The sequence below is a fragment of the Bacteroides sp. AM16-24 genome (assembly GCF_003471885.1).
Taxonomy (GTDB): Bacteria; Bacteroidota; Bacteroidia; order Bacteroidales; family Bacteroidaceae; genus Bacteroides.
In genome coordinates this window covers 284,183-329,613 of the sequence record NZ_QRKI01000004.1, presented here as the reverse complement: position 1 = coordinate 329,613, position 45,431 = coordinate 284,183, and the positions used below count along the sequence as shown (strand labels likewise).

Annotated in this window: 22 protein-coding genes (1 of these 22 cut by a window edge); 9 read left to right on the top strand and 13 right to left on the bottom strand. The window is 43.7% G+C overall.

The window, feature by feature from the left end:
• Positions 1-841: 841 nt before the first annotated feature.
• The 9 genes from DW182_RS07575 (at position 842) to DW182_RS07535 (ending at position 20,468) form a co-directional block, all read left to right on the top strand.
• On the top strand, positions 842-4,003 hold the full coding sequence (locus tag DW182_RS07575; protein ID WP_181996178.1) for a TonB-dependent receptor: 3,162 nt from the start codon (positions 842-844) through the stop codon (positions 4,001-4,003).
• A gap of 11 nt (positions 4,004-4,014) precedes the next feature.
• On the top strand, positions 4,015-5,967 hold the full coding sequence (locus tag DW182_RS07570) for a RagB/SusD family nutrient uptake outer membrane protein (protein ID WP_118295174.1): 1,953 nt from the start codon (positions 4,015-4,017) through the stop codon (positions 5,965-5,967).
• 44 nt (positions 5,968-6,011) lie between these two features.
• The gene (locus DW182_RS07565) at positions 6,012-8,876 is read left to right on the top strand and encodes a SusC/RagA family TonB-linked outer membrane protein (RefSeq protein WP_044533212.1); all 2,865 of its coding nucleotides are present in this window, start codon (positions 6,012-6,014) and stop codon (positions 8,874-8,876) included.
• A gap of 18 nt (positions 8,877-8,894) precedes the next feature.
• Complete coding sequence (locus tag DW182_RS07560) at positions 8,895-10,703, top strand: RagB/SusD family nutrient uptake outer membrane protein (protein ID WP_118295173.1); 1,809 nt, start codon at positions 8,895-8,897, stop codon at positions 10,701-10,703.
• A gap of 28 nt (positions 10,704-10,731) precedes the next feature.
• Complete coding sequence (locus DW182_RS07555; RefSeq protein ID WP_118295154.1) at positions 10,732-11,778, top strand: DUF5627 domain-containing protein; 1,047 nt, start codon at positions 10,732-10,734, stop codon at positions 11,776-11,778.
• A 195-nt stretch (positions 11,779-11,973) separates the two neighbouring features.
• Positions 11,974-14,157: an endo-1,4-beta-xylanase gene (locus DW182_RS07550; RefSeq protein WP_233564103.1), complete on the top strand. Its 2,184-nt coding sequence runs from the start codon at positions 11,974-11,976 to the stop codon at positions 14,155-14,157.
• A 277-nt stretch (positions 14,158-14,434) separates the two neighbouring features.
• Positions 14,435-14,722, top strand: a complete 288-nt coding sequence (locus DW182_RS07545; protein WP_233564102.1) for a hypothetical protein — start codon at positions 14,435-14,437, stop codon at positions 14,720-14,722.
• Positions 14,723-15,048: 326 nt separating this feature from the next.
• Positions 15,049-17,019 carry a cellulase family glycosylhydrolase gene (locus DW182_RS07540; protein ID WP_118295152.1) on the top strand — a complete coding sequence of 657 codons (1,971 nt, stop codon included), beginning with the start codon at positions 15,049-15,051 and terminating at the stop codon, positions 17,017-17,019.
• 221 nt (positions 17,020-17,240) lie between these two features.
• Positions 17,241-20,468, top strand: a complete 3,228-nt coding sequence (locus DW182_RS07535; RefSeq protein ID WP_233564106.1) for a glycoside hydrolase N-terminal domain-containing protein — start codon at positions 17,241-17,243, stop codon at positions 20,466-20,468.
• A 79-nt stretch (positions 20,469-20,547) separates the two neighbouring features.
• Here DW182_RS07535 and DW182_RS07530 read toward each other — a convergent pair whose 3' ends face one another.
• The 13 genes from DW182_RS07530 to DW182_RS07465 all read right to left on the bottom strand — a co-directional run.
• Positions 20,548-24,657: a two-component regulator propeller domain-containing protein gene (locus DW182_RS07530; protein WP_118295151.1), complete on the bottom strand. Its 4,110-nt coding sequence runs from the start codon at positions 24,655-24,657 to the stop codon at positions 20,548-20,550.
• A gap of 134 nt (positions 24,658-24,791) precedes the next feature.
• Positions 24,792-25,982 carry a clostripain-related cysteine peptidase gene (locus DW182_RS07525; protein WP_199678562.1) on the bottom strand — a complete coding sequence of 397 codons (1,191 nt, stop codon included), beginning with the start codon at positions 25,980-25,982 and terminating at the stop codon, positions 24,792-24,794.
• Positions 25,983-26,093: 111 nt separating this feature from the next.
• Entirely contained in the window at positions 26,094-28,124 is a 2,031-nt protein-coding gene (locus DW182_RS07515; protein ID WP_118295148.1) for an alpha-glucuronidase, read from the bottom strand.
• A 21-nt stretch (positions 28,125-28,145) separates the two neighbouring features.
• Positions 28,146-29,126, bottom strand: coding sequence for a Gfo/Idh/MocA family protein (locus tag DW182_RS07510; RefSeq protein WP_118295147.1), 981 nt, complete (start codon positions 29,124-29,126; stop codon positions 28,146-28,148).
• Positions 29,127-29,143: 17 nt separating this feature from the next.
• A complete protein-coding gene (locus DW182_RS07505; RefSeq protein WP_118295146.1) occupies positions 29,144-30,121 on the bottom strand; it encodes a glycoside hydrolase family 43 protein in 978 nt (325 codons plus the stop codon).
• Positions 30,122-30,142: 21 nt separating this feature from the next.
• Positions 30,143-32,842 carry an endo-1,4-beta-xylanase gene (locus tag DW182_RS07500; RefSeq protein WP_118295145.1) on the bottom strand — a complete coding sequence of 900 codons (2,700 nt, stop codon included), beginning with the start codon at positions 32,840-32,842 and terminating at the stop codon, positions 30,143-30,145.
• A 229-nt stretch (positions 32,843-33,071) separates the two neighbouring features.
• Complete coding sequence (locus tag DW182_RS07495; protein WP_118295144.1) at positions 33,072-34,568, bottom strand: MFS transporter; 1,497 nt, start codon at positions 34,566-34,568, stop codon at positions 33,072-33,074.
• Between the two features lie 31 nt (positions 34,569-34,599).
• A complete protein-coding gene (locus tag DW182_RS07490; protein WP_118295143.1) occupies positions 34,600-36,273 on the bottom strand; it encodes a sialate O-acetylesterase in 1,674 nt (557 codons plus the stop codon).
• A gap of 37 nt (positions 36,274-36,310) precedes the next feature.
• Positions 36,311-38,023, bottom strand: coding sequence for a DUF5597 domain-containing protein (locus DW182_RS07485; protein ID WP_199678561.1), 1,713 nt, complete (start codon positions 38,021-38,023; stop codon positions 36,311-36,313).
• A 269-nt stretch (positions 38,024-38,292) separates the two neighbouring features.
• Complete coding sequence (locus DW182_RS07480) at positions 38,293-40,611, bottom strand: endo-1,4-beta-xylanase (RefSeq protein WP_118295141.1); 2,319 nt, start codon at positions 40,609-40,611, stop codon at positions 38,293-38,295.
• 31 nt (positions 40,612-40,642) lie between these two features.
• On the bottom strand, positions 40,643-42,052 hold the full coding sequence (locus tag DW182_RS07475) for a glycan-binding surface protein (RefSeq protein WP_118295140.1): 1,410 nt from the start codon (positions 42,050-42,052) through the stop codon (positions 40,643-40,645).
• 21 nt (positions 42,053-42,073) lie between these two features.
• Positions 42,074-43,753 carry a RagB/SusD family nutrient uptake outer membrane protein gene (locus DW182_RS07470; RefSeq protein ID WP_044532334.1) on the bottom strand — a complete coding sequence of 560 codons (1,680 nt, stop codon included), beginning with the start codon at positions 43,751-43,753 and terminating at the stop codon, positions 42,074-42,076.
• A 21-nt stretch (positions 43,754-43,774) separates the two neighbouring features.
• Positions 43,775-45,431, bottom strand: partial view of a TonB-dependent receptor gene (locus tag DW182_RS07465; protein ID WP_118295139.1) — the 3' portion only. The gene runs 1,493 nt beyond the window's last position; only the last 1,657 of its 3,150 coding nucleotides appear in the window; its start codon lies beyond the right edge, outside the window — the gene reads right to left on this strand; the stop codon is at positions 43,775-43,777.

Genomic DNA, 45,431 nt, shown 5'->3' with positions numbered 1-45,431 from the left:
ATCGGCTGAAAGACAGCCGATAAAATTGTCGTGGCGGAAAATAGTATGATTACCCTATAAAGGTTCGTTACGCTTGGGATGATAATCCACAGGAGGCTAACCTGAAGAATAAGGCAGGGCTTCCGGCTTCGCCGTTTCAAATGAATATAGTAAAGTAGATAGGGATTTTATGGGTTTACTAATCGCCCGGTTTTAATCTGTAATTTACAGTAAAGGTGCACGGTTATCTATATTAGATAACCGTGTTTTTTTATCCATTTCTTTAAATGTGTTAATTGCTCTTTTGCTAAATGAATCGGGCAAGAGAGTTTTTTCGCTTCTAACAGATGGGTTACATATCTTTTGCGGTGCGTTACAAATCGTTTTTTCTTCTGTTTTTTGAACTCTTTTTTACCTGTTTCAAAGTATTCTGAAAGGCTGAATTTTTAGGAAAATATCCTCTGTGCCTATAAGATTTTACTTTGTGTTTAATTGTTTGATAATAAATGTTTTATTGAATATTCTGTAATGCTTTCAAAGAAAAATGTAACATTGAAAAGAAAGATGTAATACCGTCAAAAAAACGTGTAGCATGAATGTGTAAATTGTTTCGTTTTTGTTGGATACATTTGCTGCCAAGAAGAGAGAGGTTTTGATAACCGAGGTGGTTGATAATGATATATTTCTAACTTATTATATAATTAAAAATGTGAATAGATGTAAAATATTACAAATACTAATCGCTGGAATTATTAATCTTAAAAGACCAATGTAATTATGAAATGCATGTATGATGACAGTTAATGCTATTTCTAAATAGCTAATGTAATGGAGAGAATGTAGTTATTAATATCTTAAACTAATGGTAATGAAAAATGTAACAAAACAAATTCAAAAGATTCCTTACTTGATTCTTTTGTTGCTATTGAGTTGTTTGCCGACTTTAGCACAGAATGGAGTAACAGTGAGAGGAACAGTCGTCGATGGAAATGGCGAAACGGTGATTGGGGCTTCCATCGTTGTAAAAAACAATACTTCAATAGGTACGATATCAGATATAGATGGAAATTTCACGTTGGCTGTTCCTAATGACAAAGTAACTCTTGTGGTCTCATTCATAGGAATGAAATCGCAGGAAGTCAAAATTGCAAGTCAAAAGATTTTAAAGGTCACTCTGGAAGATGACTCACAACAGCTGGAAGAGGTCGTTGTGGTAGGATATGGCCAGCAGAAGAAAGCCAGTGTAGTAGGTGCTATCACCCAAACTACAGGTAAAGTACTGGAGCGGGCAGCTGGTATCAGTGATATTGGTGCGGCGCTGACAGGTAATTTGCCGGGTGTGGTTACTACCACAGGTACAGGTATGCCAGGTGCAGAAGAACCTAAAATAACGATTCGCGGTGCAAGTTCTTGGAATAATAATGAAGATCCGCTTGTATTGGTTGATGGTATTGAACGCCCTATGAGTTCAGTGGATATCAGTTCTGTACAATCTATTTCAGTCTTGAAAGATGCATCCGCAACTGCCGTTTACGGTGTGAAGGGTGCCAATGGTGTAATTCTTGTAACCACAAAACGTGGTGCTGAGGGTAGTGCGAAGATTGATGTAGGCTTCAATGCAACTCTAAAAGCTCCCTCTAAACTTCCCAACAAGTATGATTCTTACGATGCTTTGATGTTTCGTAATACAGCCATTGAACATGAATTGGCTCTGAGGCCCGATTCATGGGAATATATTCGTTCTCAATCGTTCATCAATAATTATCGCAATCAGACCACCCTTGAGCAGCGAGAACGTTATCCTAATGTGGATTGGCAGAAAGCTCTGTTTAAAGATAACACGATGTCTTACAATGCTAACCTTAATATTAGCGGTGGTACCAAATTTGTGAAGTACTTTGCTTCAGCCGATTATGTACATGAGGGTGACCTCTTTAGAATTTATGACAATGGTCGTGACTATAACTCCGGTTATGGATACGATCGTATCAATGTGCGTAGTAATCTGGACTTCAATATAACGAAAACTACTGTACTGAAGATGAATCTTGCGGGATCTAATTCTATTCGTAAGGCTCCATGGAGTAATACGGGTAATTCGGAATGGCAGATTGGGCAGCAGTGGTCGGGTGCATACAATATTGCACCAGACGTATTTTTACCGCAGTATTCTGATGGTAGCTGGGGAATGTATCCACTTGTTTCAAATACCACGAACTCAGCAGAGAATATTTCTTTGGGTGGTACGATGCAGCTCACAACAACCCGTATCAATACCGACTTTACACTGGAGCAAGATTTGAAGTTTATAACCAAAGGGCTTTCTGCCCGGGCCACTGTTTCATGGGATAATATATTTGTTGAAAACAATCGTGGTATCAATGACTTGAATAATAGTGCGCAGCGTAAATGGATTGATCCGGATACCGGTCAGGTGAGATATAAAGAGTCATACGACACAAATAATGGTTTTGACTGGACGCAAGGGGTTAATTGGAGTACTTCTCCCGGTGCAGTGGATAATAGTCAAACGGTACGTAATCTTTATTATCAGGCGCAATTGAACTGGGTACGTAGTTTTGGCAAGCACAATGCTACAGCTATGGGATTATTCAGCCGTCAGGAAAATGCGCGAGGCAGTGTGATGCCTACCTATCGCGAAGACTGGGCTTTCCGTGTTACTTATAACTATGCCGACCGTTATTTCATCGAATACAACGGTGCTTACAATGGTTCTGAAAAGTTCAGTCCGGAAAATCGTTTCGCATTTTTTAATTCAGGTGCTATCGGTTGGATGATCAGTGAAGAACCTTTTATGAAGTTTTTTCGTGAAAAGAAGATTATCGATATGTTGAAAGTCCGTGCCTCTTATGGTGAAATTGGTTCCGACCAGTTAGGACCTGATCCGTTTGATTCAAGTCGTCGATGGTTGTACATGAATCAGTGGGCTTATGGCGGAAACTCTCGGATAGACCTTAATCAGACGCAAAGTATTTATACATGGTATCGTGAGGCTGCTATTGGTAATAAAGATATTCAATGGGAAGTTGTGAAAAAGTTGAATATTGGCGTTGACTATTCGCTTTTTGAAGGAATGCTGGCTGGTAGTTTGGAATTCTTCCGTGACGAACGTTCTAATATATTTGTTTATGGTGGAGACCGTTCCATTCCCTCTTATTTCGGAGGAACTCCACCTTCTATTAATAAAGGTAAGATCCGTACGAATGGATATGAATTGGAATTACGTGTAAATAAGACATTTGGTAATGACTGGCGTGTTTGGGGTAACTTCAGTATGACGCATGCTAAGAACAAGGTATTGGTGAAAGATGACCAGGCTATGCGTCCTGCCTATCAGAAAGCAGCCGGTTTCGGGGTAGGTCAATATACTTCTTATATTGATGCAGGATACATTCAAAACTATGACCAATTGTATGGTAGCCCTGCTCATGATGCTAATGATTCTCAAAAACTGGTGGGCGACTACTACATTGTCGATTTTAATGGCGACGGTGTGGTGGATAACAAAGATCAGGCTCCTTATGGTTACACTAGCCAGCCCGAAAATACATTTAATGCTACCATAGGTTTCGAATGGAAAGGATTCAGTGCATTTGCACAATTCTATGGTGTGACCAATGTCACCCGTGATGTGGGCCTTACTAGTTTTGGCAGTAAACTGAACACAGTGTTTGACACTGGTACATGGTGGTCAAAAAATACTCCTAATGCCGATGTGGTAGTACCTCGCTGGAATTCTACTCCGAGCTATAACGGCGGAACCCAATCTCTTTATGACGGTTCTTACATTCGTTTGAAGAACGTTGAACTGGCTTATACTTGGAATAAAGGCTGGATCAAGAGAATTGGATTAAGTAACCTGAAGATTTATGTCAATGGTAATAACCTATGGTTATGGACTCGTATGCCGGACGACCGTGAAGCTAACCTTTCCGGAGCCGGTTATCTGGGAGCTTACCCTACAGTGAAACGTTATAACTTAGGTATTAAATTTACATTATAATAATGAATAAGATGAAATATACATATAAGACTCTTTTATGTTTAGGTCTGTTGTCGCTGGCAGTAGGATTGGGCATGACGTCCTGCGAGGACTATTTGGATAAGAGTCCTGAATCGACTGTTTCCGAAGAAGATGCGTTCAAGAATTTCCGTAATTTTCAGGGATTCATAGAAGAAATATATAATTGTATTCCCGATAAGGAGAAGTGTAACTATTGTACTTCTTGGAACTGGGGTGATGATGAGCTCTTCAATTCCATGGGAGATGGGCACATGACACATCAGGCCGATTTGGGCAATTTTCGTGCTTGGCAAAGCAATGATCAGTCTTGGTTATACAGAAGTTCCAGTAATCCTACTTCTATGAATACATTTGACCATTCTTTGTGGCCACACTCTTGGTATTGTATCCGTAAAGCTAATGTAGGTCTTGCTAATTTGGATAAAATGGTAGGTACACAGGAGGAAAAAGATATGATTGCCGGTCAACTTTATTTCTTTCGTGCATGGTGGCATTTTGAACTGATGACTTATTGGGGAGGATTGCCTTATATTGACCAGGTCTTTGATGCTACGCAAGAGTTGAATTTGCCGCGATTGACTTATCAGGAGTGTGCTGATAAAGCTGCGGAGGATTTCCGTCGTGCAGCCGATCTATTACCGGTGGATTGGGATAAGACCAATGCGGGTAAGGCTACAGATGGTAAGAATCAGCTACGTATTAATAAAATTATGGCACTGGGCTATTTAGGCAAGAATTATCTATGGGCAGGAAGTCCCCTGATGAAGAACGGTGCACAGTTGGGAGGAACCCAGACTTATAACTATGATGAAGCTTATTGTAAGAAAGCTGCACAGGCATTTGGTGAACTGCTGGCTATGGTAGAGAGCGGGCAGACTCAATATGCGCTTGCAGAGTTCAATTATAGTAATGTTTATGATCATGAGAAGGCAAAAGGTGCCCAGAATAGTTACTCCGATATTTTCTATACCCGTCGTCAGGGTTGGTTAATGCCCGGTTCGGTCGAGGCTATATTCCGTGGACCTTCTGGCAATAGTGATGGTAATGCTAATAACAGTAACTGGAATATGTCGAAAATATGGGGACCGAAGGTTGCAGGGATTGTTGATCATGACAAGATTATACACTTGCCTACAGCCAATCTTGTAAAAATGTATGGTATGGCTAATGGGCTTCCTCTCGACGATCCGCAATCCGGTTTTGATGAGAGACATCCTTTTAAGAACAGAGATCCGCGCTTTTATCACGATATCATATTTGACGGTTTCCATTTTGTATTGGCAGAGGATAAATTGTCCGATGTACAAAAACCTTATGCTTATTGTGACCTTTCTACAGGTGCAGATATGCGTTCGGCAGATCTTGGCAGCCGTACCGGTTATTTTTTCCAGAAGTTTGTTCCCCATACTTGTAATGAAGGCGATAGGGAATATGACTGGGGTAGTAACTTGCATACCTACTTGCCTTATATGCGTTTGGCGGATATATACTTGATGTATGCTGAGAGTTGTGCTGCTTTTGGTGGCGCATCTGCCAAGTCTGATAATTGTATGCTTACTTCACTTGATGCAATCAATAAGATTCGTACCCGTTGTGGTGCTGAGGGCGTACATTCATCCTATCTTGCAGATAACAGGAAGTTTATGGACGAGATCCGTCGTGAACGTGCAGTTGAACTTTCTATGGAAGGTTTCCGCTTCAACGACCTGCAGCGTTGGCTGTTGCTGACCGAGGCACCTTATACCGAGAAGTATTCTGTAGAATTCGATCGGGTGGAGAGTGCGGATTTCTATAGAAATAATGACCCTGCGGAAGCTGAAGTGGCTAACTACCGTCACGAGCTGATTTTGAAACGCATATACGGTACGAAGCATTATTGGTTCCCCTTGCCCGATAACGATGTTTATCTTTATCCTGAGTTCGGACAGAATCCCGGCTGGTAATCGTGGAGGACTAAAAAGTATGTTTAATAATAAATGAATAAACAATGAAATATATACAAACAAAATTCATTCTTTGTGCTATGCTGGCTGTTTCTCCGATGTTTGTCAGTGCGCAGACCACAGACTGGAATGAGACCGATTCATTGGCAAACGAAAAAGACCCGATGGTACAGGTCGCTTTTCGTAAGGTAGCTCAAAAAGACCTTTTGGGTGGTGTTTCTGTAGTCAATGTGGAAGAACTTACGAAGAAGAATTATAATACTTACAGCCTGGATAACATGCAGGGCTATGTAGGTGGTTGGAATGGTAACTCATTGTGGGGAATGGACGGTGACAATGCCGGTTATTTGGTTTTGGTAGATGGTGTGCCTCGTGATGCAAACAATGTTATGCCGTCTGAAATCGCACAGATTTCATTTTTGAAAGGTGCCCAGGCTGTGGTCCTTTATGGTAGTAAAGCCGCTAAAGGTGCGGTGGTAATCACTACAAAACGCGGTAATGTAGAGGGGCTGAACGTTAGTGTCAGAGCTAATACCGGATTTCATGTAGCGAAGGCTTTTCCTGAGTACTTAGGTTCGGCTGAGTACATGACACTTTATAATGAAGCCCTCTTGAATGATGATCCTACTGCGAAACTCCGTTATACGGCCGAAGATATTTACAATCATGGTTCAGGACTGAATCCATATCGTTATACAAATATAAATTACTATTCTTCTGATTATGTAAAAAAGGCATATAATCGTTCGGAAGTAACTGCTGAGATTACTGGTGGCGGTAAGCGTGCGCGTTTTTATAGTAATGTGAGTTATTATCGTAATGGAGATTTTCTTGATTTTGGCGAAGCCAAGAATAATATGACGGACCGTTTTAACGTACGTGGTAATGTAGACGTAAATATCAATAGCTTTATTAATGCCTACATTAATGCCAATGCTACATTTTACAATTCAAAAACGGCGAAAGGTGATTATTGGAACATAGCATCGACTGCACGTCCGAATTTTCCGGAATATGCGGCTCCGCTTATTCCATTGGATATGATTGATCCCAATGCTACAGCCGCTTGGGAACTGCTGAGCACTACTTCCAATATTATTGATGGAAAGTATTTCTTGGCTGGTACACAGGCTAATCCTACTAATGCTTTTGCTGACAGTTATGCTGCCGGGAGCAGTAAGTGGACGAGTCGTCAGTTTCAGTTTGATGCTGGTGTGAATGTCGATCTTAATCAAGTTCTGAAAGGACTCTCATTCAATGCTATGTTTGCTGTAGATTATGCCACTTCTTACTCCACTTCTTTTGATAATAAATATGCGGTATTTGTTCCTACTTGGGCTAACTATGGCGGTAAAGATGTTATAGTAGCGCTCAGCAAGGAGGGAAATGATGAAAAGCCGGGCACCCAGAATGTGGGTGGAAGTGCGGATAAGCAAACGATTGCATTTTCTGGACAGTTCAATTATCAAAATACTTTCAATAAGTATCATAATGTATCAGCTATGCTTATAGCTAATGGTTACCAGCAGACGGTTTCTGCACAATATCATCGTATCAGCAATGCTAATTTGGCATTACAGGCGGGCTATAACTATCAGCAACGCTATTATGCAGATTTTGGTGCTGCATTGATCCATTCGGCTAAGTTGGCTAAAGGACATCGTCAGGCTCTCTCTCCTTCGGTGACGTTGGGCTGGCGTTTAAGCGGTGAAAACTTTCTGAAGGATTCTCCTGTGGTAGATGATTTATTGTTGAGCGTATCGGGTAGTATCCTCAATCAAGACATTGATTTGGTAATGGGTGATAATGAGTTTTATCTCTATGAATCAGTATGGACTCAAAACGATGGTTATGCATGGTATGACGGTCCGGCCGGTAAATATACTATTTCTACCAGAGGCCAGAACAATGATCTTTCGTTTATCAAGCGCAAAGAGTTCTCTGTAAACCTGAAAACTTCGCTTTGGAATAGACTGATTACGGCCGATGCTTCATTCTTTATCAACTCTATGGAGGGATATTTGATCAATCAACCTACTTTTTATCCGTCACATTTGAATACAGGATATCCGGCAGCATCTTTTATGGCTGTGATGAACTATAACAATAACAAGCGTGTAGGCTTTGATTTCAATATAAATGCTAATAAGCGTTTTGGAGATGTAGACTTGTCTTTGGGTGTGGCAGGCACATATTACGATACTAAGGTTACTAAGCGTGATGAAATCTATGATGATGCCTATCGTTATCGTGAGGGAAAAGCTGTTGATGGTATTTGGGGACTTCAGAGTGCTGGATTATTCCAGAATAAGGAAGAAATCGAGAGTAGTCCTGAACAGAAACTGGGTAGTACGGTCCAACCCGGTGACATCAAGTATGTAGATCAGAATGGAGATAATGTAATTGATGACAAAGATGAAGTCTTCTTGGGTAAAGGCGGTTGGTATGGTGCGCCCTTTACACTCGGTATCAATTTTACTGCCAAATGGAAGAATTTGACTCTCTTTGTGTTGGGTACCGGTAACTTCGGTGCTTATGGATTGAAAAACAGTTCATATTATTGGGTGGATGGCGATGATAAATACTCAGCCATAGTCCGCAATCGTTGGACTCCAGAAACAGCAGCTACTGCTACTTATCCCCGTTTATCTGCTAGAAGTTCAAGTAATAACTTCCGTGCGTCAGATTATTGGTTGTACAAGACTGACCGCTTCGATCTGGCGAAAGTACAGATTACTTATGATCTGCCGAAACGTATTTTGCGTAACACTTTCATCAATGAATTATCTGCTTACGTAAGCGGTGCAAATCTGCTGACAATCTCGAAAGAACGTAAACACATGGAGATGAATGTGGGTAGTGCTCCACAAAGCAGATTCTATAATATTGGTGTGAAAGCTGTATTCTAATCTAAAATTATGATAAAAATGAAACTAAGAAATATTATATTAACTACAGTATTACTGGCGACTTTCTCTGCTTGCGAGGATATGTTCGAACCTGCTAAGGAGAATAATCGCGGTGTTGAGGAAATGCTTTCAGATCCTAATTATGCTGTGGGACTTTTGGGGTACGGATACGCTATGCTGCCGTACGACAATTCTAGTGTAAGTGATGTAGCTACAGACGATGCTGTGACCAATGATAAAGAGAGTGGCTATTCAAAAATGGCTCTTGGTTCATGGGCGTCGAATAATAATCCTATGGAACAGTGGCAAGCCCGTAAAGCGGCAATACAATACCTCAATACATTTTTAGGTATCGCAGACCAGGTAAGTTGGGCTGAGAATGAGGTGACGAACAGGATGTTCATTGACAAACTCAGCGGAGAAGCATATGCCTTGCGTGCTTTGAATTATTACTATCTTTTGATGGCTCATGGAGGCTGGACGGCAGACGGGCAGTTACTGGGTGTGCCGATACTTCTGGAACCGGAAGATAACAATTCTGACTTCAATCAGCCCCGTGCTTCTTTCAGTGCATGTGTAGAGCAGGTATTTACTGACTTAAATAAAGCAGTTGATTTATTGCCTGTTGATTATGAAAATATAAAAAGTGATGCTGAAGTACCTGCAAGATATAAGGAAATCGGTGCAAAGATGGGTAACTATAATCTTGTTTTTGGAACTTATCAACGCGGACGTATTACTGCCAGAATAGCTGAAGCCATAAAGGCACAGGTAGCTTTGCTTGCTGCAAGTCCGGCTTACCGGGAAGGTTCAGGTGTGACTTCTGAAACTGCCGCAAACTATGCTGCTACTGTATTGAATCGTATTGGTGGTGTAGCTGGTCTTGATCCGACGGGTAATACTTGGTATATGAATACAAGTGATCTTGATAATCTTGGTTCAGGAGAAGTGCCTGCTGAAATCCTTTGGAGAGGAAATAAGAGTAATGGAACGGCAGATTGGGATATAGGTATTCAGCTGGAGAAAAATAACTTTCCTCCTACGCTCTATGGTAGCGGACGTATTAATCCTACGCAAAATCTAGTGGATGCTTTCCCTATGGCTAACGGTTATCCTGTTGCAGACAAGGCTAACGGCGGTTATTCGGAAAATGCTCCTTATGAAAATCGTGATCCGCGTTTAGCGAAATACATTTTATTCAATGGAGCTACATTTAAGGAAAAAGCTATTATTACAGGTACTTATCCTGATGCAGAAAACAAGCAAGATAATAATTTGAATCAATTAAGCACCTCTACCCGTACGGGTTACTATCTACGTAAGCTGTTGCGTGAAGACTGTAGTGCCAATCCGAATTCACTTAATGCCAAGTTTCATATTCCTGTTCGTATTCGCTATACGGAAATATTCCTGGCTTATGCTGAAGCAGCCAACGATGCTTGGGGACCAATGGGCAAAGGTAGTAACGCCTATAGTGCTTATGACGTAGTTAAGGCTATTCGTGCTCGTGGTGGTGTAGGAACCGATAACGGTGACGCTTATCTGGAGAGCATCAAGGGAGATAAGGAGAAGATGACTCAACTTATTCGTAACGAACGTCGCATTGAGCTTTGTTTCGAAAATAAGCGTTTTTGGGATATTCGTCGTTGGCAGATGCCATTGGCAGAAACAGCTAAAGGAATACGGATTGACAAAGTGGGCGAAAGTCTGAACTATACCGTAATTGATGTAGAAAATAGAAACTATAAGGAGTATATGAATTATGGACCTATACCTTATGGTGAGATGTTGAAGTGGAGTAATCTGCAACAGAACAAAGGATGGTAATCATATAATCATAAAATGCAAAAAGAATATGGAAATGAAAATCTATAAATTATTATCTGTAATATTGGGGAGTGCCATGTCATTTGCTTTCTCTTCATGTGAGAATGCAAGCAACTCTTTTCCCGATTATGAGGGTGGTGTGAGTGTCTATTTTGCTTATCAATATCCGGTGCGTACTATTGTATTGGGTAATGATCCGGTGGTAGATAATTCTGCTGACCGTCAACATAAGTGTGCCATTTATGCCACAATGGGAGGGGCATACGGTGGAAGAAATATCACTATAGACATTGCTGTTGACAATACGCTTTGTGATAACCTCTTTTTTGAAGACGGCTCACCGGTATTACCCATGCCTTCTACATATTATACATTGGCGGGTGATAAAATAAAATACAACGGTGATCACTGGGGAAATGTGGAGGTGCAGCTTACCGATGCTTTCTTTGCTGACGAAAAAGCACTGAACAATAATTATGTGATTCCTGTAGTGATGAAGAAACAGACAGGTGCCGACCGCATCCTGACAGGTACTCCTTTGATTGAAGGTGATGCTCCGGCACGTCCCAACTCGGATTATTGGAGTGTGTTACCTCAAGACTATGTGCTTTATTGTGTAAAGTACATGAATCCATGGCAGGCTTCCTATTTGCGTCGTGGTACGGATCAGATAACCGAGAATGGTTCTGTAACTACTGTGGTGCGTCATGCGGAGACGATTGAGAAAGATGAGGTTTGCTCGCTGGATACCCGTTCGCTCACGACCTCCGTTTTCACGGTCAACACGAAATCGACCGATGGAACCACGCTGGCCTGCGATTTGTTGCTGACATTCAACGATGCGGGTGAGTGTTCCATTACTACGGAGACATCGGGAATGACTGCTTCGGGGACAGGTAAATACGTGGTGGACGGTGAAAAGAAAGCATGGGGAAACAAAGACCGCGATGCGCTTTATCTGGACTATACCGTTGACTTTGGCATTCGGAAGTGTGCCACGAAAGATACTTTGGTGATGCAGACGCGCGGAACGAACAAGATAGAAACTTTTGTCCCTAAGTATCGTGCCAATTGAACGGAAACGTTTAAACGACCAATTGACATAATGTTGGATAATAACTAAAAATATCCAATCATGAAAAAGATTTTAATATCTATATTTTTATGTCTTCTGTGGTGAATGATAGGAGTTTCACATTTACCACTTATCGTTACCCTTGATTGCATATTGATGAAAAGAATAAGAAATATGTTAATAAATGATTATACAATGAAAACAATAAAATACTCATTATCCTTGGGCTTATTACTGTCGCTTGCCTCTTGTGCCGATGACCAAATCGTTGACTTCAAGACTGAGAAGCCGGAAAGTATAGCCCAATATGAATATCTCAATGCTTACGATGCATTGAAAACATATATAGACCGAAGTGCAAGTCCCGACTTTAAGTTGGGAATTGCGCTGTCGGCGAGTGATTTTCTGAAAGGAGAAGTGGTGCGTACTATGGCCATCTCCAATTTCGATGAGATGACGGCAGGCAATGCCATGAAATACGCTTCGTGCGTGGCTAATGATGGGTCGATGGACTTTGGTTCCGTAGAGAAGTTTGTTTCTGCGGCTAAAGCCGATGGTCTTACCATTTATGGGCATACTTTGGCTTGGCATGCACAACAGAACAACAAGTATCTAAACGGATTGATTGCTCCGATACCTCTGCCTGTTGATCCTAATGCGTCCAACAAGTTTTTGCATATTGCAGTGCCGGAAGCAGGGGCTAATCCTTGGGATCGTGAAATTTATTATGATCTTGCTGAACCTCTCGTAGTAGGTAAGGAATATGTGATTTCGATGAAGGCTAAGGCTACTTCGGCCGTGGATTATAACTTTTGGCCTGGTATTATTGATGGTGATACGCAATATTTGCCTTCTTTTTCAGCTGATAATAAATGGGAGGAAACCTCTATAACATTTACAGCGAATATTCCTATCAATCGTTTGCGTTTCTGTTTCGGTACGTTTCAAGGAGAACTTTGTTTTGACGATGTGACATTGTCTTCTGCTGATGACGAAAATCTTATTGAAGGCGGTACGTTTGATACTGAAGATTTATCTCGTTGGACAAGACCGAGCTGGATGAGTTCATATTCCTATGAAATAGGTAAGGAAGGCACCGATAATGCAGGCTTTTGCTTGACTATGACTAATACGGAAAAGAAAGACAATAATTGGGGGGCACAAGTGTGGTATCAATTTGCTGTACCGTTGACAGAAGGAAAGGCGTATACTTTTACAGCCAAGGCCAAAGCAACAGAAGCATACAATTGTACCATATTTACGCAGTCTTCCAGTGGTGGTGCTCAGGGGTATCCTGGTGGCTTTAATATTGGTACTGAATGGACGGATGTCAGTTTGACATTTACGCCGGGGCACGGACAAGTGGATAAGTTTACTTTTAATATTGGTGATTTTGTAGGAACTATTTATATAGATAATGTCGTGTTCTCAGATGGAACGTCGAATATTTATGCTACTGATTTTGAAAACCAGTCAATTGAAGGGTGGACAAGGGGAAATGGTTGCAATCATGCATTGTCTGCTGAAGGTGAGGGATATGCTTCTAATCAGACAAGCATTGAACTTACTCCCGAAGAAAAGAAAGACACGCTAACTTGGGCTATGAACAATTGGGTAGAAGGCATGATGAAAGCTACCGGTGGTTATGTAACTGCATGGGATGTAGTGAATGAAGCTATTTCCGGTGGTGGTAACGATGAAGGTTTCTATACTTTACAGTCTGCCAGCAACGTTTCTGCTGAGGATACTAAGAACAATTTCTATTGGCAAGATTATTTGGGTAATGTGGATTACGTACGCATTGTTGTAGCTGCCGCCCGCAAGTATTATGCGGAAAATGGTGGTACTGCTCCGTTGAAACTCTTTGTCAATGACTACAATCTGGAATCATGGTGGGATGGCAACAAGAAAGCACAGAGCTTGGTACATTGGATTAAGAAATGGGAAGCTGATGGTGTAACTAAGATTGATGGTATCGGTACACAGATGCACGTCAGCTATATGCTGAAAGAAGAAGACCAGAAAGCTCAAGAAGATGCTATTGTCAAGATGTTCCAAATATTGGCAGAAAGTGGCAAGTTGATTAAGATTTCTGAGCTGGATATGGGTATTGTGGATAAAGCTTTCGGTACAGCTTTGAAGACGGAGGAGGTTACTTTTGAGCAACACCTCAAAATGGCGGAATTCTATCGCTTCATTATTTCCAAGTACTTCGAGATTATTCCTGTTGCCCAACAGTATGGTATCACGCAATGGTGTGCCACCGATAGTCCCACCGATTCTGGTTGGAGAGGTGGTGAACCTGTGGGACTTTGGGACTTGAACTATAATCGCAAGCCGACCTATGCAGGTTTTGCTGATGGTTTGGCTGGAAAATAATAGAGTTTTATGAGAAAAGGCAGCGGGGCATAATGTGAAACCGCTGCCTTTATTGTTGTAATAAAAATCGAATAATAATGAGAAACATATTATTTATTTTGAGTTTGGTCATTTGGTGTGGTTGTAGTAATATGATATATATGTTCTATCGGTAGTAGCCCAAGACAATACTTCTTCCCCTAGAAGTGGAAAAATTGTATTGAAACAGCCGGGATCTAATAAAACATTAACGGTTGGTATTACTCAAAATGGAATTGATAATCGTGTAATGATTTCTATGAGAGAACTTTACCTAAACCATCCTGTCTTTACTGCCACCACAACTTATCCCGTAAAAAGAGGTATCAACTGTAGGATTCCATACGAAGCATACAATGATGGGGGAAAGTATGACGGCAATGCATCAATCACTATTCCGAAAGGAGAAACGAAAGGAACTTACGAAATGGATTATAATGGTTCCCCGTTAGTTGATTATCATGGTGATATAAAAGGCTATAAACTATATGAAGGAACTACTACAGGAGATGATATTTATACCTATAGTTTTGTTCGCTATTGGTGATATTATAATAAACAGGTCTGTTGGGGCTTTCCATTTAGTATGTAACGTCAGCAGATAATGGTGTAATTTGGAATATTTGTTGTAATTTATCAAAAGGATGAGAGTGCTTCGTAATATCTTGAATATCAATGCTTATAGGATATGCTGCATTCAGTATACGACTGAACCCTATTCAGTATACGAGTGAATGGCATTCAGTATACGACTGAATTAGGTTCGATATACGACTGTATCCTTCGTTTGTATTATTTGTAAAGAATGTAGATTGTTATCACTCTCTTGCTTTAGCTTACAACTTTCAAGTCCTTAAAACAATGAAGAACAATATGAGAAAAATAATTTATTTATTGACATTGCTCTTAGGAGTGTCTTTAGCGGCTTGCTCGGACGAGACTATTCCTGAGCAGCCGGAAAAGCAGGAACCGGAACAACCTGTCGAACCGAATCCGGACCCGGAACCCGAGCCTCCTGCTGAAGCCAAGTTGCCAGTCCTGAATGTAGCCGGGCGCTACCTTAAAAATGAAAAGGGAGAGATAGTCAATCTGCATGGTTTTACGCAGACTTACAGCCCTTTCTTCAATAACAATGCCTGGGGTAACTATGACGTGCAGGCATGCCTCAAGTATAATAAGAGTATGGTAGACGGAATTGTGGCTGCCGGATGGAAGTTCAATTTCGTGCGGATGCACCTTGATCCGTATTGGAGTGATGACCCCTCCATGCAGTCCGTGAGGTATGAAGGACATGAACGGTTCTCCGAAACTCGCTTTCGGAAGTATCTTGAAGAGTTGTTTGTGCCGATGGCAGAATACTTTATTTCCAAAGGAATGTATGTGGTGATGCGTCCGCCCGGAGTCTGTCCGGCTGATGCTCCCTATCAAGGTATGGAAATAGGAGACAGTTATCAGCAGTTTTTGCTCAAAGTGTGGGATATTGTTTCGCAACATCCTAAGCTGAAAAATAATATGGATGTCATGTTCGAGCTTGCCAATGAACCTGTCAGAATAAAAGGTACTGACGGAACATACGGCAGTAGCGGTGACGGTCATTTCAAGAACCTCCAACTCTACTTTCAGGCTATAGTAGACAAAATACGTGCCAACTGCCGCAATATTGTTTGGGTGCCGGGATTGTCTTATCAGTCATCTTACGCCGGATATGCCATTCACCGTATCGAAGGGGAGAACATAGGCTTTGCCGTTCACTGCTATCCCGGTTGGTATGGTAGCGATGCCGAGGAAGACAGCGGTGAAGGAATCGGCTCTTCCACAGGAGGAGGTTATGAAGCTTTTCAGCGGGGTTGGGATGCGCAAGTAGGTCCTGTGGCGGCTTTCGCTCCTATCATGGTGACTGAAATAGACTGGGCGCCGAAGAAATATGATGCCACTTGGGGGAAAAGTATTACAGGAACGGCAGGTGGTGAAGGTTTTGGTGCCAACTTCAAATATATAGCTGATAATTCAGGTAATGTTTCCTGGTTGTTCTTTACAACGAGGTCACATGAGTTGGCAGCGTTTAAAGATGTGCCGGGTGAACCGGGCAATTACACTTTTCTCAATGATCCCGAGGCCTGTCCGTGGGCGATGTACCATTGGTTCAAAGAATATGCTGAAGGGATAGTAGTAAATGGGGAACTGGAAAAACTGGAGTTGATGGGACAAGAGGGAGAACTTCGTCTGCAAATGGGTGGTACGAATTATCTCAAAGTGAAAGCTGTTTATTCTGATGGAACGGTACGGATGGTGACTGCGGAAGCGACTGTCAACAGCTCAGATACAAACGTGTTGAAAGTAGAACAGGCAGCCAAATTAGTAGCTGTGGCACCCGGTGAAGCTACGGTAACCGTTACGTATCAATCGGCTGCCGGAGTCAGTAAGCAACTGACTTTACTGGTTACGGTAATTTCTCCTTTCTCATTGACGGCAGATGTCTTCAATCCTTCTATATGGGAGGAAGGCACATTCGACGAGAACACCCGCACACTGGTGACGGGGCAGTATGGTTTCGGAGGTTGGCAATATGACAATGGACTTGATTTGTCGGGATATAAGACTGTGACCGTAGAGCTGGGTAACGATAATGAAAGTGGTGTTTCGTTCCGTCTGTTTGATAAAAACAATTATTGGAGTGAGCCTGCTGTGTATGATTTCGGATCTTCACGTAAGATTGTAGTGGAGTTGGATAATATGAAAGATAAGAACGGAGGAAAAATTGATCCTTCGCATCTTTATATTGCAGGTTTTTGGTCAACAGGTGGAAAACCTATTGTGATAGCTAATGTCTCCTTAGCAAATTAAAAAGACATATCAACTCTCATCTTTCCGAGAGTTTGATATAATTTGTGCATTTTATAATATCTTTCCTGCATCCTCTGTGAAGAGTGTGCAGGAATACAAATCTGTAATATTTATCTAATATTGATATTCAAATGTCTAAAATTGCAAATCAGTGATTGGATTCATGCCTTATTTTTGCAGATATATATGAATGGTCTGATAAACTTTAAATAAAAGATATGATGAAGAAGATAATTGTATGGTTGGCTGTAATGATGTATACACTATCCGGTTATGCACAAGATGCGAATTTTCATATCTATCTGTGTTTGGGACAATCGAACATGGAAGGAAATGCGAAGGTAGAAGAGCAGGACACAGTGGCAGTTGACAGCCGTTTTCAGGTATTAGCGGCTGTCGACTGTCCTAATTTGGGGAGGACCAAAGGGAATTGGTATAAGGCGGTTCCTCCTTTGGCACGTTGCTATACGGGCCTGACTCCGGGTGATTATTTTGGACGGGCTATGGTGGCTAACCTGCCATCCAATGTGCGGGTAGGAATTATCAATGTTGCCGTAGGTGGTTGCAAAATAGAATTGTTTGATAAGGATAATTATCAGTCATACGTAGAAACTTCTCCGGATTGGCTGAAGAATATGGTAAAAGAATACGGTGGCAATCCTTATGCACGTTTGGTTGAGATGGCAAAGCTTGCTCAAAAGGATGGAGTAATTAAAGGTATTCTGCTGCATCAGGGAGAGTCGAATACAAATGATAAAGACTGGCCTTCAAAAGTAAAGGGAGTGTATGATAATCTTTTGAAAGATTTGGGATTATCTGCTGCTAATGTGCCTTTACTGGCGGGTGAGGTGGTACATGCGGACCAGAATGGAATCTGTGCCAGTATGAATACAATCATCGACAGTTTGCCCCAGGTAATTCCTACTGCACATGTCATATCCTCCGCTGGTTGTCCGGCTGCATTCGATAATCTTCATTTTACAGCCGAAGGATACCGGATATTGGGAGCACGTTATGCCGCTAAGATGCTTTCTATTTTGGGATATGGAGATTGGACATCTGCCCAGAATATGAAATTATGGTATGCTCGTCCGGCACAAGACTGGCTGGAAGCTCTGCCATTGGGCAATTCCCGTTTGGGAGCTATGGTATTTGGCGGAACTGCCCGTGAAGAACTGCAACTCAATGAAGAGACTTTCTGGGCTGGCGGACCTTACAATAATAATAATCCCAAAGGATTGCAGGTATTGCCTGAAATACGCCGTCTTATTTTTGAAGGCAAAACCCTGGAGGCACAGAAACTCATTGATGAGAATTATATGACGCCTCAGCATGGCATGCGCTACTTGACGATGGGGAGTCTTTTTTTGAATTTCCCCGGACATGAGAATCCTTCTGAATATTACAGGGACCTGAATCTGGAGAATGCTACTGCTACCACCCGTTATGAAGTGGACGGAGTGAAGTTTGTCCGTACCGCGTTTGTTTCTTTGAGTGATGATGTGATTATTGTCCGCATTCAGGCTGATAAGGCAAAGGCTTTGAATTTCGCCATATCATACAACAGTCCGCTGAAATCGAATGTACAAGTAAAGGGTGGCAAACTGATTATCTCCTGTCAGGGAGCTGAACATGAAGGAATCCCTGCTGCTATGCGTGCCGAATGCCAGGTGCAGGTAAAAACAGATGGTAAAGTGAGTAAGGCAGAAAGCGCACTTGCCGTGAATGGGGCTACCGAAGCTACTTTGTACATATCGGCAGCTACCAATTTTGTGAATTACCATGATGTTAGTGCTAATGAATCAAAGCGTACGGCTGCTTATTTACAGAAAGCCATCCGTGTTCCTTACGAACAGGCTTTGAAGAGCCATATCGCCTCTTACCGTAAACAATATGACCGTGTGGCCCTGACTTTGGAAAGCACTAAAGTTTCTGCTTTGGAAACACCTGTCCGTGTACAGCGTTTTATAGAAGGGAATGATATGGCGATGGCGGCTTTGATGTTCCAATATGGTCGTTATTTGTTGATTTCTTCTTCTCAACCCGGTGGTCAGCCTGCTAATCTTCAGGGTATTTGGAATCATAATCCTTATGCTCCCTGGGATAGTAAATATACGATTAATATCAATGCTGAAATGAACTACTGGCCTGCTGAAGTAACCAACCTGAGTGAAACGCATGAACCTTTCTTTGACATGGTGGCCGACCTGGCGGTTACAGGCAGTGAGACAGCTAAAGTTCTTTATGACGCCAAAGGTTGGGTAGCACATCATAATACGGATATATGGCGTGCTTGCGGACCAGTGGATGCTGCATACTTCGGCATGTGGCCTAATGGAGGTGCTTGGGTGGCACAACATCTGTGGCAACACTATTTATTTACCGGTGACAAGGAATTTCTAAAGAGGTATTATCCGGTATTGAAAGGAACTGCCGATTTTTATTTAAGTCATTTAGTGGAACATCCGAAGTATAAATGGATGGTTACGGTACCTTCCATGTCTCCGGAACACGGTTACCGGGGTTCACAAACAACGATTACGGCAGGTTGTACAATGGATAATCAGATTGCTTTTGATGCCCTTTACAGTACACTTCTGGCAAGCCGTATTCTGGGTGGTGATAAACAGTATGAAGATTCTTTGCAGACCATGTTGGACAAGTTGCCACCCATGCAGATTGGCAAACATAATCAATTGCAAGAGTGGTTGATTGATGCTGACAATCCGTTGGATGACCATCGGCATATTTCACACTTATATGGTTTATATCCCAGTAATCAGATTTCTCCAATTACAAATCCGGAATTATTCCAGGCTGCACGGAATACTTTGATACAGCGTGGAGATATGGCTACCGGTTGGAGTATTGGGTGGAAGATTAATTTCTGGGCACGTATGCTGGATGGTAATCATGCTTATAAGATTATACAGAATATGCTTCATCTTTTGCCTAATGATAATGTTCAGAAAGAATATCCTGAGGGACGTACTTATCCTAATTTATTTGATGCTCATCCACCTTTCCAGATCGATGGTAACTTCGGTTATACGGCAGGAGTTGCAGAGATGTTGTTGCAAAGCCATGACGGTGCAGTACACTTGTTACCCGCATTGCCCGAAGCATGGAAAAAAGGAAGTGTGAAAGGGCTTGTATCCCGTGGCGGTTTTGTGGTGGATATGGAATGGGATGGCGTTCAACTGAAAAAAGCGAAAATACATTCTCGTTTGGGCGGGGTACTACGTATCCGTTCTTATGTTCCTTTAAAGGGAAAAGGAGTGAAAGTGGCAGACGGTGCTTGTCCGAATCCTCTTTATGCACCGGCAGTTATAAAAGAACCGGTCGTTTCGAAACTGATAAATCCTCAGATACCGGCTCTTTATCGTACTTACGAATATGACATTGTTACTCAGCCGGGAGAAGACTATTCGCTGGAGCGTAGCATGTAATGATATTAGTCTATGCAGATAAAGAGTTGAATTAATAAAGAAAGCCGGCTGATTTTAGCTGGCTTTCTTTTTGTTTTGTCTAGTTCTGTTGGTCAACTTCATTGTCAGAAGAAGACTTTTGTTGTTCTTCCATATAGGTGCTGGGTGGTACCCCGTATAATTCTTTAAAAGCGGTAGAGAAATATGCAACATTAGTAAATCCCGTAAGGGTGGCAACTTCAGTAATGTTATGATATTGGTTTGCCAATAGGGATGCTGCTTGTTTCAGGCGAACATTACGTATTAAGTCGCGGGTTGACTGGTTAGTCAGTTCTTTTAGCTTACGGTGCAAATGCACACGACTGATACCTACTTCAGTTGCTATCATTTCAACATTCAAGTCAGGATTACCTAGATTGTCATTAATTACTTTCATCACTTTATCAAGCAGTCTGTCGTCAGGTGATTGGACTTTTAGTTTCTTCAACTTCTGTTCCTGCATCTGACTGCCACTGAAACTGTTGCGTAGTATTTCCCTGCTCTTAATAAGATTGATTGCCGTTTTTCTCAAAATTTCGATACTGAATGGTTTCACTATATACGCGTCTGCTCCCATGTTTAAACCCTCCAGATTATCTTCTTCTCTTGATTTAGCAGTCAAGAGGATAATTGGTATATGGTTAATGGTTACATTCTGCTTTATTTTTTTACAAAGTGCCAATCCATCCATTTCAGGCATCATAATATCACTGATAATCAGATCCGGTTCCTTTTTTAGGATAAGGGTGAGAGCTTCTTTTCCATTGGCACACTCATGCATGTGGAAATCGCTGGCTAATTCACGACAGATATATTTACGTATTTCTTCATCATCTTCTACTATCAGAACATGACACTTGGTTTTGGAACGTATTTTTTCATCTTCTTCGTCAGTTGGCGAGGGGGTAGGCAGAGCAGTCGTGATATGTACAGGGGCATTATTTCCAACCGGATTATCATCAATTTCTTCTACATTCAGATGCTTCTTGTTCAGAGGGAGCCGTATGATAAACCGGGATCCTGGTTTGTTCTCATTGTTTTCAGCCTTTATGGTACCATGGTGTAATTCTACCAGCGAACGGCTTAGATGTAATCCTATACCGGTACCTACATTTGAATTATTATGGCTATTACGGATTTGATAGAAACGTTCAAAAATCCGTCCCATTTCTTCCGGGTTAATGCCGATGCCACTGTCTTCCACTATTATTTCAAAATAGTGTTTTAGAGATTGAGGAGCATTCATATCCTCACCTACACGTAAGTATATATTGATTTCTCCGTTCTCCGGTGTAAACTTGAATGCGTTGGAAATTATATTCAGGATAATTTTATCGAAATTTTTCGGATCAATCCATACTTTTAATTTTTCAGTTTCCGGTTTGAAACTTAACGTGATATGCCTGGCATTTGCCTGATATTCGAAAGTATAGTACAAATCACGGATAAATCCTACGATATCAACTTCCTGGAATTTCAGGGACATTTGCCCCTTATCTATTTTGCGAATATCCATCAGTTGATTGACCAGGCGAAGTATACGTTCTGCATTTCGATAAATGGTATGATAGTTTTTCTGCCGCTCGTTATCTTTGTCAGTGGCGATTAACTTCTGTAATGGGCTTATGATGAGAGACATTGGAGTTCGTATCTCATGGGAAATATTAATAAAGAATTGTAGTTTGGCTTCATTGATCTGTTCTGCATGGATATGTTCTAATATCTCCTGACGAGCACGGTAACGATGACGTATCTGAATGACTATACCATAGATAATAACTATCAATAGTACTCCATATATAAATTTAGCCCATCCGGAGGCATACCATGCAGGATGGATTGTGATACTAAATTCTTTGATGTCTGAATAAGAATCATTATCTTTTGCTTTTATCTGGAAGGTATAGGTACCTGGATTTAAATTACTGAATGAAACCCGGTTAATTCCTTGTTGTAAGCTAATCCAATTGGAATTATTAATGCTATATGTATAAGTAATTCGTTCCGGACTAAAGAACTCCATAGCTGAAAATTCGATGCTGAAAGAATTATCTTTATAAGATAGTTGAAAGTGGGCGGCATCCATGATTGCAGTGTTGACTATATCTCTATTCCCCGATTTCATACCTTTTTTAACCTTTTTATCATGGATATAGAAGTCTGTAATTCGAATTTCTGGTTTCTTATCGGGTGTGGTTATTTCTGTGGGATTAAAATAAGTGATTCCATTTGTACCTCCAAAGGTAAGTTCACCGTGTTTGTCGGCAAAAGCGGCTCCTTTACTAAACTCGTTACTTTGTAATCCGTCACTTGCATAAAAATTGATGAAACTTTGATTTTGAGGATTGAATCGGCTGATTCCATAATTCGTACTGATCCAAAGATAACCATTCGCATCCTCTTTGATAGCACAGATATAATTGCTGGGTAAACCATCTTTGGTTGTATATTCTTGCACTTCAACGGTTCGTGGGTTTAGTCGTTTTAATCCTTTGGATGTTCCTATCCAGATACTGCCATCCTTACTTTCATGCAAGGCATAGATTACATCGCCATATAATATTCTCCTGTTTTTTAAGGGAGAAACGAAATCCATTGTTTTTATATCCAGGCAGCCCAAACCATCGTAAGTACCTATGTACAGTTTGTCTTCAGCGGTATGTAACAGGCAATTTATCCATGAGTTATGTAGCATATTTACTTTGGTCCAATCAGTATTGCTGGTGGTGGTGGTTGGACAACGGACTATTTCCTTGGTATTTATATTCATCTGATATAGTCCTCCTCCCATAGTACCTATCCATAAAGTTTTATTGTTATCTTCTGCAAAACAATATACATTTTCCATCAGATTGGATGTCTCGTCCACTAACTTCAGATACTCGCAACGTCCGGTTTTTATATCTAATTGAGCCATGCCATTCAGGTAAGAACCTATCCACATATTGTGGTTGGAATCTTCGAAAATGCTCATTATGGTTGCAGGAACGGAATGAGCATTGTCGGTAGGTGCAAAGTGCACTTTGGGTGTTTTATCTGGAGTCACTGCATAAATTCCGTCATTGTCAGTTCCCACCCAAAGAGTTCCTGTATGGTCTTTGTATACAGACATAACACAGTTGGAACCAATCACATTGTGTCTGGAAGATTTATAACCTAGATACTTGAACTCGTTGGTTATGGCAGGTATAATCATAACTCCTTTCTGAAAGAACCCTAACCATGTATTTCCCATTCTGTCTTTCAAAATAGAATGTATCTTTGCTTTTGTAAGGTCAAATGTTGTGATATTAAAATTGGCTTCTTTAATTTTTTGTTCTTGGATGTCATAGGCTTTTATTCCCGAACCATCTGTACCAATAAGAATTTGATTCTCCTCCTCAGGGTATAGGATTTTGATAGGCAAGTTGGGATTAGGAGTGTATGTAATTGGTACAAACGTATCGGTTTTATCATTATATCTGAATAGTCCTTTTTTTAAACTACCCATATAAAGATTTCCTTGTTTATCTTCGCACATGCTGGAAACTGTATTCCAGGCTATGCTTTTTTCACCGGAATAGTGTTTGAATTGATTGTTATTATCGAGGCGGAATATTCCATTATCGCCTGTTGCTATCCATAGATTTCCTTTTCTATCCCGATATGAATATGTAATCAGGTTACTGGCTATAAATTGGTCTATTTGTTGTGCTTTTATACTATCTTCTTGTGTTTCGACTAAAAATATACTGTGACCGGAAGTTCCTATTAATATTTCTCCGTTATTTTGTTCAAGTATAACTCCTACATTAGGGGCTATTGGGACTCCACTGGAGAGGTACATTGGGATTGTTGTAAAACTATCGGTTGCGCGGTCGTATATTTGCAGCCCGTTTAGAGAACCTATAAAAAGGTGACCTTGACTGTCTTCGAACAGTGTACGTACATAGTCACTTAATAAGGAATTAGGATTATCTTTTTCATTTCTATAAACTGTAAATTTTGCTCCATCGTATCGATTCAGACCATCTTCTGTTGCAATCCAGATGATTCCGTCACGATCCTGATAGATTTTATTGAGCATGCTGCTTGATAATTCTCTATCGACTGTGAATATTTTTCCTTCTTGCCCATGGCATGGAAGGTATAAACACATGCATAATAAATAGAGTATAGATATAGCTTTCATATATATTTTTTTAGATTCTACAAATATACTTAATATCCTCTATATATTCTTTTAAAAGGTGAACTAATTAGACCTTATTGAGTGGTTGATAATTAGTGTGATTGTGGAATTGTCCAAACCAGTATACAATCTATTTAGTGCGTTGCTTTATACCAATTTGTTTCTGTCTTATCTGCTGCTAAAGAATTTATGCTCGGATCGGATACGGTAATGCCAGAGAAGGTTTTAATTGGCGTGGTAGTTCCCGTATTCATGGAATAATAACTTTCGGTATGCGTTTTATATGGTACGGTTCGTTCTAACTGTTCTTTAAACTCTTTTAATAAGGATGTGTCATCACACAGATGTGCTACGTAGTCACCGTAATCGTAGAAGATTACTGGATAGTAACCGTCTAAAGGTTGTAACTGGTTCCGCTTTGAAGGGTCAAATGTATACCGGTTATTTATTTCTTTCATGATAGTGGCCAGATGATCCAATTCTGCACAATTAGTTATGCCTAATGTTCCACAAGGCATTTCTTCATAGGTGGAATAGAAGGAATAGAAACCGTCACAGATGGCTTGATAATTTGGTTCGCCCATCAAATCTTTTCCAATGATAGAATAGGGCATACCATAAGCCATGATTTCACAGGTGGAACCAATAAGGTAGTCTGTAACGTTTCTCAGGTCATAGGCTACTTCTATGGTTGACATGTAGCAATCATCGAATAGGATATATTCCATTTTTATTCCGGCATCTGCTATACCTTCTGCAAGGGTAGTGATATCTGTCTGATATTGACTTGTCGTACCGCCGAAATAACGGGTTTGTGGAACGCCTTCGTTTTCCCAGTGCATTCTTATTGAAGTCCTTGCCCGTCCTTTTGTACTATGAACTGGAAGCCATCCCATACCGTGACATCCGATAGTCATGGCGTAAGTGGGTGCAGGGGCGAAACTTTTTACATCATTGAGAATGGAAGTAATTCCTTCGGCGGTGGTGAAAGGCGGGTTGTTATATTCTTTTAGAGTAACCTGTTCACATTTACCTTTCTTGCAGGTTATTTCAAATAGAGTTGCTTTTTCCGAAGTAGTAGACATAAATACGATTACCCGTTCACCATTCAGTCCTTTTTGGCTGATTGCCTTTTCCATATCCGAGATATTCGTGTAGAAATTGCTGGTCAGATTGGTGGACCAAGGTAGGTACATGAATAAAGTCTTTTGGTTTTCAACAGGTTCTATTTCATCTTTCTCGCAGGATAGCACAAAGAAAGAGAGAGTAATCAGACAGAGTGATAACCGTATCCATTTTATAAATAATAATGCTACTTTATTCATATTTCATATCCTTTATAATATCCATAAGGTACAAAAATACAAAAAAGAACAGTTCAATGTATCATTAGAGCTGTTCTTTTTTGTATTTTCTATTTGAAACAGGGCTGTTGCTTATCTTCTTTCATTCAGCATTTTGGGTGTCGGGCATTCATGGTTGTCGATAGGAAGTTTCACTTGCTTCAAATCATCCAATTCATGTATCGGTCTTTCCACTTCGTAAGGGGCACGCAAGCCCGAAAATTCCTGAAAATATAACAGACAGGCATCTTTCCACCATACGGCATCACGTGCCTGTATCTTCAGGCGTGACTGTACATCTTTGAAACGTTCTGCATCGATGTAGTTCTCGGCTAGATCCCATTTTTTCTGAAAGCTTCTTACCTGCTGTACACCATGGTCGTAGCGATAGCAAAGCTCGTCCCATAAAGTACGTCCGCTTTGCATGGTGTGTTGCCAAGGGGCATGATGGAACCACAAGAGATACTCATCCGGACAAGTACGGATGTCATCGTAAAGGTGGCAGAGTGAATCGGGATATTGGGCTGTAGCATTGCTACCCGTATGACTGCGGTCGAAACCTATCCCCTGTTTGTCTGCTTTATGATAGTAAGACGGCATCCAGTCGGGACGTGCACCGGGCACATCGCACCAAGGTTCCGGACCGTAATGGTGTCCCCATGCAAAAAGGTGATGCAGCCCGAGTGGCATCATGTAGTCTACCACAGCCTCGCGGCTTTCCATCATCATGTTATGTATTTCATAGGCAATGGGTGCATGTTTGGGATTGCTTGCATCGAAGAAAGTCTGTTTCAGCCATTCTTCTGCGATTGTTTCCGATGTCAGGGAAGGATTCCAGGCCATGCGTCCGAAAGCGTACCAGTTGGCTTGGGCAAAAGGATGACCGCACCAGTTTGTATCCGTACCTATATTGGCGACACCTGCTATGGCTTTCAGTGAAGACGGCTTCACAAAGTCAAAGAACTCTTCCCACATCGGCGCTAGATAGGCAAGGTGATTGGAGAAGCCCAGATATTCTTGTGTAATCTGGAACTCAACCATCTGTGGAGTCCGGGGCATAGCACCGAATAAAGGACTATACGGTTCGCGAGGCTGGAAGTCGACCGGACCGTTCTTTATCTGTACGATGACATTGTCGCGGAATTGTCCATCCAAAGGCTGGAATTCCAGATAAGCTTGCTTTGCGCGGTCTGCATCCGTTGGGCTGTAGACGAAAGCACGCCACATGACGATGCCTTTATAGGGCTTCAATGCATCTGCCAGCATATTGGCACCTTCGGCATGTGTACGGTTGAAGTCGCACGGACCGGGCTGTCCTTCGGAATTGGCTTTCACCAGGAAGCCGCCGAAGTCAGGGATGGTGCGGTAGATCTCTTTGACTTTCTGCTTCCACCAGGCGATGACATCTTTGTCCAAAGGATCGGCTGTGGAAAGCCCGCCCAGTTGCATGGGGGAGGCAAAGTTGATAGAGAGATACACCTTGATGCCGTAAGGACGGAATACGTCTGCCAGAGCCTTTACCTTTTCCAAATATTCGGCGGAAAGGATTTTAGAAGAAGCATTTACATTGTTCAGTACCGTTGCATTGATTCCGATGGAGGCATTGGCACGGGCATAAGCTTCGTATCTGTCGGAGAGCGTGCCGGGCAGTTCTTCCCAGTTCCAGAGAGATTTGCCGGCATAACCGCGCTCGATACTGCGGTCGAGGTTGTCCCAATGGTTGAGAATACGCAGGTCATAGGCAGGATTCTCCGTTATTTCCAAGTCTGTTTCCGAAGGCTTTCCGAAGTTCCGCATTTCTTGCAGGCGGATCAGGTGATAGGCAGCATAAAGCAGACCCGTTTCGGTGGGGGAAGTAACAGTGAGTTTTTCATTTACCTGTCGTATACGGAAGCCTTCAGAAGATAGTTGTTTGTCTTTCTTCAGCACAAGTGTAACGGGGAGTCCTTTCCATGCCTGCTTCAGTTCATTGACGGCTATGTTTAGTGTCGGAGACTGGCGGGGCGCTGTAATCTGTGCGTGGGCATCTGTCGATTGCCGGAGCCACAAGCGGCTGCCGTCTTCCGCGGATACAGGTTTGAGTAAACAAGCTAATAATAAGAATAAAGAGAGCAGTTTTTTCATAAACAAAAAGTATTGGTTGGTTTATTCATCGGCGGGGTAGTGTACTCCCCATTCGCGGCGTAAGTCATCCATCATGCGCATGATGCGCAGGGTTTCGGCGTGAGGCATATAGGGAGATTCGAGCCACCCGTTCCTCAGAGCTTCCATGGATGCATATACCTGGTATTCGTATCCGGTGATTTGTGGCGGACAGTTGTAGACAACTGCCGTCTTATAATCTTCCGTTACCACCCTGATCCGTTGCGGATTGTTGATGTTTTCAATGATCAGATGGCCTTTGTCACCGGAGATGATGCCTTGGCGGTCGGTCATACTCAGCATACTGCTGTGCAGTACAGCGATTTTCCCATCCTTGAATGTAAGGGTGATGCTATTCTGTGCATCGACTCCGGTATCGGTCTTTACGCAGGTAGAGGTGACACGCTCTACGTCCGTTCCGAAAACCATGGAAGCAAAGTTCAGTGCATACACTCCCAGGTCGAGCAGAGCCCCGCCTGCCAGTGCCGGTTGGCGGAGGCGCTCACGGTTGCCGATTGGGTAACCCAGATTGGCAGACAGCGTCATGGGGCGTCCGATGATTCCACTGGTTACAAGGTCATTGATAGTATGCGATAGAGGCATGTAACGTGTCCAGATAGCTTCGGTGATGAAGAGCTCTTTTTCTTTGGCAAGATTCAGCAGTTCTTCCGCTTGGCGGGCATTGGCGGTGAATGCCTTTTCGCACAAAACCGCCTTGCCTTTCAGCAGACTCATACGTGCATGTTCGAAATGGTGGGAATGGGGAGTGGCAATATATACCAACTCCACCTCTTCATCATCCAGCATTTCTTCATAAGAACCGTAGGCACGGGTGAAACCCCACCGGTCGGCAAAGTCGCAGGCGGTCTGCAACTGGCGGGAAGCGACTGCATAAGCTTCTACTCCCTCCATTCCTTCGAGGGTGATTGCCATCTTTTCGGCAATCCACCCGGTACCTATAATACCTATTTTTACAGTATTCATACTCTATCGGGCAACGGTTAATCCAGTCCTTCGATGGTGATGATACGTCCGTCGGCGTCGTATTCCAGTTCGCATACTTTCAGGCTGCGCAACCAGGTGCGTCCGCCGGAAGGCACGCTGTCGTGATGGAACAGATACCATTTGCCCCGGTATTCCACGATGGAGTGGTGGGTAGTCCAGCCTACCACCGGTGTCAGGATTACTCCCTGATAGGTGAAAGGACCGTAAGGATTGTCGCCGATCGCATAGCACAGGCGGTGGGTATCACCGGTAGAGTAGGAGAAGTAATATTTTCCGTTATACTTGTGCATCCAGCTTGCTTCGAAGAAACGGCGTTCGTTGTCTCCGGCTGTTAGCGGTTGCCCGTTTTCGTCTAGGATCACTACGGCTTTAGGTTCTTCGGCAAATTGCAGCATGTCCACGCTGAGTTTGGCAACGCGTCCGGGGATGGATGGCTCGTTGTCTGCGGGGAAAGTGGCTCCACTTTCCAGGGCTTTGTTGTCGCGATAGCGTTGCAACTGTCCGCCCCATAGGCCACCGAAGTACATGTAATAGTTACCGTCTCCATCATTCAGAACGGCAGGGTCGATGCTGTAACTGCCACGCATCGGGTCAGGTTGGGGGATGAACGGACCTTCGGGACGGTCGCTGATGGCAACACCGATACGGAAGATATCGTTCTGGTCCTTCAATGGAAAATACATATAATACTTGCCGTCTTTCTCAGCTACGTCGCAATCCCAAAGTTGGCGTCCTGCCCAGGGGATATCTTCAGTGGTAAGTACCAGACCGTGGTCTGTGATTTCTCCTTTCATGGGATCATCAGTAGAGAAGATGTGGTAGTCTTTCATATTGAAATGGTCACCGTTGTCATTTTCGGGAATACCACTTTCCCAGTCGTGGGAAGGGTAGATGTAAAGGCGATCGTTGAACACATGAACGGCAGGGTCTGCCATATAATCTCCGGGTACTAAGTATCTCTTTTCTTTCTTCATGATTTTATGATTTTAATGTGGTTAATTCTGATAGTTTCCTGTGGCATAAATGCCGACCATGGTTCCGGTGAAACCTCCGGCTGTTTGCGTGCTTATCAGGTCGGCGGAGACAGGTTCGCCTACTTGCGTCCAGTTACCTTTAGGATTGGTGGAGTAGCTGAAGGTATAGTTTACTGCATTATCTCCTTCTACTTTCAGATATACTTTTTCATCTGTCCGGGGTAGCGGGCTGCCGGCTTGGCTGCACAGTCTGCCATGGCTGTATGTTTCCAGAAGCATGACGGGTTTGCCGTCTTTGTCCAGTGTCTTCCCGAAGCGAATATAGCAATTATCATCATGGAAACAGATAATACCTGCGAAATCCTTCGGCTGTTGTGGCACGAAGTCCAAGCCAGTCTGAGCTGTAAATGTCCAGTTATTAATCCAGCGACCGATGGCGGCGGGCTGACGCTTTTGGTTAAGATCGGTACTGCTGGCGGTCATTTCTAACTGTCCTTTACTGTTTATATTGTAGCAGGGCACCAATGGAGTGCGGATAAAAAATGCTTCTTTAGCCAGTCCGTTTGCTGTCCATAGTGGAGCAGGGCCATAGGAACGGTCGGCGGTATAAGTGATGACGTCACCCTCAGGAAGGATAATGGGCTGATTATCTTTCCAGGTCACCGGGAGCATGAAAGTTTCGCGTCCCATCACGTCATGACCGTCGCGGTAGGGGCGAACGCCAAGGAAGACGGCGTACCAGTCACCATCGGGAGTTTCCACCAGGTCGGCATGACCGACACAGGTAACCGGATTAGGGCGGTCGCCCGGTAAGCCGCGTTGCGTCAATATCGGATTGATGGCACAAGGCTTGAAAGGACCGAACGGAGACGCAGAGGTGAAGATCACTTCCGAGTGGTTGGGACCCGTTCCACCTTCGGCAGCCATCAGATAGTATGTGCCGTTGATGTGGTAGAGGTGTGGACCTTCTATCCAAACGGGATGTTTGGTTTTGTCTATGCCCCCGTCAATAATCATCTTTTGTTTTCCTACGGTACAACCGCTTTTCCAGTCGAATTCGCGTATCCAGATAGCGCGGTGCCCATCATATTCGGGTTTTCCTGCCGGAGCGTCATTGTTCACAATATATGCTTTCCCGTCTTCGTCGAAGAGAAATCCGGGGTCGATGCCGCCCACTTCAGGCAGGAAAGTGGGATCACTCCAGTTTCCTTTCTTCGGATCATCCGTGGTGACGAAGAAGTTGCCGCCACCGTCTACGGCTGTGGTGATCAGATAGAACAGTCCGTTGTGAGGATTGTATTTGATGTCCGGAGCATAGATACCGCCGCTGATACGCAGGCCGTCGTACATGGGCAACTGTGAGGGACGGTTGAGGACATAGCCCAGTTGTTCCCAGTTCATCAAGTCTGTGCTATGCCAGATGGGTACTCCGGGGAAGAAGGCGAAAGAGGAGTTGACCATGTAATAGTCGTTTCCTACGCGGCAGATGCTCGGGTCGGGATAACACCCCGGTAACACGGGATTCAATGTGCCCGGTGTGGTAACCTGATCAGTTGCTTTATCGGTATCCCTGGGGGCTACCGTATACGTAAATTCATCGAACACGGCCTTTTTAGGTTCCAGAATTTCTTTCAGGAAGGGTTTGGGCCGATAATTACGGTCGAAGAGTAGGGGATATTCCCGTCTTCCCGGTACGGGCCAGTCGTTCTTCCAGGAGTCGCTGTCCGATACTCCCCAGGCAGTTACGCGCGTAATGACGTCCGCGTGCTTAATGAAGAGTTCCATGAACGATTTCATGCGTGCATTCCACAGATTGGAAACACTATCCGGCAGAGCTTCGGGATAGGGGTTCAGGGCTTTCTCAAAGGCGACTTTGTCGGCAATATTTGCTCCGCGGTTTACGGTTGGCAAAGCACTCATGTCCCATTCCGTTATCATCACTTTTGCACCTGTGGAGGCAAAGGCGAGAAGGCTGGTTTCATATTCACCTATGCTTGGGTAATCCAATCCCATGTGTCCCTGCATACCTATGGCATCTACGCGCAGTCCTTTTTCTTTAAGTGAATTGACCATGCGCACCACTGCATCGCGGCGTCCCGGTTCGTGCATGCCGTAGTCGTTATAGTAGAGTTCTGCTTCCGGGTCTGCCTCATGTGCATATTGGAAAGCCAGCGAGATATATTCTTCTCCCAGTATCTCGTAGAACTTGCTCCGGCGGTAGCTTCCGTCTCCTTCGATGGCTTCGTTTACTACATCCCAGCCTTTAATGCGACCTTTGTACCGGCCCACGATGGTATGGATATGGCTTTTCAGCCGCTCTTTCAGGATTTCGGGTGAAACATTCTTCCCTTCGGCATCTACGCAGAACCAAGGTGAGAGCTGGGAATGCCACACCAGGCAATGCCCGATGATGAACATTCCGTTATCCTCGCCGAACTTAACGAATTTGTCTGCCAGGCTAAAGTCATATCTGTCTTCTTCCGGGTGTATCACTTCACTCTTCATGCAGTTTTCGGCCACAATGGAGTTGAAGTGGCGGCGCACTATATCGACTGCGCTGGTGTCGCGCCCCGCAGCCTGTTCGGAATTAATGGCGACACCAACGAGGAATTTATTACCGAGAATATCTTTTAGAGTCGGGTCTGCCGCGACAGGTTTGTCACTATTACAAGACATTAATGCGGCAGCGCAAACTGATAATGCTAAATACTTTAATTTCATGCTACTTTAGTATGATTAATCCGTTAGAGGAATTAATGGTCTCCTCCCCGTGCCCGGATAAAGACCAAGACCGGGTTTGTGCAGTATCCGGTCCGTACCAACTCCGTAGCAAATTCGGTTAGAGGTACCTCTATCCGGATATGGTACGGAGCAAATAGGGATTTGAACCCTCTTTGATACGGCTCTGACAGGATGCTGAACGGTATCTAATTCCGCCAATGGGTTATGATTAATAATCTTCTTTACTTCTGCGTTCCGTCAACTCGGCCTGCATCTTTTCATTATACTTCTTTGTAATAGGGTAGAAGTACAGTGCTATAACACCGATAAGGAACGTAATTGCCGGAATAATACTGGATGAAAGCACGATACCATGAATAGCCGATTCGCTTTGTGCAATCCCTGCGCCTGATATATAACCGAAACCGGAGAGCAGGAAACCCAAAATTGCGCCACCGATACCCAATCCGGCTTTCAGTGCAAACACCACACCTGCAAACACGAAACCCGTTGCACGGCGGTGATTGACATATTCCGAATGATCCGCTACGTCGGCAATCATAGCCCAAAGCAATGGAACGGTGGGAGCGTATGCCAAACTCTTGAGGAAGTTCAGGACGAACATTGTTTCTACATCCGTTTCATTCGGGAAATAGAAGAAGGCGGTAAACAGTGCCGTCAGCGCCAGACAAACAATAAACACCGACTTCTTTCCGAAACGGTTGGCCAGGAAACCGGACAGGAAGATAACGCCGAAGAACTGTACCACTGCTCCCAGCATGTTGAACACACCAAAGCCCACTTCATAAGCCTTTTCAGGACTGCTGACAATAAGGCCGAAAGCATTCAGTATCGTATAACCCACTGAGTCACTGGCTTGTGTAGCCACTAATCCCAGTTTATCGAGGAAGGCAAACAGTGCGCCCGAATCCACATAATTTTCAAAGTAGTAGTTCATAGCGCTTCCCCACATGGCGAGGGTAGTGAAAAGGAAGAGTGTCAGGATGAACATGGCCCGCCAAGGAATATTCTTGAATACATCCTTGATGTCTTTCCGGGTATCAGTTTTCTGATTTGCCGGCGGTGTGATACGTTCGCGGCTGGAGAAGAAGGTAATAACCAGGAACACGAAACCGATGACTGCAAATAAGGAAATAGTGCACAGCCAACCGTGCCCCTTATCACCGCTTTCACCAGCAAACTTGCTTACCAGCGGGAGCGTCAAGCCTTGTACCACAAACTGCGCAATAGTAGCGGCTACGAACCGGATAGACGTAATACTCGTACGTTCCTTGATGTCACTTGACATTACACCACCCAACGATGCATACGGGGTATTGTTGAACGAGTAAAGCGTCATCAACAAGGTATAAGAGATTGTAGCGTATACTGCTACCAAACCTTTATCCTCAATGCCGGGGTTGTAGAATGCCAGCACATAGAACATCATGAACGGCAATGCGGTCCAAAGTACCCATGGGCGGTATTTGCCCCATTTGGTTTGTGTACGGTCGGACAATATACCTACGGTAGGGTCTACAAAAGCGTCCACAATGCGGGCAATCAGCATCACTGATCCGGCAATGGCGCCTTCCAGACCGAAGACATCGGTATAAAACTTGGTTTGGTAAATCATCATCATCTGGAACACGAGGTTCGCAGAGCAATCTCCTAAACTATAGCCGATTTTCTCGGCCATAGACACTTTTTGACTTAGTGCGTTCATAGTGCTGTATTATTCAGTTATTAGTTATCTGTCATTTGTTATCTGTCTCCAACGCACTTTCTGCCGCACGTTGTCCCAGGGTTTTCTTATCCAATGGATGTATATCGTTCCATTCGCCTAGGTCGCTGTTGCGGATGAGACGAGTATTCCGGTTGGTTTCGGCTACTTTGGCTTGTTCCTTGCGCATCTCAGCCCATGCTTGCCTACCGCCGATGTCGTCTTTGGACAGGAAGTCCGCCAATTCTACAATGTAGAAAGGTAATTCCGGCTTGTCGAATGTGCTGCGCCAATCAGCAATCATAGCTGTCAACAGTGCGGCGTATTCATTGCGGCGGTCCACATTGGACTCTCCCTGATACCAGAGGACACCACGGATGCCATAGTTTTGTAACGGGGCAATCATGGCATTGTACAGGCATACCGGTTTGTAACAGAAGAACATCATTCCCGGAGCCGGAGGCATGGAAGCACCTAATCTGTATTTCCATTCTCCTTGCAGGCTTACTTCTTCATTTCCGCAAATAATCTTATAAGGCTTCTCTTTTACAAAGTGCGGATAACCGTTATTGCTGATGAGCCGTATAGTTACTGTGTTTTTTCCCGCTTTCAGTACACCTGCCGGAATGGTATAGATGCGTGGAGGATACTGGTAGGAAACAGTACCTACGAATGTACCGTTCACATAGACCGAGTCTGCATCTACAATGCAACCTAAGCGCAAGGTCGCTTCTTTTCCGTTCCACTCCTGCGGTACTTCCACTTTCTTGCGGAACCAGTGCGAACCGTTTATCGGATTCAAACCGTTGCTTCCCCAGTCGGTGGAGAATAAATCGACGGTCTGCCAGTCCTTATCGTTGTAGTTGGCGGCATACCAAGGTGTTGTTTCGTGCAGCCCTGCATCTCCCCGGTATAGGGAAGTGTTCCAGCGATAGAAGTTCAAACCTTCTGTCTGCTTAATGCTTTTCAGATACGCATCATCTTCATATTGCCGTTTCTCATTAATATACTTTGGAAATTCTTTCAGTCCTTCTTCGCTTATCCATGCCTCAACGGGAGTCCCCCCCCAACTGGAGTTTATCAGTCCGATGGGTATACTGTTCTTTTCATACATGGCTTTGGCAAAGAAGTAGGCCAAGGCGGAAAAGTTCATTACGTTTTCCTGCGTCAGCGGTTTCCAGGCAACGTAATCCGGCAAGTCCGCTTGCGGTGCATGGAAGTTGAAGATATTAGGTACTTTCAACTGCCGTATATTTGTGTTCTCATAAGCGGCAATTTCATCACGGAACATATCTGTTACCCGGCTGACAGGTAGTTCCATATTGGATTGGCCGGAGCACAACCATACATCTCCTACCAGAATATCTTTCAGTTCGATGTCATTAACTTGCAGAATGTAAGGTCCGCCCGGTTTCATTGCAGGCAGGGTGAGGGTCCACCTACCGTTTGCATCTGCTGTAACCGTGTAAGCTACTTTCAGTTTACCACCTTTTACACCTGTAGGGGTGGCATTCTTTAGGAACTTCACCTGTACATTTTCTCCGGCATCTGCCGTGCCCCATACTTTGATGGGTTGCTCGCGTTGCAATACCATTCCGTCAGAAATCAAAGCAGGCAACTTTACCTTTGCGTCCACCATGGAAGTAGCGCAAAGGCAAAGCAGCACTGCCAGACTCAACCTAACTTTATTAAACCTAACCTTATTCATATCTAATTTTATCTTTTACCCACAACTTAATTACTACCTACTTATACTCGTACAATTTCACATGAAGTATCTGGAATTCTCCCACTGAGATGCGTACATGTCGCCCTTGGTGATCCTGATCACCATTCAGACGGCGGATATAAGAGAACGTACCGTCCTCGTCCACCTTCACTTCATCTACGGAACCGATGCCACAACGTGCTCCTTTCCACATCACCTTATCACTTATCACTTTATCACCCTTTCCTCCTGCCTGAGCAAATCCGTCTTCGCCCAATGCCTGGGATTTAATTTGATTTTCTGTAGCTTTTTCAAACTCGATAACGATGCCACTACCAGCTACTATATATTCGTTAGGTGCCAGTTTCAGTAATATACCTCCGCCTTCGGGCCATACACTGCCATCGGTGGCGCGCGCATCCCATGGAAGGGTAAAGAAATGGCGGCAAGTTATCTTCAGATCATCCTGATAAATGATACGTTCCTTATTTTCCTGATCGAAAAGTAATCCTTTCATTGTCCCTTTACCTTGATGCTTAGCCAGCAGCGGCATGAACTCCTTTAGCGTACGATAGCTTTTTACCAACGGAGAGTTAGGAGAGTTGGAACCACCTTCGATAGAGAACGGACTGATACCGATGGCATCATGTTCACCAAAGATGTAGAAAGCTCTTACGCCATTATTGTCTGTTAGTTTGATTTCGGGGATAAACAGCGGGTTGTTGTGCAATTTATATTGGGCTACCCAGTCTGTAAAGCCATTGTCGTACAGGTCGGGAGCAAGAAGGTCGATGCTGGGCGCTCCGCAATGCCATATATCAATAAGGTGTGCCAGCGGACCGGCAGAAGGATATTCTCCCGGCTTCCGGTTACGGCTGTTCATGGCAGCGTTCACATATAGTGGAATATTGTAGATGGACCGGGCGCTTTGTGCCATTCTTTCCACATAGCGGGCGTAGTGCCAGGCCATAAATAATTCATCGGTGTAGATATCGGCTCCGAATACTTCTTGCCAGGTACCTTGCTTCTTGCTACCTTGGCTTTCCCATTTTTCAAGCATCCGGGGATGGAGTGTTTTCTTATTTTTCTGCAAGTAGCTCATTAATTCCGCAGGCACCGATGCATTGAACAGTGCGTTGGCTTCTTTAGAATAGTCTCTTGCATCTTCCAGCATACCTATCTCATTTTCTATCTGTATCATGATGACGGTACCTTCCTCTTTATCAATGGCTGCGACGTGTTCCAACCACTTGGAAAAAGCATGGTTGTCGGCTTGGAATACATTTTCAGAGAATGCGCTGGCTATTTCGAGTGGTTTTCCTTTTTGTGTATAAGCACGCGGATATTTCTTATAGTTTTCTTTGAACCAGAAGGGAGCATAACAACTCATGGAGTTTTTCCAAGCACCGAACCAAAGAAAGATAACTTTCAGATCGTTCTGCCGGGCTTGACGGATAACTTTATCTGTGAGGGTGAAGTCGAATTGTCCTTCTTGCGGTTCTATCAAATCCCAGTATGCGGGAACGAGTACTGTATTCAGTCCCATTCGTTGCAGCTTCGGGAAGATACTTTCGATATCTTCTGTGCATGCTGCCGATGAATTTCCTAATTCACCGCCTAAAACAAGAAATGGTTTACCGTCTACTACTAATTGAGTAGCGGTACCTTGTTTTTGTAATGTACTTTTTTGAGCATTTACATACCCAACTGTCATCACACTCAAAACTAAAGTTAAAATCCAATTCTTCATCGTTTGTCTCTGGTATTGATTTGAGATGTTTTCCATTGCAACAAAGATAGTGAGCTATAATTTAGAAAGCTTTTCGCAGTGTTGCAAAAAACTTCATTTCGGTTACATCATTCCTCAATGATGTTACATAATTTTTTGTTTATCGTACATTTCCCTATTTCAAGGGGTAAAATAGGTGTTTTTACCGTATTCGGGAATAGTTTGGTAAATGGTTTGATGAATGGAATCCGGTAAGGCCGGAGCCTTACCGGATTTCCTGTCTTCACACTTTATTCAGCCGGATTTTCTTCTCCTTCTGTTTCATATGCATTCTTCCAGTCGTCACCGCTGAAATCTTCACTGATATCTTTTCCGGCAATACCATCGCATACACCTTTATAGGCATGTTTGCGACCATAGTTTGCATCGAAGAGATTGGGTGCATCGTCTGATAACCAATATTCATGTTCTTTCTTACTGTCGGTTAGCGTCCAGATAGTGATGCCTGATTGCTGAGCTGTTGGGATGTTCTCCTTGTAAGATTCAAAGATCATTTGATAAACGTCAGCCTGTGTGGCCAATTGGCTGGCGTCAGGAGTGGCGGTGCCTACTTGTACGTCCAGTTCCGTTACGCGGATTAACTTGCCGGTTGTTGCCATAGTCTGAAACATAGCGTCTATCTGGTCTCTTGTGATGCTGGTTGATACGTGCATCTGGGTACCGATGCCGTCTACGATAGGTTGTCCTGTGGCATTGTTTTCATCGATGTATTTCACGAATTCAACTAAAGCCGCCAGCTTGCTGGGGTTGCTTTCCAGATTGTAATCGTTTACATACAGCCTGGTTCCTGTAGTACAGTACTTGCGGGCATATTCAAATGCTTTTGCTGCATACTCTTTGCCAATGTAGTAACCCCAGTAGAAATGTCCGTTACCGGCTTCATTACTCCAATTCAGGGTTAAACCACTTTCTTCATTTTCTACAGGTGCGGTATCTCCATCCATGAAGGTATTATCGAATCCACGCCATTTGCTGTTATCTCCGATAGGTTCGTTGATAACATCCCATTCGGTGACGCGTTCCATTCCGGGATGTTGAGCCATATCCTTAATCCAAGCTTCCATAGCAGAGAGCAAAGCAGCTTTCTTTTCTTCTGCTGATTTAGGAATATAAGTGATGGAAGTTCCACGGGTTAGGGCACGTGTAGTTGTTTTCTTTACACCAAATTTAATATTGTCTAAGTAGAAAATGGCTGCATCCTTGCCAAAGTTTATAAGGATACGGTTTATGCCTTCTTTGGAGCATGTATATTCGTGCTCACATAGTACCCATTCGTTGCTTAAAGGGATATTATGATATCCTTCACCGGAATAGTCATTGCTGTTTTGAGTAGCAAACTGCACACCGGCTCCTTCCAGAGATGTTTTGGCATAGAACTGGATGACATAGGTTTCACCTACTTTCAATGGATCATCGAAAGTATAGGCAAACTGGGCCACATAGTAGTCACTTCCGTCTGCGGGGTTGGTTAACACAACGCAATAGTCGCTGTTGTAGCCTTCTCCGCTTGCCGATACCGAGGTGGTCGAACCGTTTCCCCAGCTACCCCAACTACCTTTTGTACCACCTTCAAAGTCACTGTTGTCACCGGACAGGACATTGGTCATCGGGTCTTCTACTTTAAGACCGAACTGAATATCATCGATGTAATATGTAGCACCTACCTTTCCGAAGTTTAATATGATGCGGTTTACATCTTCAAGATCAGTGGTGAATTCATATTCAAAGTCATTCCAGTCGGTACCGATATTAAAATCGTTGTATCCGCCTTGGCTACCGTAAGTTGTTCCGTTCTGGTATTGGAATTGTAGATGTCCGGCACCTGAAGTGGATTTAGCCTTGAATTTAATCATATATGTTTTACCGGCTTGCAGAAAATCATCGAAAGTATAGGCACATTGCGCTTCCCAGGCATTTCCGTCTCCTTTGTTTTTCAATACCATGCAGGCGGTGCCGTCCGAACCCGCACCTGCTTCAACGGTTTGGCTGTCTTTATTGCTTCCCCAGCTTCCCCAGCCTCCGGTAGTTCCGCCGTTAAAGTCCGTTGCGTCACCGCTGAGTATGTTGGCGACACCTCCGCTGCTTTCCACCTTCATGGTGGGAGCAATGAGCGACTTCAGATAATTCTGATTCTGCTGGGTATGCCATAGGAAGTTATGTCCATAGATTTTTATATCGGTGGGTACAGCTTGCAGAAATGCATCTATAGTAGTGAAGTCAAGGCTACCGTCAGACTTCACTACAGCCTGGTGTTTCATTGCATTGCCGGTCGTAAACATCTGGAAGTTCTCGTCAGCTACTTGTTTGTATTGTGCGTCGCTGATATATTGGTCGGCGCCCAATCCCAGACCGATGATCATATTCGGCGTATATTGCTGTGCATACGCTTTTATATAATCATAGTTCGCTAATTTTTCCTTCAGTGCGAGGGGAATATCTGAAATCGTGATGCTTTTATCAGACTCCTTCCACTCCATTATCTGGTCGTCGCAACTGCCAAGAGTCAGTGTACAGGCCATTATCGGAAGAATGATTCTATTTAGTTTCATTTTCTGTATTCTTTAAATGTTCTTACTATGTTTATTCTGCGGTCTCTTCATCTTCTGGATAATCAGAGATTACTACACTTTTGCAAGGCACTACGCGCCAGTTGTCAATGTAGATTTCCGGTCCGGTGAATGGGGTTGAAGTAACCTCTACATCCAGATAAGAGAAGTCCGTATTCACAAATCCCATACCGAAATTGCGGTAAGTAGCGGCGTTACGGTCGTCGATTACAGTCTGGAATGTAGGCTGAGTCGCTTCTTTATCCGCGATGAGAGTTGCGTATTTATTGAATTGGCTGAAAGGAATAGTAACCGTTTGCCAGCCTTTGGTAGAGAAGGGGACAATACCTTCGCTGGTGATCCAGGGCACATAGAAAGCTACCACATTATTAGCGCCATCGTCATCAGAACCTATGCCTGCATAGTTGAAGTTATTGATTAAACAGATCTGAATATGTCCTGTACCCGACCATGGGTTTGCAACGTAAATGTCGAACTGCAATGCCACTTCCGTGAGCGGAGTAGTAGCGGGGATATATTTAGTCATGCGGGTCCAGTCATCCAGTTCGTCATCATTACCGGCAGTCCAGCATTCGGATGCACGCGGCTTTCCTGAACTGATACCGGCAGTGAGCAGACGCTTTGGAACAATCGGAAGGCACTTGCCGCGTCCGGAACCGGCGGGATCATCTGCCAGGTCGTCTGTATTAGTCATAGAACCCGTTTCGCTCCAACTCCAGGAACCTTGCGTTCCGTTTCCGTCGAAATCCAGAATCATGCAGGAACTATAATTGAAATAAGACGGAGATTGTGCTTGTCCGTTGGCTCCTTCTGAGAGAATATAACCACCTTCTGTAACACCACTCGGCATTGTAAATGAATACCAGTCGCCATCTTCAGAGTTGGTGATGTCGGTGACTTCTATGCCTCCGGGAAGGGTAACTTTAGTGGTTTCGTCAAGACCTGTACCATAAACGGTGACTGTTTCTTTAGCTTTGGGCAATGTGTTGCTTATGCTGGTAACAGTAGGAGATGCTGCGCGTATTATGAAATCATAAGTTGTTTGGGTCTTATCTTTCACAAACAGAATAACATCGCGGTCTTCGGGCTCGGCATCTACAACAGGAGTATTGCTGTTTATCTGGATGAGCATGGACTTATCCGTCACATAGGCACGGTTGAAATAAGTTTCATATCCATTGATATAGACTTTCTTCATGCCATATAATCCACTACCTTCCACACGGATCAGTTGACCGAGGCGTGCAAAAGTAACCGGCCGGTCGGGTACGGAAGATTCATAATCTTCCAGATAGATCTGGTCAATAACTATCTTGACGTCTTGATACTTGTCATCAAAGTATTCATCATCATCGTTGCATGAGATGAAACCTGCCGACAGAAATGCCAGGCATAGTAGCCAGGTATATTTTAAACTTTTCATATCTTCTTTCCTTTGTTAATTTTAAAACAAATCAGTAACAGTAACTTCGCGTTCACCGAATTCGTAGGCCACAGGGGCATTGTTCAATTCTGGGTTACGTCCACGGTCAACATCGGAGATCGGTAACGTAAGGTTGTTTACAGTGGCGGTAGCCACGCCGGTTCCGTCGCTGCTCTTGGCATACTGGCATGCTTCGGATTCATCCCATTCATAACCGGCATTGCGCTCCTGATTATTGAGATAGTTCACTACTTCCTGTTGTTGGTAGTAAGAACGGCGTAACAAGTCGTACCAATACAGTCCTTCAAGGGCAAACTCTATGCGGCGTTCATACCGCAGGTTCTCGTAAGTAATAGATTTCAATTCCGGCATTCCGGCACGTATACGCACTTTATTGAAATAATCGAGAGCAGTCTCGTCAGTTGTACTGGCATTGTTTCCGAGGATTGCTTCGGCAAGATTCAGGTAAACTTCGGCAAGGCGCATCATGTACGTATTTACACCGCTGCTTTGCTGATAACTTTGTCCGTTGTCGTCGATTTTACCGATCACATGCTTCTTGATGTTACATTTATTGTCATATCCTGATTCAGTTACATTATAAGTATAACCGCCATTCTTGGAGTTAAGCTCTGAATAGTATTCACCTACGGTACAGATTGTATTATGGCGACGGATGCGGTCTTGCGGATCATACTCGCGTACAAGGTCGTAAGATGCGTAAGTGGCATTACCCCAGTTGGTTTCCCCCACCATTGTAGACCAGGCAAAGAATGCCTGCATGGCGTTGTTGCATCCCCAGCCTATGGCATCGGTACTACCGGTGAGCCATTGCAACTGGAACAGAGACTCGCTGTTGTTGTTGGCTGTCTGGTAAGCAAAAAGATCTCCATAATTGTCCAGCAAAGAGTAGGGACCTTCGATAGCCTTTAGTGCGGCTTGGCGGGCAAGATCCAGATAATAGGTATTGCGGGTGCCGCGGTTAAAGTCGGTGGCAATGTTGCTTCCGTTATACTGTCCGTCGGTAGTCAGTCCTGCCATAGAGAGATAGAGGCGTGACAATATGCCGTAAGCACTATGCTTGGTGACACGTCCTTTATCACCTGCGGTAGTAGAAAGGTTGGCTGCTGCGTATTCAAGGTCGCGGATTGCGAATTCAATCACATCTACGCCACGATGCGCGGGAGCGACTGAGTTGTTCACCTTTTCAGCTGTATTCTCGTAGATGATTCCCTTGCCCCACAGAGAACCGATGTACCAATAGGCAAGTCCGCGCATAAAGCGGGCTTCGCCGTAAGCCTGTCTTTTGGCGGCTTCGGTTACTTTAGGACCGGAGTAATCCTTGATATTATTAATGGCATAGTTGGATTGGGCCACTACCGAGTATAACGATCCCCATGCTTCTTCAAGGCCTTCGCTCAGTGCTGTTTCAGTGAAATTGGTATAAGGATAGATATAAGGTGACCAACGGGCTGTGATGTTGTTGGCGCGTCCGTCTCCCATTCCATAATAGAATTTGTCATTGAAACTGTTCCACACATAGTTGTAAAGTGGGGCAGTAGCTGCTTCAACGGCTTTATCGCTGTCAAAGAAAGTCTCTTGGTTGGCGTTTGTGGTATTGGTTTGTTCCAGGAAATCATCACAAGAACCGAGAACCAGTGTGCCTGCCATTGCTGCTATGATCAATATCTTATTTTTCATTGTATAGTTCATTTTAAAAGATTAGAAGGATACATTTAATCCGAATGTGTAGATGCGGGGCGAAGGATAACGTCCGTAATCTACGCCGGTCATCAATGCGTCACCATACATGGCGCCTACTTCAGGGTCCATGCCTTTGTATTTACTCCAGGTATATACGTTCTGTATATTGGCATAGATTCTCACATTGTTGAGGTGCGCTTTGTTTATCCACTTTTTTGGGAAGGTATAGCCGATAGAGATATTCTGCAAACGGATGTAAGAGGCATCTTCTATCAGCAGGTCACTTATGCGTGAGTAGTTATTGTTGGCATCGGATGCTTGCAGGGCTGGCAGTATGGCAGAGCCTCCCACTACATGCAGGTTACGGTAATCATCGGACGGACCATTGGGATCGATTAAATCGACAACGGCATAGTTTAATGATGATCTTAGGATATTGGCATTGGAACGAGGATCTTCAATGCGGTAACGGGTCAGGTTTAGAGCCTTGTTTCCGTAAGAACCGGAGAAGAATACCGTCAGGTCGAAGCCTTTATAAGAGAACGTATTACCGATACCATAAGTGAACTTAGGTTCGGGATTGCCGATGAAGGTACAGTCTTCGTTGTTGATTTTGCCGTCACCGTTTCTGTCTTCGAAGATATAGTCGCCAACCCAAGTGCTGTTCTTAGCAATGGTATTACCTTCGGGTATTGCCACTTGCTTCACGTTGCCTTGATCGTCTTTGTAATAGAAATCAGTAGGTTCGTTGAAGCGGCCGATTACTTTGTATCCCCAGAATTGTCCAATAGGTTGTCCTACGGTGGTCTTCGTTACGATGAAGTTGGTGGAACCGGGTTGATAAGTCTTCTCAATGGAAGAATTGTCTGTGTCAAGCTCTACGACCTTATTGCGGTTCAGTGAGAAGACAAGATTCGAAGTCCACTGGAAATCTTTGTTTGTAATGTTGGTGGTATTCAGGGTTAATTCGATACCCTTATTTTCCAATGAACCTACGTTACCCCACGGATTGGATGCTGCACCCTGACCGCTTGATCCCAGGTAAGCCGGCAATGGAAGTTGGAGAAGAAGGTTTTTGGTTTTCTTGTAGTAAATATCGGCTATAAACTCGATGCGGTTCTGAAATAAGCCAAGGTCGACACCGATATTATAAGAATAGGTGGTTTCCCAAGTCAGATCCGGATTGGCGGTATTTCCCGTCAGTACTCCTGTTCCCCAAGGCGTGGTTTTATAAGAAAGAAGTGACATATAAGCATAATCGCTGACGTTCTGGTTACCGGTGGCACCCCAACCTGCACGGAGTTTCAGGTTGTTGATAACCTCATTATTACGCAGGAATGATTCTTGGGAAGCACGCCATGCCAGAGCCACAGATGGGAACCAGCCCCATTTATTGCCTTTTGCAAATTTGGAAGAACCGTCACGGCGGATAGTAGCCGTTAAAAGGTAACGTTCGTCGTACGAATAGAATGCACGTCCGAAAGCGGATGCCAGTGAATTGACGAAGCGTGAACCGGTAGTGGTGGATGAGGTCACATCACCTGCACTCAAGTCGGGAGTCGTATTCGTAAGGAAGCCTGTGGCTGTTCCTACCTGAGTTTCATAATTATAATGAGACATTTCCTGGCCGACCATGATGTTGATAGCATGCTTTTGAGCTATCTGCGTATTGTAA

What these genes read in the sequence shown, in the direction of transcription:
- DW182_RS07535 (WP_233564106.1), top strand. Translation starts at nt 17,241, where the DNA reads ATGAAGAAGATAATTGTATGGTTGGCTGTAATGATGTATACACTATCC.
- DW182_RS07565 (WP_044533212.1), top strand. Translation starts at nt 6,012, where the DNA reads ATGAAATATATACAAACAAAATTCATTCTTTGTGCTATGCTGGCTGTT.
- DW182_RS07550 (WP_233564103.1), top strand. Translation starts at nt 11,974, where the DNA reads ATGAAAACAATAAAATACTCATTATCCTTGGGCTTATTACTGTCGCTT.
- DW182_RS07490 (WP_118295143.1), bottom strand. Translation starts at nt 36,273, where the DNA reads ATGAATAAGGTTAGGTTTAATAAAGTTAGGTTGAGTCTGGCAGTGCTG.
- DW182_RS07570 (WP_118295174.1), top strand. Translation starts at nt 4,015, where the DNA reads ATGAAATATACATATAAGACTCTTTTATGTTTAGGTCTGTTGTCGCTG.
- DW182_RS07560 (WP_118295173.1), top strand. Translation starts at nt 8,895, where the DNA reads ATGAAACTAAGAAATATTATATTAACTACAGTATTACTGGCGACTTTC.
- DW182_RS07470 (WP_044532334.1), bottom strand. Translation starts at nt 43,753, where the DNA reads ATGAAAAATAAGATATTGATCATAGCAGCAATGGCAGGCACACTGGTT.
- DW182_RS07545 (WP_233564102.1), top strand. Translation starts at nt 14,435, where the DNA reads ATGAGAGAACTTTACCTAAACCATCCTGTCTTTACTGCCACCACAACT.
- DW182_RS07530 (WP_118295151.1), bottom strand. Translation starts at nt 24,657, where the DNA reads ATGAAAGCTATATCTATACTCTATTTATTATGCATGTGTTTATACCTT.
- DW182_RS07515 (WP_118295148.1), bottom strand. Translation starts at nt 28,124, where the DNA reads ATGAAAAAACTGCTCTCTTTATTCTTATTATTAGCTTGTTTACTCAAA.
- DW182_RS07475 (WP_118295140.1), bottom strand. Translation starts at nt 42,052, where the DNA reads ATGAAAAGTTTAAAATATACCTGGCTACTATGCCTGGCATTTCTGTCG.
- DW182_RS07505 (WP_118295146.1), bottom strand. Translation starts at nt 30,121, where the DNA reads ATGAAGAAAGAAAAGAGATACTTAGTACCCGGAGATTATATGGCAGAC.
- DW182_RS07500 (WP_118295145.1), bottom strand. Translation starts at nt 32,842, where the DNA reads ATGAAATTAAAGTATTTAGCATTATCAGTTTGCGCTGCCGCATTAATG.
- DW182_RS07485 (WP_199678561.1), bottom strand. Translation starts at nt 38,023, where the DNA reads ATGAAGAATTGGATTTTAACTTTAGTTTTGAGTGTGATGACAGTTGGG.
- DW182_RS07495 (WP_118295144.1), bottom strand. Translation starts at nt 34,568, where the DNA reads ATGAACGCACTAAGTCAAAAAGTGTCTATGGCCGAGAAAATCGGCTAT.
- DW182_RS07480 (WP_118295141.1), bottom strand. Translation starts at nt 40,611, where the DNA reads ATGAAACTAAATAGAATCATTCTTCCGATAATGGCCTGTACACTGACT.
- DW182_RS07525 (WP_199678562.1), bottom strand. Translation starts at nt 25,982, where the DNA reads ATGAATAAAGTAGCATTATTATTTATAAAATGGATACGGTTATCACTC.
- DW182_RS07510 (WP_118295147.1), bottom strand. Translation starts at nt 29,126, where the DNA reads ATGAATACTGTAAAAATAGGTATTATAGGTACCGGGTGGATTGCCGAA.
- DW182_RS07540 (WP_118295152.1), top strand. Translation starts at nt 15,049, where the DNA reads ATGAGAAAAATAATTTATTTATTGACATTGCTCTTAGGAGTGTCTTTA.
- DW182_RS07555 (WP_118295154.1), top strand. Translation starts at nt 10,732, where the DNA reads ATGGAAATGAAAATCTATAAATTATTATCTGTAATATTGGGGAGTGCC.
- DW182_RS07575 (WP_181996178.1), top strand. Translation starts at nt 842, where the DNA reads ATGGTAATGAAAAATGTAACAAAACAAATTCAAAAGATTCCTTACTTG.